The following is a 57671-nucleotide window of genomic DNA, read 5'->3' as shown; positions in this document are numbered from 1 at the left end:
GTGTAGAGCTGGGCGTTGATCGAGGAGCCGCCGCCGATCACCTTGGCCTGGGTGTAGCGCAGCACCCGGCCGTTGAGGTGGCGCTGCGGCACCGTCGACCAGCCCCAGCTGGCGATGCCCTTGGTCATCTTGGCGAAGCCCGCCGGCATGTGGAACAGGGGATGGCGGTCGGTGCCGCCGGCCTCGAGCAACAGCACGGAGATCGCCGGATCCTCGCTGAGGCGCGCCGCCAGGGCGCACCCCGCCGGTCCACCGCCGACGATGATGTAGTCGACCATGCCCATCTCCCTAAAGTCTCGGTATCGACAGCCCGCCGTCGCAGGCGATGACGGAGCCGGTGGCGAAGGCGAAGGCGCCCGAGGCCAGTCCCGCCACGGCCCGTCCGATATCCTCCCCCTCGCCCCAGCGCCCCGCGGGCACCAGGCCGGCGGCGATCCGTTCGTCGTACCGGGCGGCGACGCCGGCGGTCATGTCGGTGCGGATCACGCCCGGCTGCACCTCGAACACGCCGATTCCGTCCGCGGCGAGGCGCACGGCCAGGACCTTCGCCCACATCGACAGCGCCGCCTTCGAGACGCAATAGTCAGCCCGCTCCGGCGAGACCATGCCGGCGCTGACGGAGGTGACGAAGACGATCGTGCGGGTTCCCGTCCCGCCGAGCATGGCCCGGGCCGCGGCCTGGCTGAAGAAGGCGGCGCCGCGAGCATTGACCCCGAGCACGAGGTCGAAGCTCGCCGGCGGCAGATCCAGCATGTCGCCGCGCACCGGCGTGCCGATGCCGGCGTTGGAGACGAAGCAGTCGAGCCGGCCGAAGCGCGCCGTAACGCTGTCGATCAGGGCCGCATGGGTCTCGACAGCCGACGCGTCGTGGCGGTGGAAGGCGGCCGCCGCGCCCTCGGCCTCGAAGGCCCGGCGCGCCTCGGCCGCCGCCTCGTCGTCGACGATGTCGGTGAAGGCGATGTCGTGGCCGGCCCGCGCCAGCGCGACGCCGATGGCCCGGCCGATGCCGCGCCGCGCACCGGTCACCAGGGCCACGGGCCGGGTCCTTCCTGCGGTCGTCATCGTCCCAGCTCCGTTTCGCGGATATGCGCGGCCGTCCGCAATGCCAGCGCCGCGACGGTCAGCGATGGGTTCACCGCCGCCGAGGTCACCAGCACCGAGGCATCGGCGACGAACAGGTTGCGATGCTCGAAGGAGCGGCCGAACCCGTCCAGCGGCGCCGTCGTCGGATCGTTGCCCAGGCGGATGGTGCCGCACTGGTGCGAGGGCGTGCGGCGGTCGAACAGATGGGTCAGGACCAGCGGGAACCCCGCTTGCCTGAGGCTGGCCCGCATCCGCGCCTTGAGGCCGCGATGCGCCGTCATGTTGGTGCGCCGCCAGTCGAGCACGATCCGGCGTCCGTCCACCCGCACCCGGCTCGACGGGTCGGGCAGGTCCTCCGACATGATCAGGAAGTCGACCGTCTTGCGGCTCAGCGCCTGCAGCAGCCGCTCCGGCGCCCAGGTCAGGTCCGATTTCAGGATGGTGCCCGACACCCGCCCGAGCAACTGGACATTGCCGAGCGGCGGCCCGCCCCGCCCGTCGCCGAGGTAGAAATCGTTGAGGCCGAAGGTCTTCTGGTAGACGCTGTCATTGGTGAAGCGCGGGTCGACCGCCAGCATCGCCGTCAGATTGTGGTTCATGAAGTGGCGGCCGACGAGGTCGGAGCGGTTGCCGACGCCCGACACCAGCATCAGTGCGGCCGAGCGCACCGCCCCGGCGGCCAGCACCACGGTGCCCGCTGCGACACGGCGGGTCTCGCCGCCCTGCTCGTACTCCACCGCCTCGATGCGCCGGCCGTCGCCCGAGGCGAGCAGCCGCGTCGCCTCGGCGCCGCTCTCGATGCGGACATTGTCATAGGCCAGAGCCGGCAGCAGGGCGCAGGTCTCCGCGTCCATCTTGCCGCTGCGCGCGTCGGGAAAGGCGTCCCATGGCGTGCGGCCATGGCTCAGCCATTGCGCGATGTCGACGCCGAGCGGCAGCGAGAACGGCCTGAGGCCGACGGCCCGCAGCCGCGCCCGCACCCGGGCGATCGCCGGCTCGTCGGGCACCGGCGGATGGGCGTAGGGCTGGCCATGCGCCGGCTCGGTCGGATCCTCGCCCAGGATGCCGCGCACCTGGTAGAGCTGCTCGGCCGCATCGTACCAGGGGGCGAGCTCGCCGTAGCGGAACGGCCAGGCCGGGGCGTCGCCGTCGGCATGGGCGATGCCGTCGAAGTCCTCGGCGCGGTAGCGCGTCAGCACCGCCCCGTAGAACTTGCTGTTGCCGCCGTGATAATAGTAGTTGCCCGGGTTGAACGGGCGCCCGGCCGTGTCGAACCAGTTTTCGTGCGGCCGGAAGACGCCACGCTGGAAGATCGCCCGCGCGTCCCGGTTCTCAGGGCGTGCCGGCAGCTGGCGCCCCTTCTCCAGGATCAGGATCGAGGCCCCGGTGGGCGCCAGCGCATGGGCCAGCGTCGCCCCGCCCATGCCCGAGCCGATGACGAGGATGTCGGGGGAGGTCATGGGGATCGGAGCCTCCGGCACCGGCGCGGCGCGCCGTCCCCGATCGCTCCGTGCCTCACAGCCGCTTGCCCGTCGCCGGGTCGAACACCACGGCCTTGTCGAGGTTGAAGGCGAAGGGCATGGTCTGGCCGGCCTTGACGTCGGCGTCGGAGCGCATGCGCGCCGTCACCTCCTTGCCGCCGATATGGGTCACCACGAAGGTGTCCGAGCCCGCCGGCTCGACGATCTCGACCCGTGCATCGACCACCTCGACAGCCCTGGAGTTGCGGTCGGCGCCGTCGCGGTCGGTGATCGCCTCGGGCCGGATGCCGAGGATCAGCTCGCGCCCGGCGCCGAGCGGGCCCGCGGCGATCGAGCCCGGCACGGGCAGCGTGATGTCGCCGCCCGAGCCGTTGACCAGCTTGAGCACGGCGCGTCCGTTCTCCTCCGCCGTCTTGGCCTTGATCAGGTTCATGGCTGGCGAGCCCATGAAGTCGGCGACGAACAGGTTGGCCGGCCTGTTGTAGATCTCCGACGGCGTGCCGACCTGCTGCAGCTCGCCGTCCTTGAGCACGGCGATCTTGGTGGCCAGGGTCATCGCCTCGATCTGGTCATGGGTGACGTAGACGACGGTGGTGCCGGTGGTGGCGTGCAGGCGCTTGATCTCGACGCGCATGTCGACGCGCAGCTTGGCGTCGAGGTTCGACAGCGGCTCGTCGAACAGGAACAGCTTGGGGTTGCGCACCAGCGCCCGGCCCATGGCGACGCGCTGGCGCTGGCCGCCCGAGAGCTGCGAGGGCTTGCGGCCGAGGAGATGGCCGATCTGCAGCGTCTTGGCCACGGTCTCGACCGCCTTGTCGCGCTCGGCCTTCGGCACCCCGCGCATCTCCATGCCGAAGGCGATGTTCCCCGCCACCGTCATGTTGGGGTAGAGCGCGTAGCTCTGGAACACCATGGCGATGTCGCGCTTGGAGGGATGCAGGCCGTTGATCGGGTTGCCGTCCACCCGGATCTCGCCCTCGGAGATGGTCTCCAGGCCGGCGATGGTGTTGAGCAGCGTGGACTTGCCGCAGCCCGACGGCCCGACCAGCACCAGGAACCCGCCCTTGTCGAGGTCGATGTCGATGCCCTTCAGGATCTCGATGGTGCCGAAGCGCTTCTTGAGATTGCTGATTTCCAGGAAGGCCATGGGTCTATCCTTTGACCGCGCCTGCCATCAGCCCGCGCACGAAGTAACGGCCGGCGACGACATAGACGAACAGGGTGGGAAGGGCGGCGATGATCGCGGCCGCCATGTTGACGTTGTACTCGACGACGCCCGTGGAGGTGTTGACCACGTTGTTGAGCGCCACCGTCATCGGCATCACGTCGCCCGAGCCGGCATAGGCGGAGGCGAACAGGAAGTCGTTCCAGATGTTGGTGAACTGGTAGATCACCGTCACCACGAAGATCGGCAGCGAGTTCGGCAGGATGATGCGCCGGAAGATCTGGAAGAAGCCGGCGCCGTCGACCTGCGCCGCCTTGACCAGTTCGGTCGGGAACGCCTCGTAGTAGTTGCGGAAGAACAGCGTGGTGAAGCCGAGGCCGTAGACCACGTGGACGAAGACCAGGTTCACCGTCGGGTTGCCGAAGCCGAGCGTGGTGCCGATGAGCCCCTGCAGCTGGTTGCCGAAGCGGCCGAACTCGCCCAGGATCGTCGCCATCGGCAGCAGCACCGACTGGAACGGGATGAAGCAGGCGAACAGCATCAGGCCGAACACCAGCTTGTGGCCGCGGAAGCGCCACTTGGTCAGCACATAGCCGTTGAGCGCGCCGAGCACGGTGGAGATCAGCACCGCCGGCACGACCATCTTGATCGAGTTCCAGAAGTAACCCTTGATGCCGGCGCAGGTCAGGCCGACGCAGGTCTCGCCCCAGGCCCGGCCCCAGGCGGTGAAGCTCGGGCTCTGCGGCAGGCTGAGCATGTTGCCGCCCTGGATCTCGTCCATGGTCTTGAACGAGGTGACCAGCATGACGAAGAGCGGCACCAGGTAGACCAGGGCGAACAGGCCGAGCAACCCGTAGATGAAAATGCGGGTGACGAGGGAGCCGCCGGCCGGCCCCGAAATGTCGCGGGTCGCGGCGCTCATCGGCCCTTCTCCCTCAGCTCGGAATAGAGGTACGGCACGATGATGGCGCTGATCGTCATCAGCATGATCACGGCGCTGGCCGAGCCGATCGCCATCTCGTTGCGCTTGAAGGTGTATTCGTACATGAAGTTCGACGGCAGCCAGGCCGAGCCGCCGGGCCCGCCGCTGGTCAGCGCCACGACCAGGTCGTAGGACTTGATCGCCATGTGGGCGAGCACGATGAAGGCGGACAGGAACACCGGCCGCAGCATCGGGATGATGATCCGCCGGTAGAGCTGGGCGGTGGTGGCCCCGTCGATCTGCGCCGCCTTGACGATCTCGCCGTCGATGCCGCGCAGGCCCGCCAGGAACATCGCCATGATGAAGCCCGAGGCCTGCCAGACGCCGGCGATCACCACGGTGTAGATGACGTAGTCCTTGTTCTTGATCCAGTCGAAGTGGAAGCTGGTCCAGCCCCAGTCGTGCAGGGTCTTCTCCAGGCCGAGGCCGGGATCGAGGAACCACTTCCAGGCGACGCCCGTGACGATGAACGACAGGGCGAGCGGGTAGAGATAGATCGGCCGCAGGAAGCCCTCGCCGCGGATCTTCTGGTCGAGCAGGATGGCGAGCAGCAGCCCGAAGGCCAGGCACAGGCCGATATAGAGGACGGCGAAGATCCCCATATTGGTGACCGAGGTGTACCAGCTCGACGGCGGGTTGCTCTCGAACGTCCAGCGCCACAGGCGCTGATAGGCGCGCGCGCCGGTCAGCTCGTAGTTCGGGAACGTCTTGGAATTGGTGAAGGACAGATAGATCGTCCACAGGATGAAGCCGTAGACGAAGACGATGGTCGCCGCGAAGCTCGGCGCCAGCACGATCTTGGGCAAGGCATCCTGAAGACGCCCGCGCAGAGAGGTGCGCGGCAGCGTCCGTTCGCGGGTCACCGTCCCGGTGGTCGCCAAGGTCATGGCGTGCTCTCCTCCCCTGGAAAGCGGCGGGTGTCTCGCATCGCACCCGCGGCAATTACTCTACGGCATAGAAGCAGGTGTCACGGAGCGTCTCTCTGACGACGCCCTCGCGCAAGCGCGACGATCCCCCGCACGCAACGTCACGGGCGGACCTGATCCGCCCGTCCACGCGGACGCATCATCGACGGCGGGGACGGCCGGGACGGGCCCGGCCATCGCGAGTGTCGCGGCGACGAGAGAGGCCGAGGCCTCGTCCCGCCCGCTTCCTCACTTGGCGTCGTCGATCGCCTTCACCAGTTCGGCCACCGCCTCGTCCGAGGTCTTGATCTGGTCATGGACGAACTTTGTCACCACGTCCTTGTAGGCGTTGGCCACCGCCGGGGGGGCACCATAGCCCTGGGCCAGCGAGCCGAACAGCGTGCCGCCCTCGTTGGCCTTCTTCAGGTCGGCGATGCCTTTCTTGCCGCAGGCGTCGAAGTCGGTGTCCGGCACGTCGGTGCGGGCGGGAACCGAGCCCTTGACCACGTTGAAGGCCGACTGGAAGCTCTTGGACAGCGTCGCCTTGGCGAGCGCGACCTGCGCCTCCTTGCGGTCGGCCGGCACGTCGAACATGCCGAACATGTCGGAGTTGTAGATCACGCTGCCGTCGGTGCCGGGGAAGCGGTAGCACAGGAAGTCGGTGCCCGGCGTCTTGTTCGCCGCCTTGAACTCGCCCTTGGCCCAGTCGCCCATCACCTGCACCAGCGCGTCACCCTTGATCACCATGGCGGTGGCCAGGTTCCAGTCGCGGCCGGAGAAGTTCGGGTCGACATAGGCCTTGAGCTTGCCGAGGTTGTCGAAGGACTTCTTCATGGTGTCGGACTTCAGCGCCTCCTCGTCGAGGTCGTTGAAGGCCTTCTTGTAGAACTCCGGACCGCCGGTCGACAGCACGACGCTGTCGAACATGGTGGCCTCCTGCCAGTTCTGGCCGCCGAGGGCGAGCGGCACGACGCCGGCCGCCTTGGCCTTGTCGAGCAGGGCGATCAGGTCGTCGAAGGTCTTGGGCTCGGTGCCGCCGATCTTGTCGAACACCGCCTTGTTGATCCACAGCCAGTTGACGGAGTGGACGTTCACCGGCGCGGCGACCCACTTGCCGTCATAGACCGAGAATTTCTGCAGGGCGGCCGGCACGGCCTTGTCCCAGCCCTCGGCCTTCGCCGTCTCGGTGAGGTCGCCCATCTTGCCGGCCGCCGCATAGTCGAGCACGGTGTAGCCGAGCATCTGCGAGGCGGTCGGATAGTTGCCGGCCGCGACCATCGCCTTCAGCGCCGTCATGGCCGCGTCGCCGCCGCCGCCGGCGACCGGCACGTCCTTCCAGGTGAAGCCCTGCTTGGCCAGATCCTGCTTGAGGACGTTCAGCGCGGCCGCTTCGCCGCCCGAGGTCCACCAGTGCAGCATCTGCACTTCCTTGGTCTGCGCCTGCGCCGGGCTGACGAAGGCAGCCGTGGCGGCGAGCAGTGCACCGACCATCCATGTCTTGCGTACGGTCATCGTTCTCCTCCCGTGACCTGATGCCGGAACCGTTCCGGCGGACGTCTCATGTGCGAGGCCGCGGCAGCCACCAGGCCGTCCGCGGGCCGCAATGAAGGTGAAGCGTCTTTTCTTCGGTGTAGTCGGCGACGGCATGGCGTCCGAGCTCACGCCCGACCCCGGATTGCCGCATGCCGCCGAACGGCAGCTCGGCCGCCCCGTCCATGAAGGTGTTGGTCCAGACAGTGCCGGCGCGGATGCGGCGCGAGACGCCGATGCAGGTGTCGAAGTCCCGGCTCCAGACGCTGGCGGACAGACCATAGTCGATGCCGTTGGCGATGGCGACGGCCTCGTCGGCCGTGCCGAAGCGCAGCAGCGTGGCCACGGGCCCGAACACTTCCTCGCGGGCGATCGCCATCGCCGGCTCGACGGCGGCCACCACCGTCGTCGCCATGAACTGGCCGGCCTCGGCCGGCAGGCGCGCCCCGCCCAGGGCGATCTCGGCCCCCGAGCGCCGCGCCGCCGCGACATGGCCCTCGACCAGGGCGAGGTGCTGCGGCGAGATCAGGGCGCCGACCATGGTCGCCGGATCGAGCGGATCGCCGACCACCACCTCCCGGGCGCGCTGGACGAAGGCGGCGAGGAAGTCGTCGGCGATGTCGCTGTGCACCAGCAGGCGGCTGCCGGCGTTGCAGCATTCGCCGGCGTTGAAATAGGAGCCGAACACCGCCGCATCGAGCGCCGCCTCCAGGTCGGCGTCGGGGAAGATCAGCTGCGGGTTCTTGCCGCCGAGCTCCATCGACACCTTCTTCAGGCTCGCCGACGCCGCCGCCATCGCCGCCTTGCCGACCCGGGTCGAGCCGGTGAACGACACCATGTCGATGCGCCGGTCGGCGGTCATCGGCGTGCCGATTTCCGGCCCGTAGCCGGCGAGGATGTTGACCGCGCCGTCCGGCAGCCCGGCCTCGGCCAGGATCGCGCCGAGCAGCAGGGTCGAGGCCGAGGTCATCTCGCTCGGCTTGACCACCGCCGTGCAGCCGGCCGCCAGGGCGAAGGGCAGCTTCTGCGAGACGATGAGGAACGGGAAGTTCCACGGCGTGATGATCGAGACCACGCCGATCGGCTCGCGCACCACCACGCCGAGGCGCGCCTCGCCCAGGGTCGAATAGCTTTCGCCGTGCAGGTCGCGGGCCAGCGCCGCGGCATAGCGCCAGATGTCGGCCGCGCCGGCGAGCTCGCCGCGCGCCTGGCTGATCGGCTTGCCGGATTCCAGAACGTCGAGCGTCGCCAGGAGATCGGCCTTCGCCTCGATCAGGTCCGCCGCCCTGAGCAGCACCCGCGAGCGCTCGGCGCCGGTCATGCGCGGCCAGGGACCCTGGTCGAAGGCGTGGCGCGCCGCGGCGATGGCGAGCTCGAGATCGGCCGCCTTGGCATGGGCGTAACGCGACACCACCACGCCGTGGGCCGGGCTGGCCCGCTCGATCACGGCGCCGTCGAGGGCCGGCCGATAGCGGCCGCCGACGAACAGGTCGTGGGTCCGCGGCACGCCGTCGAGCGTGCGGGCAAGGCGGGCCGTGTCGAGGCGGACGGCAATCGTCATGGCGGTCATCGTCCCTGGAAGCCGGGAGAACGCTTCTCGCGGAAGGCGGCGACGCCCTCCTTGAGGTCGTCGGTATAGGACACCAGCGAGCCCGCCAGGATCTCGAAGGCGCTCGCCGCCTCCTCGCCCTCGGCGGCGTTGATCAGCTGCTTGGCGACGATGTTGGCCACCGGCCCGCGCGAGGCGGCCTGGGCGGCAAGCGCGCGAGCCCGCTCCAGGGCGCCGCCCTTCTCCACCACCTCGTCGACCAGGCCCATGGCCTGAGCCCGCTCGGCGGTGACGATCTCGCCGGTGAGCGCGAGCCGCCGCACCGCTCCGGCGCCGAAGCGGCGCACCAGGCGCTGCGTGCCGGACCAGCCCGGCACCATGCCGATGCCGGTCTCGGGCAGGCCGAGCTTGGCCTGCGCCTCGCAGACGCGGATGTCGGCTGTCGCCGCCAGCTCCAGCCCGCCGCCCAGGGCGTGGCCGTTGATCGCGGCGATCAGCGGCGCCTTCAGCCGCGCCAGCTTGTCGAAGACCCGGTGGCCCTGGCGCACCCAGTCCTGGCCCATGGCGAGGGGGTCGAGCCGCCCCCAGGCGGCGATGTCGCCGCCGGCGCAGAACCCCTTGCCTTCGCCGGTGAGGATGGCGGCGCGGACCGAGGCGTCGGCGTCGATGCGGTCCGCGATCGCGCCGAGGGCGGCGATCATCGCCTCGTCGAGGGCGTTGAGCTTGTCGGGACGGGCCAGGGTGACGACGGCGACGCCGCCGGCAATGTCGAGGCGGACGGGGTCGCTCATGCCGCGCCTCCGCCGATGTCGAGGCCGATCCGGCCGGGCCGGAACAGCGCCGCGTCCATGACCCGCAGCGACGGCGAGACCAGGAGCGGGAACTCGGCCTGGGCCAGCACGTCGCGCTCCAGGTCGACTCCCGGCGCGATCTCGGTGACGAGGATCCCGTCGCCGGTGAGCTTCAGCACGCAGCGCTCGGTGACATAGGTGATGTCCTGGCCCTGCGCCACCGCGCGGGCGCCGGAGAAGGAGACGTGCTCCACCGTCTGCACCAGCTTCCTCACCTTGCCCTCGGCGTCGATGCGCAGCGCGCCGTCCTCGATCGCCAGCTTGGCCGCGGCGGTGAAGTAGCCGGAGAAGATGATGCGCCGGGCCCGCGCCGTGATGTCGACGAAGCCGCCGGCGCCCGCCGTCACATGCGGCCGCGCGCCCAGCCTGGAGACGTTGACCGAGCCCTGCCGGTCGATCTGCAGGAAGGACAGCAGCGAGGCGTCGAAGCCGGCGCCCTGGAAATAGGTGAACTGGTAGGGCGAGGGCACGATCGCCTCGGCATTGGAGGCGCAGCCGAACTGGAAATCGGTGAGCGGCACGCCGCCGACCGCCCCCTGCTCGATCACCCAGGTGACGTCGCCGTGCCGGCCTTCCTCGATCAGGATGCGCGGCACGTTGGCCGAGATGCCGAAGCCGATATTGACGGCGTCGCCGTAGCGCAGCTCCTGCGCCACCCGGCGCGCGATCGCCTTGGCCACGCCGAACTCCGGCACCTCGAAGCTCGACAGCGGCCGGAACACTTCGCCGGAGATAGCCGGCTCGTAGGGCGTCTGCGTCGTCTGCATCTGGTCGGGCGCGATCACGATCGCATCGACCAGGATGCCCGGCACCAGCACGTGCTGGGGCTTCAGCGTGCCGCTCTGGGCCAGCCGCTTGACCTGGGCGATGACGATGCCGCCATTGTTGCGCACCGCCAGCGCCTGGTCGAGCGGGCCGAGATAGCCGCCCTCGTGCTCGTAGGAGAGGTTGCCGCGCTCATCCGCCGTGGTGGCGCGGATGATCGCCACCTCGGGCACGATCGCCTTGAAGTAGAGCCAGTCCTCGCCGTCGAAGGCGACGCGCCGGACGATCGGCTCGGCCGCCGCCCGCGCGTTCATGGCGCAGCCCTCGCGCGCCGGATCGACGAAGGTGTCCATGCCGATCTTCGTCAGCACGCCCGGGCGCTTGGCGGCCGCCTCGCGGTGCATGTCGAACAGGATGCCGGAGGGGATGTTGTAGGCCGGGATGTCGTTGCCGGTGATCATCCGCCAGATCGCCGGCGGCTCGGCCGAGGACGGGCCGGACGGGTAGGAGCCTGCCAGGATGCGGGCGAGCAGGCCCGGCCGGGCGATGTGGTCGACGCCCTTGATGCCCCACATGTCGCCGGCCGCGATCGGATGCAGCGTGGTCAGGCCGCGCGGATGGCCGGATGCCTCGAAGCGCCGGCCGACCGCGGCGAGCACGGCGTCCGGGCAGCCCAGGCCCGAGGAGGAGGAGACGGTGACCGTGGCGCCGTCGGGGATGAGGGCGGCCGCTTCGTCGGCGGTGAGGACGCGGGGAAAGGCCATCGGCTCAGATCCCCGGCTCGACCGGCGTCTCGCGGCCGGTCCTGGCGGATTTGAGCGCCGCCAGGGCGAGCGCCATGGAACGGATACCGTCTTCGCCGGTCGCGGCCGGCGTCCCCTTGCCGCGCACCGCGTCCTGGAAGGCGGCGACGCTGCGGACATAGAGGTTCTCGTGATCGATCTTCAGGGTTTCCTCCCCCTTCGCGGTGCGCAGCACCACCTCGCCGGCCGGGCGCTGGGTCATGCAGCCGGTGCCGATCAGCGAGCCCTCGGTGCCGTGCACCTCGAAGCCGGTGGTGGCGTGCCTGGTGGTGAAGGCGTCGTGGAACTGGGCCAGCACGCCGCCCTTGAAGCGCACCACGCCCATGACGCCGTCCTCGATGCCGGTGTCGCCCATGCCGCCCTGCTGGGTCATGGCCGTGACGGCGACCGGCTCGTCGCCGAGCACGAAGCGCAGCGTGTCGGCATCGTGCACTGTGATGTCCATGACCACGCCGGAGCCGGCGCGGGCGTCCCGGATGCGCCAGCCCTGCAGGTGCGGCGGCAGGTAGACCGCATGGAAGACGCGGGCGAACAGCGCCTTGCCGATCCGGCCGGCGGCCACCGCGTCGCGCAGGGCGCGGATGGTCGCGGCGTTGCGCAGGTGATGGTTGGTGCCCATCACCACGCCGGCCTCGCGGCAGGCCGCCACCATGCGGCGGGCGTCGGCGAGGGTGAGGGCGAGCGGCTTCTCGCACAGCACGTGCTTGCCGGCCCGCGCCGCGGCCAGGGTCTGCGCCTTGTGCTTCTCGTTGGTGGTGGCGATGTAGACCGCGTCGATGCCGCTGCCGAGAAGGCGGGCGAGGCTGGTGGTCGAGAGCGGGATGCCGGTCTGCGCCGCATAGGCGCGGCCGCGCTCCTCGTCCGAGGACATCACCGCCACCACCTCGCCGCCGGCCTCGCGGATGGCGCCGATCATCCATTCCCGGGCGATGGTCGTCGCCCCGACGATGCCCCACCGTATCGGCTGTCCCGCAATCATCGTGCCTCCTCGGCCTTGTGTCTCGAATGCCGGGCCCCGCAGGACTCGCGTACCACCAGCCGGCTGTCGCCGGTGAAGGACATGTCGGCCGGATCGGTGCCGCCGATCAGGCCGAGCAGGCCCTGCGCCGCCCGCGCGCCCATCTGGCGGGTGTCGGCGTTCACGGTGGTGAGCGGCGGGGCATTGTTCTCCGCCTCGACGATGTCGTCGAAGCCGACGACCGCGAAATCGCTGCCGACGCGGATGCCGCGCAGAGTCAGGGCGCGAGTCGCGCCCATGGCGACGATGTCGTTGTAGCAGAACACCGCGGTCGGGTTCCGCGGCGATGCGAGCGCCGCCGTGACCGCCTCGACGCCGCCGGCCCGGTTCGGCATGGATTCGAACACCAGCTCCTCGTCATAGGGGATGCCGGCCGCCTGCAGGGCGTCGCGATAGCCCGAGAGGCGCTCGCGCTGCGTGGTCATGCTGGCGTCGCCGCCGAGGAAGCCGATCGCCCGGTGGCCGAGCCCGATCAGGTGCTCGACCGCCCGGCAGGCGCCGGCCCGGTTGTCCGGCCCGATATAGGGCGCCGGGCTGCCGGCGATGCGGCGCATGGTGATGATCAGCGGCATGGAGCGCGGCAGCAGCTCGGCCAGGCCCCAGGCGTCGGTGCCGCGGGCCGGGCTCATGATGATGCCGGCGACGCCGTGCTCGCGCAGGGATTGCAGCACCCGCGCCTGGCGCTCCACGTCCTCGTTGGTGTTGGCCAGGATCGGGATGAAGCCGAGCCGGTAGAGCGCGTCCTCGATACCGACCGCCAGCTCGGTGAAGAAGGGATTCATCAGGTCGGAGATGACCATGCCGACGAAGCTGGAGCTGGCCGTGCGCAGGTTGGCGGCGGACCGGTTGTAGACGTAGCCCAGGCGCTCGATCGCGGTCTCGACCCGCTGGCGCGTATCGGCCTTGACCAGCGGCGAGCCCTTGAGGACCAGCGACACGGTCGACTTCGACACGCCGGCGGCGCGCGCAATGTCGACGATCGTCGCAGCCCGGCTCGCGCCGCGCCTCGCCTCACCCATCCGAGCTCTCCCCTGCCGCGCCGAGCCGGAGCGGCATCGACGGCGACCCACATTATTGGAACGTTCCGATGCCTTGCGACGCATGATCACGGCATCATCGTCAAGGGCCTGAAAAAGCTGCTTAAAACAGCTCGACTTCCAAGGTACTTGACTTTTGGAACGTTCTAATCGCTCTTGTGACGCAGGAACGCCGTGGTGTCAAGCGGCGAAAACAGCCGATCCGGAAACGCGGCCCGCCCCGCCGGGCCAGGAGGACGATCCATGGCCATGCTCATCCTGCCGACCGCCGCCGGCGGCCTCGAACCCCATGCCGCGGGTGCCGCATCCCCCTTCCCGCTCGTCCATGCCGGAGCCTATCCGCGCACGGTCTACGCCGCCGCCCACGTGGTCGCCGACGCGCGCCGCCTGGTCGATCCCTGGGAGCGGCCGGCGATCGACTGGGACGCCACCCTCGCCTTCCGCCGCCATCTCTGGGGCCTCGGCTTCAAGATCGCCGAGGCGATGGACACGTCCCAGCGCGGCCTCGGCCTCGACTGGGCCGGCGCGGCGGAGCTGATCGCCCGCTCGCTCGCCGAGGCCCGCGCCATCCCGGGTGCGGATCTGGCCTGCGGCGCCGGCACCGACCAGCTCGGCCCGGCCGAGGCCCGCTCGCTCGACGACGTCGCCGCCGCCTACGAGGCGCAGATGGCCCATGTCGAGGCCCATGGCGGGCGCATCATCCTGATGGCGAGCCGGGCGCTCTGCCGCCTCGCCCGCGGCCCCGAGGACTACCTCGCCGTCTACGGCCGGCTGATCCGCCAGGCGCAGGACAAGGTCATCCTGCACTGGCTCGGCGAAGCCTTCGACCCGGCCTTGGCCGGCTACTGGGGATCGCGCGACTTCGCTCCGGCCATGGACACGGTGCTCACCCTGATCCGCGAGCACGCGGACAAGATCGACGGCATCAAGATCTCCCTGCTCGACGCCGGCAAGGAGGTGACGATGCGCCGGCTGCTGCCGCCGGGCGTCGCCATGTATACCGGCGACGACTTCAACTATGCGGAGCTGATGGCCGGTGACGGCGAGGGCTTCTCGCACGGCCTGCTCGGCATCTTCGACCCCATCGCCCCGGCCGCCGCCGCCGCGCTCGACCGCCTCGCCGCCGGCGACCGCGCCGGCTACGACGCCATCCTCGCCCCGACCGTGACGCTGTCGCGCAAGCTGTTCGAGGCGCCGACGCAATACTACAAATGCGGCGTGGTGTTTTTGGCCTGGCTCAACGGCTTCCAGGAGCATTTCCGCATGGTCGGCGGCGCCGAATCCGCCCGCGGCATCCTGCACTATGCCGAGCTGTTCCGCCTCGCCGACACGGCGCGGCTGCTGATCGACCCGGAGCGGGCGACGGCAAGGATGCGGGCGCTGTGCGCGGTGAACGGGGTGGGGTGAGGAGACAACGGAAGCGCACCCCGAGACTCGGCAACAGGTTGGGCGACGCGACATGCACGGCAGGACTTGAGGCTTCCCCACCGCTTGCCCAAGCCGGCGGGGGCCGGGCCGAAGTCCACGCGAGTTGGGTCGAATTCCATGCCGCAAATGACGGTTGCGGCGGTCACGTCGACTTAGCCGATTTCAAAGAGCCATCGACGATCCCTGCTTGCCACACCATGAGCGATTCGATTACACTCGTTGTAGTATGCTCTGACTGTACGGATTCAGAGGAGTTTCATGCTGGAGAGCATTGGCTTTGTTGCGTTCTCGCGAACGATGAGTCTTGAGATTGAGGCAAGGAGTTCCGCGGCACAGGTCTCAGCGATTCCATCGCCACAACCGCAACTTACGAACCACGAGAACCAAATGTGGTGCGGCTAGGGCTGATATCCGCCCCCTCCTTTATGAGGGCTCTCGGCGCCAGCATAGACAACCGCTCTCGCAGTTCACGGGCCACCGACAATTCGAACAACCCTTCATAAATCTAACAGGGCCGTCGTTACATGAGGCATTTTTCTGCAAAAAACTAAAGATGAACTTTGAAAATGGCATAATGTTAGAGTCATTGTATGAGTATTAGCTTTTTTTATTACAAATTACTTTCTGCATATGATAAATTGAGAGGAAATACACGACTCATAGATAGAATATTAAGGCTAGAAGAACGAGGTTGGAATTCTGACGAAGCAAAGGCCCTCACGCTGAACACATTCCAATTTGGAATGAGCCTTGATGCATTATTGGATAGACTACAGAAAGAATTGAATGATAGCGAGCCAAGATTCAGTGCGTTTAAAATCATTGATGCTCATCCTGGACAGAGATTCTCAGAGAACAAAGGTCCATACTTCGATTACGTCGACAATATTGGATGCGACACATATGTGCTCAATTGGGTCCATCATCGCCCTGGGAAATTTGCTCCAGCATCAAAAGAAAAGATAGCATTTCATTTTCTCCTTAAAGAAAACTCTCTCGAAACAATTGTTATTATATATAGAACATCTCGAACCATCATCAGCAATAGAGACTAAGTGATGAGCGAAGAAATTGGAATCGAATTTGAACCAATAGGAATACTTCCAGGAACAGCTGTTCCATACTATCATTCATATTTATATTACACGGGGGTTGACGGAGCACGCACAGTTCTCAGCCTACCCAACACAACGGTGACAACCGCACCAAAATTGGAAGCTGGACCAGGTCATAGAATTACTTTATTTGGTCAAATTCTTTCGATTTTTGGAGCAAATGTTGGCCAAAGAAATCTAACGACAGGGCCTATCATTTACGGCAATCTTTCCGAAAACCATTTTACACTTTCTAGTGGAAACAATCTCAGCGACGAGTGGTTGAATCTAAAGAATTCGATGAATGAATTCGCTAACCCGCATTTCTCATACGGGAGCGGCTGAGGCGGGCTGAGAGGGCCTTGTCGCGGCCGGCGCCGGGCTGGACAAACAGGGGTGCTGACGGCGGATGGCCGTGCGGTCAGGGCAGCGATGTCGGATCTTCTGGTGGCTGGTCGGGGTGGGCTGGGCCGCGCTCAGGCGGCGGTCTGGCGTAATCGGGCGTGGGCGAGCGCATATTCGAGCCGGTAGGGGCAGGCCGAGGTCATGGCGACCTTGATCCGACGCACCGAGACGCGCACCGGCGCGCCGATCTTGAGCAGCTTCAGCCGGATCGTGCCGCAACTGGCCTGGGCGAACTGGGTGTGCTTGAGGCCGATGCGGCGCAGCGCGCAGATGAGCACATAGGCCATCGCGGCGAACCACAGGCGCAGCTGATTGGCGCGCATGGTGCCCGACGAGGTGCGGTCGGCGAACAGATCGCCCTGACATTCCTTGATCCGGTTTTCCATCTCGCCCCTGGCGCAATAGAGGGTCTCGTAGAGATGACGAGCGCCGGCCTCGGCGCGCTTGAGCGAGGTCACGACGAAGCGCGGATTGGCCTCGCCGCGCGTAGGTTCGGCCTTGCCGACGACCCGGCGCCGACGGCGCCAGCTGTCGAGCGTCGTCCACAGGAAGTCCTTGAAGCGCCGTGCCGGCTGGCCGGTCCTGCGGCTGTCTTCGGCGGCCTGCGCCAATTCGGCCGCGATCTCGCCGGCCAGCCGCTCGTTCCTGGCCAGGCCGAACAGGTAATCGACCCGGTTGGCCTCGCACCAGGTCATCAGGGCGTCCCGCGCGAAGCCGGAATCGGCGCGCAGCAGAATCCTCACCCGCGGCCATTGCGCGCGGATCTGGGCCACGATGCGCGCAATCTCCTCGACCGATCCGGCCGCGGCGTCGATGTTGGAACGCCGCAGCTTGGCGGCCGGCAGAACCGGATCGTCCCGTGGGGACGATGGGCAAGGCGATCTCGTTGAGAGTCCAGAGCCTGCAGGGGCAAACCTGCAAGGTCGTGAAACAGATTGAGACGCCTCGCCCTTCTGACCCCATCATGCGGCGGCCAAGCGTCGACCGCGAAGAGAAGCGTGTGACCCACGGGAGCGACACAAGCCGGAGAAATCAGAACGAGCAGCTTGACCTCAACGACCCCAATCAGAAAAGACCCTCAGAACTTCCGTCGCTCGGGTCAGTAGCGCTGACGAGCGCCGCGCAAACGACAGGCCGCAGCTAAAGGCTGACACGCCCCCGCCGCCGCGGAGGGCGACGCGATCCGCCCAGACGGGACTTGCCGCCTGGGCAAATTCTTACCGGCCACAAAGACCACGGCGGTGTGCTGCAACAGCCAGCTTCGTCGCGAGCGCGCAAATTCGATCTCAGCCGTCAGGTTGATATTGATACGTTATATCATTGCATCTATGGTGCGCCGCAAAGCGAATGGGGCGTATCCTTTGTGACCAACCGTGATCCCTTCCTGTCGTCGTTGATCGCGCAGACGGCTCTCCGTCGACTCGTTGGTGTTGCGTGGATCCTGGTGGTGTTGTGGATTGCCATTAGCTGGGCGGTCTCATTGCCATGAGCCTTCCCGGGATCCGCTTCGAGAACGTCACGATCGCCTATGATCGCCATGCCGCCCTGCGTCGGATATCTGGCACTTTCGAGCCCGGCAGCTTGACGGCGATCGCCGGGCCGAACGGAGCCGGAAAGTCGACGCTGTTGAAGGCCCTTATGGGCGAGCTATCCGAGCTTGAGGGCGCGATTGACCGCGGCGGGCTCGTTTCTAGCGATTTCGGCTATCTGCCGCAGGCCGCCGAGATCGACCGTCAGTTTCCACTTAGCGTCGCCGATACCGTCATGCTAGGCGCCTGGCGCCTGACCGGCGCGTTCGGCGGTGCGACCCAGGCCGTCGCGGACAAGGCGCGCCAAGCCTTGTCCGCTGTCGGGCTCGAAGGTTTCGAGCGCCGCCATATAGGCTCGCTTTCCGCTGGGCAGTTTCAGCGCGTCCTCTTCGCACGGCTCCTGCTCCAGGACGCGAAGATCATCGTCCTGGACGAGCCGTTCACGGCCATCGACGCGCGAACGACGCGCGACCTCCTGGAGATCGTGAGGCGTTGGCATGGCGACGGACGCACGGTGATCACGGTCCTGCATGATTTCGAGCAGGTGCGATCGCACTTCCCCACGACCCTGCTCCTGGCGCGTGAAGCCATCGCGTGGGGGCCGACGGAGACAGCCTTGTCGCCGGGCAATCTCCTGCGAGCTCGGGCAATGGCGGAGAACTGGGACGAATTGGCCGACGAAGGCTCCCCTACCCGGAAGGGGGCAGCATGACTCTCTACGGATTGCTCATCGCACCCTTCGTTGAGTACGGGTTCATGCGCCGCGCTCTGGTGGCCTCAATCGCGCTTGGGCTCGGTTCCGGCCCGGTCGGCGTGCTTCTGATGCTGCGCCGTATGAGCCTGGTCGGTGACGCCATGAGCCATGCCGTGTTGCCCGGCGCGGCGATCGGCTTCCTGATTGCGGGGGGGCTTTCGTTGCCGGCCATGGGATTGGGCGGCCTTGTCGCCGGCCTCAGCGTCGCACTGCTGTCGGGGCTCGTCAGCCGTACGACGGCGTTGAAGGAGGATGCGAGTTTCGCCAGCTTCTATCTGGCGTCGCTCGCACTCGGTGTCCTCATCGTGTCCCTGCGCGGCTCGAATATCGATCTCCTTCATGTTCTGTTCGGCACCATCCTCGCGATCGATGCCGAAGCGCTTTATCTCGTGGGCTCGATCGCCTCGCTGACAGTCGTCATCCTGGCCGTTGTCTATCGCCCACTGGTCGCCGAATGCTTCGACCCCGGCTTTCTGCGCGCGGTCGGCGGCCGTGGTCCGCTCTATCATCTTCTGTTCCTGTTCCTGGTCGTCCTCAACCTGGTTGCAGGCTTCCAGGCCCTCGGGACGCTGATGGCGGTCGGCATGATGATGCTGCCGGCGGCGATCGCGCAGCTCTGGGCCCGCACGCTGCCGGTCATGGTCGTGATCGCAGCCTCTACCGCAGCCCTGTCGGGCTTTGTCGGACTGCTGGCCTCCTATCACCTGCGGTGCGCATCCGGTCCCACCATCATCCTGACCGCCAGCCTCATCTATGGCGTCTCGCTGCTCGTCGCGCCGTCAGGAGCGCTGCGCCGATTTATTCAACGCCCGCATCTGGCAGGCTAATCCCGAGGAGACTCTCCCATGAATGCAAGACGGCTCCTTCTCGCGCTGGTCGGCTCGACCGCGCTTACATTCGGATCGGCCGCTGCCGCGTCCGCCAAGACCATTGATGTCGTCGCCAGCTTCACCGTGCTGGCCGACGTCGTGACGAATGTCGGCGGCGACCATGTGAATGTGAAAAGCCTCGTTCCGGCGGACGGCGATCCCCATGATTTCGAGCCCTCGCCCGATGATGCAAAGGCCGTCGGAGCCGCGGCGGTGACCTTCGTCAGCGGAGAGGGCCTGGAGAGCTGGTTCCAGCGCCTCGCCAAGGCCTCGGGGGCGAAGGCGAAGCCCGTCGTGGTGTCGAACGGCATCAAGACGCACACCTTCGAAGAGGACGGTAAGAAGGTCACCGATCCGCACGTCTGGAACAGCATCCCGAATGTCCTGATCTGGGTCGACAATATCGAGAAGGCTCTGGCCAAGGCCGATCCCGAAGACGCCGCCGCCTTCAAGGCGAATGCCGAACGCTATACGAAGGAATTGAAGGACCTGAACGCTGCGGTACACACCAAGATCGACGCTATACCCAAGGACAAGCGCAAGGTTCTCACCAGCCATGACGCCTTTGGCTATTACGGCAAGGAATACGGCGTGACCTTCCTCTCGCCGCTTGGCGTATCTACGGAGACCGAGGCGTCCGCTGCCGACGTCGCTGAGCTCATCGACCAGATCAAGAAGGAAGGCATCAAGGTCTACTTCATCGAGAACTCGAACGATCCGCGGCTGATCAAGCAGATCGCCGAAGCGACCGGTGCCCAGCCCGGCGGCGAGCTTTATCCTGAGGCCCTATCTCCTGCGGACGGTCCCGCACCGACCTATGCGAAGCTGATCCAGTACAACACCGACCAGATCGTCACCGCGATCTCGAAGTGATCTCTGTGCCAGGGGCGGGCCGTCTAGCCGCCCCTGGCAAATGCCAGTGCCGTCGTTCGGCGGCAGCGACCGCGACCGAGACCGAGACCGAGAAAATAGATCCGGGTAACTGACATGAAGCGGACGCTCTCCAAGCTTTCTTCTTTGTTGTGTATTTTGTCGTTCGCGTGTCCGGTTGCCGCTCTCGCCGAACCCCTGAGCGTCGTGGCGAGCTTCTCTATTATCGGCGATTTCGCCAAGCGGGTTGGTGGCAATCACATTAACCTGACCACGCTCGTCGGCCCGAACAGCGACGCTCATGTCTACTCGCCACGTCCCGCCGACGCGATAGCGCTCGCTCGCGCCGATGTGGTGCTGGTCAATGGTCTTTCCTTTGAGGGCTTCCTGCCGCGTCTAATAAAGGCCAGCGGCACCGAGGCGCCCATCGTCGTGCTTACCAGGAACGCCGACATACTGAACGACCCACAAGGCGGGCACTACCACTTCATCAATGGCGAGGCGGTCTTCCATGCGAGCCCGACCGACCCTCATGCATGGCAGTCGGTCGCTAACGCGAAGGTGTATGTTCGGAACATCACCGACGCCTTCTGTGCCGCCGACCGCGCGCATTGCGCGGAGTATGAGGCGAATGCCGCGGCCTATGTGGAAGAACTCTCGGCGCTCGACATAGAGATCCGGCAGGTGATCGCCGAAATCCCCGACAACAGACGCGTTGGCGTCGTCGCACATAACGCCTTCCGCTATTTTGAGCGCGACTACGGTATTGCATTTCTCTCGCCGCAGGGTGTCTCGACGGAGTCAGAGGCATCCGCAGCAGACGTCGCGTCGCTGATCCGCGAGATCCGCAACAAGCGTGCGGTGGCTGTCTTTACCGAGAACATTTCAGATACTCGATTGGTGAAGCAGATCGCATCCGAGGCCGGCCTCGAACTTGCGGGCCCGCTCTATTCCGACGCGCTATCGCCACCGCATGGTCCTGCACCGCACTACACGGACATGATGCGACACAACGCTCAGACAATCTCAAGCGCCTTCGCGGGCGGTTGAGATCGTCTGGGCTCTGTCCCTCCGTCTTATCTTGGAGAAAAAAATGCTGCGATCATTTGCCTGCGCAACGGGCATCGCCCTTGTCCTCTCAGCCGGTGCTCTGGCCGAGGACACCGGACATGACCACGAAAGCGTGACGCTCTACCGCGTGTTCGTCGGCGACCACGCCGATCCGAAGATCACCGCTTTCGATCTTTCCGAGCCGAAGAACCGCTGGACCTTCGAGACGAAGGGGCAGAGCAAGCTCTACGGTGTGGGCGAGGGTGCGGGCATCGTTGCGGTGCAGTCCGACAAAGACACCGTGAACTTCATCAAGAGCGGCATCTCGCTTCACGCCCATGGCGATCACTCGGACATCGAGATCGCCGACCCGGCCGCCATCGACCAAACCCTGACCGGCCCGCGGCCCTTCCACCTCATCGATCATGACGGCAAGGTGGTGATCAACTTCGACAAGGGCGGCTATGTGGAAGTCATCGACGCCCACGAACTCTCCCATGGGGAAGTCGAGGCGAGCCGCGTTCCCCAAGCCCGCGCGCATCACGGCTATGCCGCGCCCATCGGCAAGTTCTGGGTGACGAGCGTCGCCTCCGACGCGCCAGTGGAAGGCGACGCCGCGCCCAAGCGCGTCGGCCTTCAACCGATCACCGCCGACGGCAAGCCAACAGGTCCGGTCCAGACATGCACCGCCATTCATGGCGAGGCCTTCTCCGGGGCCTATCTCGCGACCGGCTGCCAGGAGGGTATCCTCACCGTCACTGCCGGCGTCGACGCGCCCGTCTTCAAGATGCTGGAATATCCGGCGGACCTGCCGTTGGGTCAGACCACCGGCACCCTCATCGGCTCAAAGAGCATGCAGGTGTTCCTCGGCAACTACGGCGCCAAGGGCCTTGTCGTGGTGGATCCGGTCGATGCACCGCACTTCCGCTACATCGAGCTGCCGTTCCGCCGCATCGACTTCGCACTCGATCCCGCCAATGCCCGTTTCGGCTATGTGCTGACCGAGGACGGTACGTTGCATCAGCTCGATGTGATCGACGGCAAGATCGCTCAGAGCGCCAGAGTCACCGAGCCTTACTCCATGGACGGTCACTGGAACGAGCCGCGCCCGCGTCTCGCCATGGCCGGCGACGAGGTCGTCATGAGCGATCCCAGGGCCGGGCTGGTGCGCCGCATCGCTAAGGAAACGCTGAAGGAGGCGGACACCATTGAGGTTAGTGGCATGCCGTACAACATCGCGGTCGTCGGCGGCAGCGGCGTCGTTCATGAGGAAGGCAGCGATGCGCACAACGATGACCACGCGGGCCACGATCACGCCCACAGCCACGGCGACCCGCAGATCTACAAAGGCTACTTTCAGGACAGCCAGGTGCATGATCGCTCGCTGTCGGACTATGCGGGCGACTGGCAGTCCGTCTACCCTTACCTGCAGGACGGCACACTTGACCCCGTGTGGGAGCACAAGGCTGAGAGCGGCGGCATGAGTGCGAAGGAGTACCGGGCCGAGTATGAGACAGGCTACCGTACCGATGTCGAGCGCATCACCATCAAGGGCGACGAGGTCACCTTCTACCGGAAGGGCAAGCCGCTCGAGGGCCACTACGCCTATGACGGCTATGAAATTCTGACCTACAAGAAGGGCAATCGCGGCGTCCGCTTCATCTTCAAGAAGACCTCCGGCGAGGCGGATGCCCCGCAGTTCATCCAGTTCAGCGACCACAGGATCGCTCCCGAGAAGACCGATCATTTCCACCTCTATTGGGGGAACGACCGGGCGGCGCTGCTGAACGAAGTGACGAACTGGCCGACCTATTACCCGTCCTCGCTGAGCAAGCAGGAGATCGTGCGCGAGATGATGGCACACTGACTGCGAACAACGTCTGCTCGTTAGCGCCCGGCCGATCAGGTTGGGCGCTCCCAAGAGTTGCTTACACTGTTCTTCGTGACGCTGACGAAGGTCGGGTGCCACGCGGTTCAGGTCTTCTCCGCGCTCGATTACTATTCTCCCGCCCGCGATGCCTTTGGTATCGCGGGCGGGAGAACAGAACCCGTAGCGTATTATCGCGCCGGCGCTGATCGTGCTCTCATGCCATTTAGAGCGGTTTCCGACCCATCCGACTCAGGCATGGATTCCCAAATCAGCGAATAGCTGCTTGAGGTGAGGTGCTGTCGCGGGAGTGGTTGGAATTTGAGGGTGGCGTAATCTCCGGCTTGTTCAACCAAGCAGATTCGGCGTTGGAGCGCCGATGGAGATCACGCCATGGAAAGTCATAGCGCGAAGCCGGCGCCGGTTGCGGCAGATGCGACACTTTTCGCTGAGGACGAGTGGTTCGATCCGGCGGGCGCCCTGGCGCCCGTGTTCGGCGGCGCCGTCGGCAAGGACACGGTGAGCCGGGCCTGGCGCAAGGCGAAGACCGACCGGGACGCCTGGAACCGGCGCGACCTCTCCAACGAGCCGATCGCGCGGCTGGTCCTCGGCGGCACGGTGGTGCGCGTGCGGCTCGACCGCAAGGCGACGTCGATCTCGCTGCTGGTCGTGCTCGGGGTACGCGAGGATGGGCAGAAGGTGCTGCTGGCCGCCAAGAGCATGGGCGGGGAGAGCGAGGCGGCCTGGCGCAGCGGGCTCGACGATCTCGCGCGGCGCGGCCTGCGGACGCCCAAGCTCGTCATCGTCGACGGCGGGTCCGGCCTCGACAAGGCGCTGGCCGCGCTGTGGACCGACGTGCCGGTGCAGCGCTGCACGGTGCACAAGCACCTTCTCGCCCATGCGCCCGATCGGCTGCACGAGGAACTCACGGCCGACTATACCGACATGATTTACGCCGTGACGAAGCCGGAGGTCGAGGCCAGGCGCAAGGCCTTCCTTCGCAAGTGGCGGCTGAAATGCCGGGCCGTGGCCGACAGCCTGGAGGAGGCCGGCGAGCGGCTGTTCACCTTCACGCTGTTCCCGCGAAGCCAATGGCGCTCGATCCGCACCACCAACGCGATCGAGCGGCTGCATGAAGAGTTCAAGCGCCGGATCAAGACGCAGACCGTGCTGCCCTGCGCCGAGACCGCCGCGATGCTGTTCTGGGCGCTGCTGGCCTCGGGCCAGATCAGCATGCGCAAAGTCGACGGCTGGCAGAGCCTCGCCGAAAAGCCTTCCAATCAGCCGATTGACCTTGCCGCATGAAACGATAGCCCAACCCAGTCGGAGTTCGCAGAATCAATTCCAGCACAAATTGCGACCGCACCCCGATGCCGAGCCTGCCAGCCGGACGCAGCATCCGGGCTCCTTCGTTCGGAGGATTTCCGGTGTGTGCGGTCCTGCGTACTGTAAGGGCGCCGCACCATCCGGGGGGATGCCGATGCTCAAGACCGCCTTCGCCTTCCTGCTGCTCACGACCGCGCCCGCCATGGCGTTCGACCGGGCTTTCCTCGGCACATGGGCGCCAGACGCGGCCTCATGCGCCGATGCCGACAGCACCGTGCGTTTCACGATCACAACGAAAAAGTTCGAAGGCCGGGAAACGGCCTGCACCCTGAAACGTGCGTCGCCGACCAAGCCGGGCTGGCGGATGCACTATACCTGCATCGGCGAGGGCGAGGACTACAGCCTCGACCTGAAATGGCAACTTGACGAGAACGGCCGTCTGCTGGAGCAGGCGGAAGGCAAGACCAGGGAATACATGCGCTGCGGGAGCGCGAAACCCGTTGCCGCGCCATCCACGCCCGCCATGGCGGGCGACGACTTCACCGGCAAATATACGGGCCGGCAGGAAAGCTACAAATGGACCGCGTCCATCACACCGGCCGGGGGCCAGAGCTATAAGGTTATCGTCAAGGTCACCTCGACGATGCCGGCGTGCATCGGCGAAACGAATGCGGTCGGGCGATTGCAGGCGGGCCGGATCGTCACGCAGCCGGACCAGGATGATAGCTGCGTGCTGACGATTTCCCGGAGCGGCGGCGGAATCGCGGTCGAGGAAAAAGACTGCTCGCAGGATCATGGCATGGCCTGCGAGTTCACCAGCCGCATGAAGAGAGTTGGTCAATAATGCCCCTCAACCCGGCGCGGCCGGGGGCGATGTGGCCGCGATTGCGCCGCACCTGCCGTCCACGCTTGCGTCCGCCGTCATGGCAGCCTCGGGTTTGAGCAATCCGGGCTGGCCGCAATGGAAGAAGCCGCGGAGGGCTTCGACATGCGTCTCTTGCAATGGGTGCTGTTGGCCGGCTTGCCGGCCGTATCGCTCCCCGCACTCGCAGATGACGTGATTATCGGCAGCCCTTTGCCGGCAAGCGGATCGCCGAAGCCACGCGCATGGCCGTCGAGATCGTGCGCAAACTGCCCGATCAAGTCGGCTTCACCGTGCTACCCCGTCGCTGGGTGGTCGAGCGCTTCCTCGCTTGGATCAACCGCAACAGACGTCTCGCTAAGGATTGCGAAGCAACCCTCGCATCCGCTACCGCCTTTCTCTATGCCGCCGCTGTCATGCTCCTCCTTCGCAGGATCGCACGACGCATTTGAGTTTCGAGTCAGCCTCTCAATTTTTCTGGTGAAAACGGCAGCATCGTGAAGTATTCATTGGGGGGACATGAGCGGCTTCGCTGAGGACGGTTTTGGGATGGCAAGTGTGAGAGCCTCTGATGAAGCGAAGCGTCGCGCGTTCGGCCATGTGAGTGGTTCGATCAATAGCGCGGGGGGGGGTTCCTGGACAGGTGTTTCTAGGGGACTGGAAAGCAGTTTTGTTCTTCGAATCTGAGCGTTTGTTTGCGTCTGGCTTTGCCGTGATCGCGGCTGGGTTGCTGAATGCAGAGCCAGCGGAGGTTTGTTGCCTACTTAATTTCAGCGAAACGAGCCAGATGGTTTATGAGTCAGCGGCGATGTTGTTCATGGATGTCGGGACGGAGCCGCATGCGTATGATACCATGCTGCGGAAGGGCGGGCCGGCTAATGGCTGGTTGTTTGGGATGGATCGGTATGGATGCGCGTCGGATCGGGGAGGGTGGTGCATTTACTGCGAGAAGGCGAATGATGTTGCAGCTATTTCCTTGCACCATCCTGACGATATAGCAAAGTATGCTGAGCGTTTGAAGCAACTGCACGCGGAACCGATTATCGCTCTTATGAAGACTGCCTCCGTGGCGCCCGTTCCATTCGACCGATTGACGGAATCTTGGCGCCGCGGCCTTATCCACAACTACGCCGGCCACGGGTGATAACTGACGCGACAATCATAACGTTACCGTGGATAAATGTTAGAGTTGTCGAATTCCGGTGACTTTGGGAATCCCAAATCCCGGTGGCTTTACTTTATTCGCGATTGGGATGGCCCGCCTCGTCGTTCCCGGTCTTGCGTACCACGTGACGCGGCGCGGCAACCGCCGCGAGCCGGTGCTCTTCAGCGACGACGACTATTTCGACCTGCGGCGGATCCACGCGCCCAAATCCGGCACGCGGCTGATCGCCTGGTGCCTGATGCCCAACCATGTGCGTCTGCTGGCCGTTCCGGACCTGGACGACGGCCTGCGCGGGCCCTGCTCGGCGAGGTCCATCGCCGCTACACCGCCCGGATCAACGCCCGCAACGCTGGACCGGGCATCTGTGGCAGGGCCGCCTCGGCTCGGTGGTGGCATCGGCGACTGGAGCAGCGGCGGTGGTGACAGGGGCGCGCGACGGCGGCCGGAGTGGTGGCAGTTCGTCGGGTGACAGGACTCCAAGTCGATATGAACTGGCTGGTTACACGGGGGAGCACGAATCCGCCCAGGGCTTCAACCGTGCCGAGGCTGCTTGGGATGAGTTTAAGAATGGCCGGGGCAGGATGCTGGGGGCTGTTGGTGTCGGCGGTGACCCTTTGGATCTTTCTGAAAAGCCTGTAAGTGGCGAGCGGTCATATCTCTGACCGTTACGATGCAGAATTCATTTGAGGACGATTTTAATACGGAAAATTTTTCAAATTCGGACATAAGAGGGGAGATGCAAAGAAGACAGAGCTGGGGGAGGCATTATTGGAGACGATTCTTGATGACGCCTTCCGGAACAAGAAAATTCTACAGTGCTGAGTTTCATAGTATCACAACATTAGTTCAATAAGTGCGACATTTTTGAGGGGTTTGGAAAATTGAGTATGCATGATCTTGACGGAGCGAGCGATGCTTAGAATGCTAGTAGCAATTAAAGTCTAGGCTATATTCCCTCCTTCTTTGAAATGACAGTGCGGCGAAGCGATTGCGCGATATTGAAGTCCAATTTCAGCGGGTAGCCTTAGATTCCGGTGGCGTCGAGGAAGAGCGCGGTGGCTTGGGCCAGTTGGCAACGCCCCGTTTCCCTTCCCCGCTCATCAAACCGGACGTGCGGATTTCCCGCATCCGGCTTTCCGAGCGGCTTCATTGTCAGGCCCACGGCGTGGGGGGGTGCACGCGTCGGAGCTGCCGCACGCCGAGTTCCGCGAAGATGGTACTGCACGAGACCATCAGCGTGCCGTTGTCCTGCACCTTGTGCCGTTTGGCGGGGAAGTGCCTGACCCGATCGACGACGTGATGATCGACCTCCTGATAGTCCCGCCGACGACAGCGATGCGGATCGCTACTCCTTCATCGTAGTGGCCTTGCACCACCCACTCCTTCCCGGTCTCCCGACGCACTCCCCGTAATCCAAGGGTCCCTGTGGAGCAACGGGCGGGACTCCCCCAGCATCACCACGCTCGGTGCAAAGCGGCGATCATCTGTCGGGTCGGTACAGCTTTGAGGATCTGGACGGCACACCGGCCGCCGGCACGCTCGGGTCCTGCATGGTCCAGGCCCTGACCGCCACCTGCCGCTGGCGGGATTCCTACGGCGCCGGCGTGCTCGGGATGACCTTCAGCGCCGACCGCTGCTCGTTCCATGGCGAATGGTCCGCCAGCCCGGCAGCCGGGAACTGAGCGTACTGGAACGGTAGCAAGGGGTGCACGCCGACGGCATAGCCGAGACGCCGAGGGAACGCTGGGGATGGGGAGCCAGGACGCCGGGCGCTTCCCGGCTGCAGTCATTTGCGCAGCCCGTCGACGAAGATGTCGACCAGGCGCAGGGCGGTCGGCTGCCAGTCGGCGGAGCCCTGGGCGTAGAAGATACCGACGAGGGCGCGCAGCAGGTCTTGCGGCGCGATGTCGGACCGCAGCGCGCCCGCCGCCGCCCCGCGATCGAGCAGCAGCCCGATCGCGCCGGCCAGCCGTTCGAAGGAATAGGCCTTCAACTCGGCGGAGCCGTGCGCGACCAGATGCAACGCCTCGACCATGCCCTTCTTGGTGGCCATGAGGCGGACATTGGCATGCAGCCACTGGCGCAGCGCCTCGGCGGGCGCGACATCCTGGGCCAGCCGCCTGGCAAGCTCTCCCAGCTGATCGACCTCATGCCGGTAGACGGCCTCGAAGAGAGCCTCGCGCGTCGGGAAATGGCGATAGAGCGTGCCGATGCCGACGCCGGCCCGGCGTGCGACCGCCTCCAGGCTGGCCTGGGGACCGCCGTCGCCGAAAACCTGCGCCGCCGCCTCGAGCAGGAGTTCGCGGTTGCGGATCGAATCCGCACGCGGTTTGCGGCCTGTCCTTGCGGTCTCGCTTGCCATGATTCCGACGGGGCCTCCATTCCCTCTTGATAAACGGAGGATGCCTCCGTATAAATAGGACACGAATCGGGATGGGCACGAAGGCGGCGCTCCCGGCCAGGCGGACGGGTCGTTCGCGTCAGACATGTCCTCCGCGCCAGCATCCTGAGCCGCCATCCGGCGGCTCCGATCCATACATCACAATCCCTGAATGGAGTAACGCATGTCACTCTCCATCAGCCTCACGATCAATGGCCTGCCGCGCGCGGTTGCGCTCGACGACCCGCGCGTGACGCTGCTCGACCTCCTGCGCGAACGGCTCGGCCTGACCGGCACCAAGAAGGGCTGCGACCGCGGGCAGTGCGGCGCCTGCACCGTGCTCGTCGACGGGCGGCGCATCAATGCCTGCCTGGCGCTGGCCGCCAGCCTCGACGGGGCCGCGGTCGACACGATCGAAGGCCTCGCGGACGGCGAGACGCTGCACCCGGTCCAGGCCGCCTTCATCTCGCATGACGGCTTCCAGTGCGGCTACTGCACGCCCGGCCAGATCATGAGCGCCGTCGGCCTCATCGCGGAAGGCCACGCCGGAGACGATCCGGAGCGCATCCGCGAGCTGATGAGCGGCAATATCTGCCGCTGCGGCGCCTATCAGGGCATCACCGAAGCGGTGCTGGACGCGCAGAAGGCCCTTGGCGACCGCAACCGGAGGGACGCGGCATGAACCGTTTCGACTATGTCCGGCCGGCCAGCGTGCCCGAGGCGATTGCCGCCGCGGCCATGCCGGGATCGGCCTATCTGGCGGCCGGCACCAACCTCGTCGACCTGATGAAAGGCGGCGTCGCCCACCCCGAGCGGATCGTCGACATCACCAGGCTGCCCGGCCTCGACCGCATCGACTGGCTGCCGGACGGCGGCGTGCGCATCGGCGCCCTCGTCCGCAACGCCGACCTCGCCTACGACCAGCGCTTCGCCCGGGCCTTCCCGGCCGTGGCCGAAGCCCTGCTGGCTGGCGCGTCGGCCCAGCTCCGCAACGCTGCGACCGTCGGCGGCAACCTGATGCAGCGCACGCGCTGCGCCTATTTCCACGACCTGGACAGCGCCTGCAACCGGCGCGAGCCCGGGTCGGGATGCGATGCCCGGGCGGGCGAGAACCGCCTCCATGCGGTGCTCGGCTGGAGCGAGCACTGCATCGCCACGCACCCCTCCGATTTCTGCGTGCCGCTGGCGGCGCTGGACGCCGTGGTCGAGGTGGAGGGCCCGGATGGCCGCCGCACGATTCCCATCGGCTCGCTGCATCTCCTGCCCGGGACGACGCCGGAGCGGGAGACGGCGCTGGCGCCGGGCGAACTCGTCCTCGCCGTCAGGCTGCCGGGGGCGGCCGCCGCCTTCGCGCGCCATCAGCGCTATCTCAAGCTGCGCGAGCGGACCTCCTATGCCTTTGCCGTCGTCTCGGCCGCGGCGGCCCTGGAAGTCGAGGATGGCGCGGTCCGCAGGGCGGCCATCGCCCTCGGCGGCGTCGCCGCCAGGCCCTGGCGGGCGGGCGGGGCGGAAGCCGCGCTGGCGGGCATGCCCGCCACGGCGGACGCCTTCGCCGGTGCGGCCGAACTGGCGCTCGCCGCGGCGCGGCCGTCCGGCGACAATGCCTTCAAGATCGAGCTGGCGCGCCGCATCCTCGTGCGTGCCCTCACCCTCGCGCTGGCCGGGACGCCGGACGTCATGCCCGCCCTGCCGGCCTCGCCCTTCTCCGCAGCCTCCGGAGCGAACCATGCCGCTTGAGACCGCAGCCCCGACCTCCCGATATCGCCGGCACGGGTCGAATGCCGGCCAGCCGCTGACGCGCCGCGACGGCGTGCTCAAGGTCACCGGCCGAGCCACCTATGCCGCCGACAACCAGCCGGCGGGCATGCTCCATGCCGTCGCCGCGGTCAGCACCATCGCGCGCGGCCGCGTCACCGCGCTCGATGTCGAGGCGGCCCGGGCGCATCCCGGCGTCGTCGAGGTGCTGACGCCGGCCAACCGGCCGCCGCTGGCGCATGATCCGGACGAGAAGATGCCGCCCTTCGGGCTGCGCGTCGAGGTCCTGCAGGACGACACCGTGCGCTATGTCAACCAGCCGATCGCGCTGGTGATCGCCGAGACGCTGGAAGCGGCGACGCAGGGGGCCGCGCTGCTCGCCCCGCAATACCAGGTCGAGAGGGCCCGCACCGGGCCGGAGGACGGCGAGCGCTTCGATGCGGCCACGGTCGGCATCGGCTTTCCCGCACGCACCGCGCATGGCGACCTCGAGGCCGGCCTCAGGGCCGCCGCCCGGGTCACCGAGGCCGCCTTCGTCACGCCGCCGCAATACCACAACGCGATGGAGCCGCACGCCGTGGTCGCGCAGTGGGACGGCGACCGCGTGACGCTCGACATGCCCAACCAGGCGATGGCGCTGAGCTGCGCCGCCTACGCCGCCTATTTCGGCATCCCGGCCGAGAACGTGCTGATCCGCTCGCCCTTCCTCGGCGGCGGCTTCGGCTCCAAGGCGATCCTCAACGGGCCGCAGATCCTGGCCATCCTCGCCGCGCGCATGCTCGGCCGCCCGGTCAAGCTGGTGCTCACCCGGGCGCAGATGTATGGCCCGGTCGGACATCGCGGCCGCACCTGGCAGAGGCTCGCCATCGGCACGGATCGCGAGGGGCGCCTGACGGCACTGCATCACCAGGCGCTTTGCGCCACCTCCAGCTTCGACGAGTTCCTGGAACCGGCGGCCAATGCCTCGCTGCCGCTCTACGCCAGCCCCGCCATCCTGGCCGAGCACCAGGGCCTGCGGCTCGACATCGGCACGCCGGGGCCGATGCGGGCCCCGGGCGAAGCCTCCGGATCGGCGGCGCTCGAAGTCGCGATGGACGAGGCGGCCGCGGCCTGCGGCATGGACCCGCTCGAGTTCAGGCTGGTCAACTATGCCGAGACCGAGCCGGGCACCGGCCGGCCCTTCTCGTCCAAGGCGTTGCGCGAATGCTATGCCGAGGGCGCCAGGCGCTTCGGCTGGGCCGGCCGGCCGCTCGAGCCGTGCCGGATGCGCGACGAGGACGGCTGCCTCGTCGGCTGGGGCATGGGCACGGCCCTCTTCCACTGCCCGCATTTCCCGGCCGAAGCGCGCGCGGTCCTGCGGGCCGACGGCACGGCGCTGGTGGAGACCTCCGGCGCCGACATGGGGCAAGGCGCCTGGACCGCCCTGGCCCAGATCGCGGCGGAGGCGCTCGGCCTCGATCCGGACCAGGTCGAGCTCCGGTCCGGCCTGTCGAGCCTGCCCGACGGCGGCATCGCCGGCGGCTCCGCCCATACCGCCAGCGCCGGCCTGGCGCTTCACAAGGCCGGGGAGGATGCGATCGACCGGCTGGCGCGGCTCGCCGCCGCCGATCCGGCTTCGCCGCTCTTCGGCGTCGGCAATATCGGCGTCGTCGCCCGCTCGGGCCGGCTGCATCGCCGCGACGACGAGGGGCGCAGCGAAAGCTATGCGGCGATCCTCGCGCGCGCCGGCCATGCCGAGGTGATCGGCACGGCCAAGACGGCCCGCGACCCGCAGACCGCCGCGGCCCACGCGATGTTCTCGCACGGCGCCGTCTTCGCCGAGGTGAAGGTCGACCCCGACCTCGGCCAGGTGCGGGCCACGCGCCTGGTCGGCGCCTTCGCGGCCGGCCGCATCGTCAACCCCCGCCTGGTGCGCAGCCAGTATTTCGGCGGCATGATCTGGGGCCTGTCCTTCGCGCTGCACGAGGCGGCGGTCACGGATCGCCGGACCGGCAGGATCATGAATGCCGACCTGGCGGAGTATCACGTCCCGGTCAATGCCGACGTGCCCTCGCTCGATGCGATCCTGGTCGAGGAGGACGACCCCCACGTCAATCCGCTCGGGGTGAAGGGCGTCGGCGAGATCGGCATCACCGGCACCGTGGGGGCGATCGCCAACGCGGTCTGGCACGCCACCGGCGTGCGCATCCGACGCTTTCCGATCCGCCTCGACGATCTCGTCACGGCGCGCGAAGCGGCCTGAGGAGCCGGCGCGATCACCCGTTTCGTCCTGCGGTCCCGGGGCGCGCGGCCGGCCGGGGCGCATGGCCGGATATTGTTTTCAACTTATGGTCCGTTTCGTCGGACGGGCGCTTGCGCTCGGCGGGACGATGGTGGACTCTGCGTGCGGCCCGTCCCGTACGCCTCGCTCCGGCGTCCGGGACGAGGCCGCTGCAGTTCGTGACCAGGGCGATTTCCACAGTCCGCTTCCGCAATGACCAGCGATCCGCGTCACCGTGACTTTCCAAGGACCTGCGCGGCGGACGGCATGAGCCGGCGGCGCGATCGTACCCGGACCGGTATCCGGTGGCTTGCCGCGATCCTGGTGCTCGGCGCCCTGGCGATGCCGTCCCCGCCGATATCGGCGGCCTCCGAGAGCGAGGACGCCGCCGTCGCGGCGAGCCTGGCCGAGATGCTGCGGGCCGCCCGCCGCGTGATCTCCAACAGCCAGGACCGCATCAACGATCCCAATCTCGGCGACAAGGGCCTCTCCGGCAAGGTCGTGCTGGCGCAGGCGATCGACCTCTACAGGAAGACGACGGGGACGGACCCGATGGCGGTCGACCCCGCCTCGCGGCACGGGCGGCTGCTGCGCGCGCAGATGGATGCCATCGTCGAGGTGACCGACGACAGCCAGGACACGATCAACGCCAAGGGCGTCGGCTTCAAGGCCTTCATTCCCGCCGTGTTCGCGCGGATGGTCAACGAGGCCTTCGAGAGGCGCGAGAGCGCTGCGGCGCGCATCAAGGTGACCGCCCCCGAGGATCTCGTGCGCAACCGCAAGGCCCGGCCGGACGAGTGGGAGCAGGAGATCATCCGCACCCGCCTGCTGACGACGCAATGGCCGCACGGCAAGGCCTACGAAACCATGACCGATGTCGGGGGACGCCCGGCCTTCCGCACCCTGATCCCGGAATACTACACGGCCTCGTGCCTGAGCTGCCACGGTTCTCCCAAGGGCGAGATGGACATCACCGGCTATCCCAAGGAGGGCGGCCGGGAGGGCGACCTCGGCGCCGCCATCAGCATCACCCTGTTCCGATAGGTCTATCCCGCGGAGGCCGGCGCGGGGCAAGCTGCCGCTGACGGCCGGATGAAGGCGAGGGACGGAACGGATCGAGAGCGCGATGGCGAACCCAGGATGATCCAGACCCTGACGATCCGTTCCCGGCTCATCCTGCTGTCCGGCGCCCTCCTGTGCATGCTGGTGGCGACGAACGTCTATCTCACGCGCAAGCTCGCCGACAGTTCCGCCGCGATCGCGGTCGAGACCGATCTCGGCGACGTCATCGAAGCGGCGAACGGCGCGCGCATCGCCTTCGGTGACATGCGCTACTGGCTGACCGACCTCGCCGTGAGCCTCCTCACCATCTCCGAGCGGAACGCGGCCGCCGCCCGGGCGCGGATGGACGGCTATCTCGACCGGCTGGCGACGCGCAAGCCCGACCTCGTCGCCGCGGTCCGCGGCGAGCGCAGCCAGTTCGAGAAAGCCGCCAACGACGCCGTCGACCAGTACACCAACGACCGGCGCGTCATCGGCAACTCCCTGCTGGCGCAGGCGCGAGACCACAGCGTCAAGGCCGACGCATTGCTCGCCGCGCTGATCGACGAACTGAAGGCGGAGATCGCCGCCGAGCGTCAGCGCGTCGTCGCGGAGGCGGCGGCGGCGACGCGTTGGACGCTGATCGCCGATCTCGTCATCCTGGCGGCCGGCATCCTGCTCACCCTGGCGATCCTGCGCTCGATCGCCTCGCCGCTGCGCCGCCTCGTCGGCTCGATCGACGCGCTCAGCGCCGGCAACCTGTCGGCGCCGATCCCGCCGGCGGGCCACGACGAGATCGGCGCCATGGCCCGGACCCTCGGCCTGTTCCGCGACAGCCTGGAGGAACGCAACCGCCTCGCCGTGGAGGCGGAGGAGCAGCGCAAGACGATCGACGCCGCCATCGCCACCATCTCCGAGGGCTTCGTGCTCTACGATGCGCAGGACCGGATCGTCCTGTTCAACGAGCAGTTCCGCAGGATCTATCCGGCCCTCGCCGACATCATCCATCCCGGCACCACGTTCCGGCAATTGCTCGACGCCGTCATCGAGCGCTCGCTGGTCGATCTCGGGGCCCAGTCGCCGCAGGAGTGGATCGCCGAGCGGGAGGAGTTGCGCACGCGCTCGCACGGCTTCGTCGAATATCGCTACGGCGGCCGCTTCATCCGCATCAGCGAGCGCAGCATCCAGGGCGGCGGCACGGTCGCGGTCTATTCGGACATCACCGAGCTTCGCCAGCGCAACCTCGAGCTCGAGCACGCCCGCGAGCAGTCGGAGGTCGCCAACCGCACCAAGAGCCAGTTCCTCGCCAATATGAGCCACGAGCTGCGCACGCCGCTCAACGCCATCATCGGCTACAGCGAGATCCTGCAGGAGGATGCGGGCGATGCCGGCCAGGACAGGATGATCCCGGACCTCAAGCGGATCGAGGGCGCCGGCCGCCACCTGCTCGGCCTGATCAACGACATCCTCGACCTGTCGAAGATCGAGGCCGGCCGGATGGACGTGTTCCTCGAGGATTTCGAGATCCCTCCTCTCCTCACCGAGGTGAAGGCCATCATCGCGCCGCTGGCGGCCCAGCACGCGAACAGCCTGGAGATGCGGCTGGCGGACGACCTCGGCAGCCTGCGCACCGATCGGACCAAGCTCAAGCAGAGCCTGCTGAACCTGCTGAGCAATGCCAGCAAGTTCACGACGAATGGCCGCCTGACGCTCGACGTCGAGCGGATCGAGGCCGGCAGCGTCGTCCGCTTCCGCATCGCCGACACCGGCATCGGCATGAGCGAGGAACAGCTCGGCCGGCTGTTCACGGCCTTCAGCCAGGCCGACGCGTCGACCACCAAGAAGTTCGGCGGCACCGGCCTGGGCCTCGCCATCACCCGCCACTTCTGCCAGATCCTCGGCGGCGACATCACGGTGAGCAGCCGGCCCGGGGAAGGCTCGACCTTCACCATCCTCCTGCCCGACCAGACCGCGGCGACCGGGCCGGCGGGCGGACCGGAAGCGTCCGCAGCCGCGCAGGATGAAGTGCCGCGGGGAGGCCCGGCCGACGCCGGCGCCGCCCTCACCGTGCTCGTGGTCGACGATGATCCGGCCGCGCTCGACCTGCTCGGCGCCGGCCTGCAGCGCGAAGGCTATCGCGTCGTCAAGGCGCATGGCGGCGAGGAGGCGCTGGCCCTGGCCCGGAAGGTCGGGCCGGACGCCATCACCCTCGACATCCTGATGCCGAGGACCGACGGCTGGGCGGTGCTGACCGCCCTAAAGGCCGATGACGAGCTCGGCGACATCCCGGTGGTGATGGTCTCGATCGCACCGGACCGCGGCATCGGCCTCACCCTCGGCGCGGCGGAGGTGCTGACCAAGCCGGTCGACCGGGTCCGGCTGATGGCGGTGCTGCGCCGGCTGATCTCCCGTGAGGGCCGGACCCTGGTGGTGGAGGACGATGCGGCGACCCGCGAGGTGATCCGGCACACCGTCGAGAAGCTGGGACATGCGGTGGCCGAGGTCGAGAACGGCGCCCGGGCGCTCGCCTGGCTGGCCGGTCATCCGCCGCCCTCCGTCATCCTGCTCGACCTCATGATGCCGGAGATGGACGGCTTCGAGTTCCTCGACCGGGTCAAGGGCCACCCGCAATGGCGCGACATCCCGGTGATCGTGGTGACGGCCAAGCAGCTGACGCCCGAGGAGCGCAACAGGCTCGCCGGCCAGGTCCGGACGGTGATCGCCAAGAGCGTCTCCATCGACACCGACATCGCCCGGGCGATCCGCCGGGCGGTGTCGCAACGCACGGCGCGGCCGGCCCCGGCCGATACGGACGGATGACACGGCGACATCGGCGGTGACGACATGGCGACGATTCTGGTGGTCGAGGACAATGAGGCGAACCGGGACATGCTGTCCCGCCGCCTCGAGCGCCGGGGATACGGCGTCCTGCTGGCGGTGGACGGCGTCGAGGCGCTGGCGGTCGCCGGCGAGCGGCTGCCGGACCTGATCCTGATGGACATGAGCCTGCCGGTCATCGACGGCTGGGAAGCGACGCGGCGGCTGAAGGCGGCGCCGGCCACCCGGCATATCCCGGTGATCGCGCTGACGGCGCATGCCATGGCCGGAGACCGGCAGAGGGCGCTGGAGGCGGGCTGCGACGACTACGATACCAAGCCGATCGAGCTGCCCCGCCTGATCGGCAAGCTCGAGACGCTCCTGTCCCGCAATCAGAAGACGTAGGAAGGAGGCAATGACCCGACGCACCGTTCCGGAAGGGGGGCGACAAGCCGCCGCTGCCATGGCCCGCTCCCCATGACCCAGCCGCCGCAACGCCTGGAGCGGGCGCTCGCCGCCTTCGTGCGCCAGGAATTCGGCGCCCCGATCGCCATCATCGTCGGCCTGGCGGAGATCCTGGGCGAGGACGAACGCCAGGAGGGCCATGACGACGTCGCGGCGGATCTCGACCGCATCCGGGCAGCGGGATTGCAGCTGCAGGACCTGATGAACCGGCTGGTCGACCCGGCCCTGCCCGCCGCGCCGGAGGCCGGCGACAGCACTGGCTTCAGGGCCAGGCTCCTCCACGACCTGCGCACGCCCCTGAACGCGGTCAAGGGCTACAGCGAGCTGATCATCGAGGAGGCTCGCGACGCCGGCCGCCATGCCCTGGCCGCCGACGTGGCCAAGCTGGCGGGTGCCGCCGATCAACTCCTCGGGCAGATCGACGGCCTGGTGGCACAGCCCGACGCCGCGGCGCCTCCGGCGGACGCCGCCCCGGCCGCGGCGGCGCCGCGCGATCTCGTCGGCAGGGTCATCGCCTCGATCCGGCCGGTCGAGGCCGCGCCCGCTCATGTCGCATCCGGCGCCCGGGCGAGCCGCATCCTCGTCGTCGACGACACCGAGGCCAATCGCGAATTGCTGTCGCGCCGGCTCACGCGCGAGGGCCATGCCGTCGCGATGGCCGAGAGCGGCCGGGCCGCGCTCGAACGGGTCGCGAACGGCGGCTTCGACCTCATCCTGCTCGACCTGATGATGCCGGGCATGAACGGCTTCGAGGTCCTTTGCCGCCTCAAGGCCGATCCGGGCCGGCGCCATATTCCGGTGATCATGATCTCGGCCCTGGACGAACTCGACAGCATCGTGCGCTGCATCGAGGCGGGCGCCGAGGACTATCTGCCCAAGCCCTTCAACCCGATCCTGCTCAGGGCGCGCATCGAGGCATGCCTCGACAAGAAGCGGCTGCGCGACCGCGAGCAGGCGGTGGCGGCGCGGCTGGCCGAGGAAAAGTCGAAGTCGGACGCCCTCTTGCGCAACATCCTGCCGGAGACGGTCATCGCCCGCATCCGGCGGGGCGAGAGCGTGATCGCAGACCGCTTCCCGGACGCCACGATCCTGTTCTCGGACCTGGTCGGCTTCACCGGCCTCGCCGGCCGCTTGCCGCCGGCGCGGGTCATCGAGATCCTGAACCGGCTGTTCTCGGCCTTCGACGGCCTGGCGACCGGGCTCAAGCTGGAGAAGATCAAGACGATCGGCGACGCCTACATGGTCGCCGGCGGCCTGCCCGAACCGCATCCCGACCATGCCGCGGCGGTGGCCGACATGGCCCTCGGCATGATTGACGCGGTCGCCCGGCTCGGGGCTGCGCTCGGAGAGCCCCTGGGGCTGCGCATCGGCGTTCATTCCGGCGACGTCGTCGCCGGCATCATCGGCCAGCACCGGTTCACCTACGATGTCTGGGGCGACACGGTGAACACCGCCAGCCGGCTGCAATCCTCAGGGGTCGCCAACCGGATCCAGCTGTCGGAGACCACCCACGCCCGCATCCGGCACGCCTTCCGCTGCGAGGCGCGCGGCCCGGTCCGCATCAAGGGCAAGGGCGTCATGCAGACCTGGTTCCTCGGCCCGCGATATTCCGTCTAGAGCAAAGCGCGTTTTGATGGAAACGCGCTTTGCTCCAACTCCTTGTTTCGACGCGTCTTTGCGACTTGACGCGATTCCGTCAAATCGCAAAACGCTTTAGGTTGATGGCGGGCCGAGGGGGCCGGCGTCGGTGGCAATGAGGTCGAGGCTCAGGGTGCAGCCGTCGGCGGGGTATCGAACAGCGACGGCCTCGCCATAATTGAGGACGACATCCTTGGTGAGATCGATCGTGGTCTTGTAGAAGCTGGCCGCGCCGGTCTCGCCGTCGCTGTAGACATTGTAGATCGTGAGCGAGCCGGAGATCGCGACCGTCACCGCGGTTTCGCCGGGCTTCGCGGCGATGAAGCAGCGCGGGCGGGTCGCGTCGATCAGCAGGGATCCGTCGGCGGGCACGTCGTGGTCGGAAAAGACGAGGCTCTCCTGCTGGTCCGTGAGCAGGATGAAGGCGCCCTCGCCATAAAGGCTGGCGGCCGGAGCCGCGGCGGCTTCGAGCTTGATGGTTCCCGACTGGATGTTCAGGGTTTCGGGGCCATCCCCGTCCAGGGTGAGGGTGATCCTGGGGGCCGTGACGGCGATGCGGCGCGGCGTGTAGTCGACCGACCATTCCGGGCCGAGCGGCTGGTTCAGGCCCAGTCCTTCGAGATAGACGTTGAGCCGGTCGCGCAGGTCGTACCAGACAAAGGGCGCGAACTGGCCCCAGTCGTCGTAGGGATTGTAGGGGAAGTAGATCGGGCTGAGCAGTTCCGTCAGCGGGCGCAGATCGAGGAAGATGGCCATCGCGACCTTGTCGCCGGCGGTGAAGCTGGTGATGTCGTTGCTCGACACTTCGGTGACTTTCTTCGACGCCCAATGCTGCTTCACGGCGGCGGTCAGGTCGCCGGTCCCGCCTTCGCCGATGCCGGCGGACGCCTCGGCCGAGAGGTCGAGGTGATTGTCGAACGCCTGGGATTCGGAGGCGAGCGAGAAGCGCGTTTCGACGAAGGTGGTCGAGCCCTGGGTCATGGCGTGGCAATAATGTGTGCCGAACTGATCGACGAAACTGGCCCAGGGCAAGGGATCGACGGCGCCGGCCCCGGGTTTGAAACGCGGTTTTTCCGCGAGCATCCGGGCAGTCAGGCTTTTGATCGACCTCACGAGCTGCACGTGGAGCACCAGCGAGGGCGGGTAGATCGACGCGACCCAGGAGATGCCGAGCTTGCGGGTAACGGTGTATCGGCTTTCCGATTTCTTCTGGATGTCGACCCGGGAGCCGTAGGTCGCATCCGCCCCCAGCGACAGCATTTTCTTCACGCCCCCGGAGAGGCCGAGGGTGACGGACCAGGAATTCATGGTTTCGTCGAGCGAGCTGACCATGGCGCTGTGGGTGTCCTCCATCGCGAAGTGGATGGGAACGAGCGCCAGGCCGAGAGGCACCGTCGGCGCTCCCGCGTCCTGGCCGCGGGTGTAGTCGCCGGAATCATATCTGGGGAATTCGAAGATGAGCTGGCCGTTGAATGTCTGCTGCGGATTGCCGGAGTAGGAAATGCCCGATGTCCCCGGGGAGCCGAGGTACCCACGGTCGCCGCTGGGATAGACCAGCACCTGGCGCGGGTTGAAGCCGTAGAAGGGCAGCGCGACCTGGTCGATGCCGATATCCCGAAAGATATAGCCGAACTGGTCGGTGTCCGGGACGCTCGGCGCGCGCGGTTGGGTCGGGGCGGGCTTGAACTTCAGGCCGTCGGTATCGCCGACGTGCCGCCAGGTGAACGAGCCCTCGACCGCATCGATGTCGATGATCTGATCCTGGCCGGGCACGGACTGGGCCGCGATGAAGAAGGCCCCGATGTCGGCGCCGCTCGGGACGCTGGCGGCGTCGTATGTTGCGAGGCTGAGGCTGGGCGCACGTGCGACCGAGGCGGCCTCGATCGTCTTCATGACTTGTTCGAACGGGTAGGCGCCGGCCTCGACCGAGAATTCGACGGCGCTGTGCTCGGAGAGCCAAAGCTGCTTCGACTCGTCCCATGCAAAGCGGGCGAAGTTGCCGGCGTCGTCGAAGATGACCAGAATTTGCGTGGCCGCTCCGCCGATCTTGCCGTCGTGGACGCGCAGCCGATAGGTCTTGACCACCGTATAGGTGCCATGGGGCCGCGACTTTCCATCGACGCCCAAGTGACCCGAGGCCGCGGCGGCCCGGTCGTCGAGCACCTGGCGCTGGCCGCCTGGGGTCCACAGCACCGTCGTATCGGGAAGCATGGCGGCCATGGCTTGGCTCCGGTCTCGCGAAGTATCGTTGTCAGGGTGCGTCAGAACACGTGGCTATCGTGGGGCTTCCCGAGGTGTTCCTCGTTGATTTCGGTGACAACGTTGCCGGCGCGCTGTTCCCTCTCGGAGATGGCAAGGGTTGGGGAGCCCTGATGCGCACCGTCGCCGCCGCGCGCGGGCATGCCGAGGACGCCGCGCGCCGCTTCGGCGACGACCATGGCGAGTTCGACCGCGTCCCCCGCAGCTTGCAGGTCGGCGGCCTGGTCCGAGGTGGCGAGACGGGTGATGCCCGCGCTGATACCATCGAGCAGTTTGGCCATCTGCTCGATGGCCCCGAGGCGCCCTTCCGGGGTGCTGGCTCGGTCGAAGCTCTGCAGCGTGATCGCGAAGCTGTCCTCGTAGGTCTGGCCGGTTGCCGTCGTCGGCAGATGGCTGGCGTCGATGCCCGTGGCCGCATATTCGAGATAGGCGTCGAGCGCGTCGCCTTTCCGGAGCAGCATGTCGGCCGGCGGATCGCCGACCTTCGCGTAAGCCTCGCTCGCTTTTTCCAGCAGGTAGAGCTTCTGGAAGGTCTCTTCGAGCGGCTCTCCCGCCCGCGGCCAGGCGTCGCGCTCGACCACTGCGGCGGCGGCCATGATGATTTCGAAGGTCACGCTTTCATAGGCGAGCGCCGCCTGGCCCGCGAGTTGATTGGCGCCGATCATGGTGTCGCGATCGGGCAGCGCGGCCTTCAGGGTGGTCAAGGCGGTCACGAGCGCACCTGCGACCTGCTCGACCGCCGGCCCTGTCACCTGGAACAGGTCGCCCAGCTTCTCGATGACCGAAGCATGTTCGTATTGGCCGAGGGCTGGATCGATGCCATGGCCGACGGGGATCCTCTTCAGCACCTCGCCATAGGCCTGGTCCCAGGCGGCCTGCACCGCGGCGGCAGCCGAAGGCTGGACCGAGCCCTGCCAGGCCGCGTCGGGGTAAAGCTGCCGCGCCACCTCGTACAAGGCCTGCGCCCTTTCCGACGCGAAAAAGGCATCGACGTAGCTGTTTCCCATCAACACGCTCCTCACGGAGAGAGATGTTCGAATATCCGATACAATCTACGGGACAACACGCCTACACTATTTGCATGCGGCCAACATGGCAAGAAATTATCGGATGATTCTAGTCTAATGCCGTAGGGCAGGCGACGGTCCGGGAGAATGCAGAGAAGCCGGACCAGGGGGATAGGTGGTGCTGCCTGCACGTCAGCCGCATGACCAAGAGCGGGCGGTAACGCCCCTCAGCGCGCCGCGCTGAACGGTCGAGGCGAACCCGCCGATAAAGGCGCGCCATGGCGATCGTCTCGCGCCCTTCCTCCGGGGCGGGCCGCGCCTCTCAGGCGGCCTTGCCTGCCGGAGCACCGGCGGCCTCCGGTTCCAGGGCGCCAACGCATCGAGCTTCGCGTCGGCATGGTCGCGACGCTGATCCCGGCATCACTCCGCCTGCTTCCCCGGAGCGTCGGGCCAGTCGCAAATCGCGGGCGCACCGCGGCAGCGCTCGGCCGGCGATCCGACGCCTCGGCGACGAGATGGACGCCGTCCGGAGCCCCCCCTACCCCTTCGCGCCGAGCCCGCGACAGCAGAAGGCGACCATCGGGTCGATCATCGCCTCCAGATCCTCGTTGGCGCGCAGGCAATGCTCGATGATCTGCGGGTGGCAGGTGGCGATGCTGGCCATCTGGACGCAGCGGGCGGCGAGCGCCGGGTCGCCCTCGACGGCGAACTCACCGGCGGCGACGCCCTCGCGGACGAGGTCGGTGAGGATGGCGAGGACCGCCGCCTTGTGGTCGTGCACGACGTTCCAGTTCTCGCTGATCGCGACATGCACCATGGCATGCATGCGCTTGTCCTGGATGTAGCGCTGCACGGTGGCGCGGAAGATCTGGTGGATGACGCGCGACAGGCGCTCGCGGGCGCTGAGGCCGGGCTCGGTGGCCGCGGCCCGGGCGACGGCCTCGACCTCGCCGGTCAGCAGCATGGCGACCGCCTCGTTGATGGCGCTCTTGGAGGCGAAGAAACGATAGACGTTGGCCGGCGACATCGACAGCTCCGCCGCGATGTCGGCAACCGTGGTCTTCTGGTAGCCGAACTGACGGAACAGGCGCTCTGCGGTCTCGACGATACGCCGGCGCGTCTCGAGTGCCGCAGGCGTGTCGGCGCCGGCGCGCGAGCCGGCCGGCCCGGCATCAACCCTGTCCTGCGCCATCGTCTCCACGGCTCGCGACTCTCCTTCTCGCATCGACATTAGCAGATTTGCGCTCGGCCGGCCGCTGCCATGCCCGGCACGCCTCCGATTTGTTGACTATCATATATGCACTGACGAATATTGACAATCATCATAAGACATATGAATCTAAAAGTCCAACCCGAGGGAGAGCCGTCATGGCCACCGCCAGCATCCCGTCCGTCGCAACTGCCATCGGCCGGGCCCTCGTCCTGGCCTTGCCGCTCACCGGCCTCGCCGGCTGCCTGCCGGTGGACGAGGCCGCCGGGCAGGCGCCGAAGCCGCGGGCCGTGCAGGCCGAAACCGTCCATTTCGAGGCCCGCCCGACGGCGCGCAGCTTCGCCGGAACGGTCAGGGCCCGCACCGAGGCCGACCTCGCTTTCCGCGTCGGCGGCAAGGTGGTGTCGCGCCCCGTCACCGTCGGCGACCGGGTCAAGGCCGGCGAGGCGATCGCCCGGCTCGACGACACCGACTTCAAGCTGCAGGTCGAATCGGCCGAGGCCGAGCTTGCCGCCGCCCGCTCGGCCCAGACCCAGGCCAGGGCCGACCTCGCGCGCGTCTCCACCCTGGAGAAGAAGGGCTGGGCCTCCGGTGCCGCCTCCGACCGCCAGCAGGCGGCGGCCGACGAGGCCGACGGTCGCGTCACCCGGGCCGAGCGCAATCTCGATCTCGCGCGCAACCAGCTCATCTATGTGACGCTGGTTGCGGAGGCCGACGGCGTGGTGACGGCGACCTCGATCGAGCCCGGCCAGGTCGTCACCGCCGGCCAGCCGGCGGTCAGGATCGCCCGGCTCGGCGAGATGGAGGCGGTGGTCGACCTGCCGGAGACCCAGCTCGGCCTGGCGCGCGATGCCGACGCCCGCATCGAGCTCTGGTCCGCCCCGGGCCGCATCTATCGGGCCAAGCTGCGCGAGCTCAGCCCCGCCGCCGATCCGGCGACGCGCACCTTCGCCGCCCGCCTCACCATCGAGGCTCCCGACGAGGCCGTGGCGCTCGGCATGACCGCGACCGTGACGCTCAGCCGCCCCGCCGGCCCGGCAGTGGCGCGCCTGCCGCTCAGCGCCGTCTATGACGACGGCCAGGGCCCGACGGTCTGGGTGGTCGGCGGCGACGGCGCGCTTCAGGCCCACCCGGTCGACGTCGTCGCCTATGGCGCGGAGGCCGTGACGATCCGCTCCGGCGTCGCCGCCGGCGACAGGGTGGTGACGCTCGGCGTCCACAAGCTCGATCGCAACCAGCGCGTGCGTATCGTCTCCGCCGCCCGCTGAAGGAGGCCGCCATGCGAGGCTTCAATCTGTCGCGCTGGGCCGTCGGCCATCCGGCGCTGGTGCTGTTCTTCATCCTGGCGGTCGCCGTCGGCGGCACGCTCGCCTATCTCCGGCTCGGCCGCGCCGAGGACCCGAACTTCACCATCAAGGTGGCGATCGTCACCGCCGCCTGGCCCGGCGCCACCGCCCAGGAGATGCAGGACCAGGTCGCCGACCGGGTCGAGAAGGCGCTGCAGGCCCTGCCCTTCTTCGACCGCGTCGACACCTATGCCCGCGCCGGCTTCATGGCGGCGACGGTCAGCTTCAAGGACACCACGCCGCCGCGCGAGGTGCCGGACCTGTTCTACCAGGTGCGCAAGAAGCTTGGCGACATCCGCGGCCAGTTGCCGGCCGGCGTGGTCGGCCCGTCGATCAACGACGAGTTCGGCGACGTCTATTCCATCCTCTACATGATCAGCGCCGACGGGCTCGACCTCGGCCGGATCAAGGACATCGCCGAGGGCATGCGCCAGACCCTGCTCGGCGTGCCCAACGTCAACAAGGTCGACCTGTTCGGCGTGCAGGACAAGGCGATCCACGTCGAGTTCAGCCATGTGAAGCTGGCGACGCTGGGGGTGACGCCGCAGGCGATCTTCGACAGCCTGTCGCGCCAGAACGCGGTGGCGCCGGCCGGCGCGATCGAGACCGGCTCGACCTCGATCCCGCTGCGCGTCTCCGGCGCGCTCGACGGCGTGGCGGCGATCGAGGCGATCCCGGTCGAATCCGGCGGGCGCGTCTTCCGCCTCGGCGACATCGCCACGGTCACGCGCGGCTTCAAGGATCCGCCCGACAGCCTGATCCGCCAGGACGGGCGCCCGGCCATCGGCCTCGGCATCTCCATGACCAGGGGCGGCAACATCCTCGACCTCGGCCGTGACGTGAACGCGGCGATGGCGACGATCCGGGCCGACCTGCCGGAAGGCATCGTCGTCGAGCAGATCGCCGACCAGCCGGCCGTGGTCGAGCATTCCGTCGGCGAATTCCTGAGGAGCTTCGCCGAGGCGCTGGCGATCGTGCTCGTCGTCTCCTTCCTGTCTCTGGGCCTTCGGACCGGCATCGTCGTCGCCCTCTCGGTGCCGCTGGTGCTGGGCATCGTCTTCATGGTGATGCTGGCGCTCGGCATCGACCTCAACCGCATCACCCTCGGTGCGCTGATCATCGCCCTCGGCCTCCTGGTCGACGACGCCATCATCGCCATCGAGATGATGGTGGTGCGCATGGAGCAGGGCTGGGACCGGACCCGCGCCGCCGCGGCCGCCTGGGATTCGACCGCTTTCCCCATGCTGACCGGCACGCTGGTCACGGCCGCCGGCTTCGTGCCGGTCGGCTTCGCCGCCTCGGCCGTGGCCGAATATGCTGGCGGCATCTTCTGGGTGGTGGCGATCGCGCTGGTCGCCTCCTGGTTCGTCGCCGTGGTGTTCACGCCCTATCTCGGCGCCAAGCTCATGCCGGACTTCGCCGCGGCCGCACACGGCCCCCACACCGACCCCGACGCCATCTACCAGACCCGGACCTACCGGGCCCTGCGCGCCGCGATCGACTGGTGCGTGCGCCGGCGCCTCGTCGTCGTGCTCGCCACGGTGCTCGTCTTTGCCCTGGCCATCGCCGGCTTCGGCCGGGTCAGCCAGCAGTTCTTCCCGCTGTCGGAGCGCCCGGAGCTGTTCTTCCAGCTGCGCCTGCCGGAGGGCTCGTCGATCACCGCCACCACGCGGGCCGTCGAGGAGGCCGAGGGGCTGCTGAAGGGCGACCCGGACATCGTCGGCTCGACCGCCTATGTCGGCAATGGCAGCCCGCGCTTCTGGCTTGGCCTGAACCCGCAACTGCCCAACCCGGCCTTCGCCGAGATCGTCGTCCTGTCGAAGGACACGGCGGCGCGCGAGCGTGTCAAGGCGCGGCTGGAGAAGGCCGTCGCCGACGGCGCCCTGCCCGCCGCCCGCGTCCGGGTCGACCGCTTCAACTTCGGCCCGCCGGTCGGCTTCCCCGTGCAGTTCCGCGTCGTCGGCAAGGATCCGGCCGAGCTCAGGCGCATTGCCGGCGAGGTGCGCGAGGTCATGCGCGCCAACCCCGACATCCGCGACCCGCACCTGCAGTGGAACGAGATGGCGCCGACCATCCGCCTCGTCGTCGACCAGGACAAGGCCCGCGCCCTCGGCCTGACGCCGCTCGATGTCTCCCAGGCCCTGTCGACGTTGCTGTCGGGCTACACCGTCACCCAGATGCGCGAAGGCAACGATCTCGTCGCCATCGTCGCCCGCGCCGTGCCGGAGGAGCGGCTCGACCCGGCCGGGATCGGCGACCTCACCGTCACCAGCCGCAACGGCGTGCCGGTGCCGCTGTCCCAGGTGGCGCGGGTGGAAACCGGCCATGAGGAGCCGATCCTCTGGCGGCGCAACCGCGACCTGATGATCCCGGTGCGCGCCGACATCCGCGACGGCGTGCAGGCCCCGGACGTCACGAAGGCGATCCTGCCGGCGCTCGAGCCGATCCGCCAGGCCCTGCCGCCCGGCTATCGCATCGAGACCGGCGGGGCGATCGAGGAAAGCGAGAAGGGCAACGGCTCGCTCTTCGCCATGTTCCCGATCATGATCGCCATCACCCTGACGCTCCTGATGCTGCAGCTGCAGAGCTTCTCGCGCCTCGCCCTGGTGCTGACCACGGCGCCGCTCGGCATCGTCGGCGCGTCGCTGGCGCTGAACCTGTTCGGCGCGCCCTTCGGCTTCGTGGCGCTGCTCGGCCTGATCGCCCTTGCCGGCATGATCATGCGCAACACGGTGATCCTGGTCGACCAGATCGAGGCCGACGTCGCCTCCGGCCACGACCGGCGCACCGCCATCGTCGACGCCACGGTGCGCCGCGCCCGCCCGGTGGTGCTGACGGCGCTCGCCGCCATCCTCGCCATGATCCCGCTGACCCGCTCGGTGTTCTGGGGCCCGATGGCGATGGTGATCATGGGGGGCCTGGCCTGCGCCACCGTGCTGACGCTGTTCTTCCTGCCGGCGCTCTACGCCCTCTGGTTCCGCGTGCCGCGTCGGCGCGCGGAGGCGGAGACGGCGGACACCGCATCCGTGAGGCCGCTGGCGCTCGCGGCGGAGTGAGAGGCCGGCTCCGGTCGGGAGCTGCATTACCCGCGTCCAGCTGGAGGGGCGGTGCACCTTCGACTTCGAAGGATATGCCGGCCTCCGACGCCGCGCGGCCGGACGATGCCGCAGCCCTCGACACGGTTGGAAGGCCGCCGAAAGCGCCAAAAGCGGCCTGCCGGGAGCAATCCATCTCTCCCTCCGCTGGGCGTCACGCGTCACGCACCCTTGCGCTCCAACAGCCTATTTCGCCACTGCCGAGGAGGCATTTGGCGCCCGATAGCTCCGGATATCGGAGGTAAGCGTCTCAAGGAAGGCGAGAGCCGGCTCGGTTTGTTTGGACAGCTGAAGCTGCCGGATAAGTGGGTTTCGGCCGGTATTATGCCGCCGCCGGGATTGGCGTTGGCTTGTTGAAGTAGGCCTGATCAGGTGTCTTCCGGTCAAGGCTCGAATGGGGTCAGCGGGTATTGTCGAAGGTCAGGTATCGGCCGATCGAGGCGCGGGCGTCGGGCACGGTGTCGTAGGCGTGCAGATAGACTTCCTCGTATTTGACCGACTTCCAGATCCGTTCGACAAAGACGTTATCGCGCCAGGCGCCCTTGCCATCCATGCTGATCCTGACGCCATTTTCGATCAGCAGGCTGGTGAAGGCCTCGCTGGTGAACTGGCTGCCCTGATCGGTCTTGAAGATGTCCGGCTTGCCATGGCGCGCCAGAGCTTCCTCGACCGCCTCGATACAGAAGTCCGCCTCCATCGTCATCGAGAGCCGCCAGGACAGGACGCGGCGGCTGAACCAGTCCACCACGGCCGCCAGGTAGACAAAGCCCCGGCGCATCGGGATATAGGTGATGTCCATCGCCCAGACCTGGTTCGGCCGGGTCACAGGTAGCTTGCGCAAGAGATAGGGATAGATCTTGTGTCCTTCTGCCGGCTTCGAGGTGTTTGGCCGCCGGTCGATCGCTTCAATCCCCATCCGCTTCATCAACGTCGAGACGTGAAGGCGCCCCGCTCTCAATCCATCGGCAGCCAAAAGGCCTTGCAGCATGCGAGAGCCGGCGAAGGGATACTCAAGATGCAACGCGTCGAGCCGCCGCATCAGAGCAAGATCGCCCGGTGGAACCGGCCGGGGCAGATGGTAGACACTGCTCCGGCTGAGCCCCAAAGCCGTGGCTTGGCGGCTGATCGGCAGAGCGTGCTTGCGGTCGATCATTTCCTTGCGCTCAGCAGGCCGGCCTTGGTGAGCGCTCCTTCTAAAAAATCATTGTCCAGCGTCAGCTCCCCCCTCTTGGCATGGAGCGTTTTCACATCAACGGCGGGCGAAGCAGGCGCGACCGTGCCGCTCCCGCCGAATACCCCGGTAGCCCCTTCAAGAAGCTGGGCCTTCCATTGCGCGATCTGGTCGGCGTGAACGTCGAACTGCTGGCCCAGCTCGTTCAGCGTCTTGTCACCCTTGATCGCCGCCAAGGCGACTTTCGCCTTGAACGCCGGCGTATGGTTGCGGCGTGCTCGTCTCGTCATCATCGCTCCTGCCCTTGGCATCTTATGCCACGTCCAGGGCCGAACTCCACTTATCTGGCCTGTCCAAATTTCCCGAGCCGGCTCTTGCGGCTTGTCTGCAAGTAAGAGGTATGTTCGCGGGGGCCAGGATCTGCGGCCAGGCTCGCTCGATCTGCCGCGGTGGAATACCAACCATCTTTGGACCAGGTATCGCAGGAATACCAAAATGAACGAAGAAATTGAAAAACTCGGCGAAATAATTACGAAATTAATTGGAGAACAATTTCAAAATAAAAACCACAAATCGATGTTATATACGTCTATTTGTAGCCTTCTTTTATTTAAATTTATTGAAGATATGGAAAAGTACGACGATGCTGAATTGGCCTTATTGCACTACATGCACATTTCCATTGAAAGGATTCTAGATATTTCAAATAAAAATTCAAAACAACGAACTCCCAGCAGGAATTCATGTTCCTTCTGCGATCAACGCCCTCCCAAGGTTCGCTTGGGCGCAGGCCCCGGAGTATTCATATGCAATGAGTGTGTAAATACTTTTTCAAAGATATTGTAAAGTGGGCCGCCCCCCCTGGAATGAGACTGGACTATGCCCCTCTGTGGAACCTAGCGTCGGCACACATCTCAGTGTGTCAGCTTTGTCGGTCCGCGAGGGGAGTTGTCGAGCGAGGGTGAAGCCCTCACCGATGGCGGTGAAGCGCTGGAGTCCCCGTATGGAGGTCTCGGGTCCGGGCGGGCGTTCGGTGGCGTAGCCCTTCCAGCCGCCGAGGCGGGCGATGAGCCAAGCCGCCCAAGCCAGGCTGGCGTGGGGATGCGCGTTCTTCTGCTTCTCAGTCCGACCCTCGAACCTGGGCACCACCGCCGCGATGACGTCGATCTCCTCGGCATCGAACACCTGTGTGGCACTGACGGTTTGGCCGGCTTCGCCCCTCCCCTACACCAGTTGCATGACGCGCACCGAGGCCGTCACGACCGCCGCCGCGGAGTTTTCCAGGGCGTGGGCATCGGCAAGCAGGCTCTGCTCAATGTCCACTCCCCGCGACTTCATGGTTCCGTGCAGTTACTTGATGGTCCATCCTTGACCGTAGCAGGCAATGACGCTTTGCGCCTCCTGCGGCGTGTTCGACGCGCCCTTCGGCTTCGTGGCGTTGCTCGGCCTGATCGCCATCGACGGCATGATTACGCGCAACACCGCGATCCTGGTCGACCAGATCGGATCCGACGTCGCAGCCGGCCATAACCGGCGCCCTCTGGTTCCGCGTGCCGCGCCGGCGCGCGGAGGCGCCTGCGGCGGACACCGCATCCGTGAGGCCGCTGGCGCTCGCGGCGGAGTGACCGGCCGACGCCGGCCCGGACCACCGGAGCCGCGGTCGCCGCCGGGCGAGTCCGCGTGATATGCCTGCGGCTCCATCCCGGGAGGCCGTCATGCGAGCACCCATCTATCAGGTCGACGCCTTCACGGCGGCCGTGTTCGCCGGCAATCCTGCCGCGGTCCTGCTCCTCGACCGCTACCCCGACGACGCGCGGCTCCAGGACATCGCGGCCGAGAACAATCTCGCCGAGACGGCCTTCCTGGTGCCGGACGGCGAGGACTTCCGCATCCGCTGGTTCACGCCCAGGCTGGAGGTGCCGCTCTGCGGTCACGCCACTCTCGCCAGCGCCGCCGTCGTCATGGAACGGCTCGACCCGGCGCGGGACCGTGTCGTCTTCCACTCCGCCAGCGGTCCCTTGCCGGTCCGGCGGGCGGGCGGTAGCTATGTCATGGATTTTCCCGCGCGTTTCTGCGAGGCGACCGGGACGCCGGCCGGCCTCGCCGAGGCGCTCGGCGTGCAACCGCTCGAGGTGATGGCCGACGCATTCGCCTATCTCGCCGTGCTGGAAAGCGCGGATGTCGTCCGCCGGCTGTCGCCCGACCTGGCCGGGATCGCGGAGCTGGACCGCAGCGGCGTCATCGTCACCACCGCCGGTGACGGCGGCTATGATTTCGTCAGCCGCTATTTCGCGCCGTCCAAGGGCATTCCCGAGGATCCCGTCACGGGCGCAGCCCATTGCGCGCTCGCCCCCTTCTGGGCCGGGCGCCTGAACCGCTCCTCCTTCCGGGCCTATCAGGCCTCGCGGCGCGGCGGGGAAGTACTCTGCCGCCTCGCCGGGACACGGGTCGAGCTGGAAGGGCGGTGCGCCTTCTATCTCGAAGGCCATGTCAGCATCTGACGCCGCACGGCGGGGATCAGTGCCGCCTGGCGACGTCGGAGCCACCGGCAAGGCCGCGAGGACGCACGAACACGCTCACCGCGGCGGCGCCGTCGAGCCGCGGACGGCGAGCGTGACGGCCAGCGTCTCGCGCCGAAGCGTGCCGTCATGGTCGAGGATCATCTCGACGGCCCGCCGGCCGATCGCGTCGATCGGCTGGGCCACGGTGGTCAGCGGCGGGCTGGAGGTCTCGCCGGCCGGCACCCCGTCGAAGCCGACCACCGACACCGCGCCCGGCACGGCGATGCCGCGCCGGGCCAGCCAGTCCAGCGCCAGCAGCGCGATCCGGTCCGACATCGCCAGCAGCGCCGTCGGCGGCTCGGGCCCGTTGAACAGGAACGCCAGGCCGGCATGCACGCTCTCCGGCTCATTCCGCGTCTCGTAGACCGGCACCCGGGCCGCCGCGATGCCGAACTCGGCCAGGGCGTCGAGATAGCCGACCGCCCGGTCGCGCGAGGTGGTGTAGACGGCGCGGCGCAGCTCGGCCGGCAGCACGATGCCGTAACGCCGGGCGGAGAAGGGCAGCGACAGCACGGCAAAGCGGCGGTGCCCGAGGCCGGCCAGGTGCTGCGCAGCCAGCCGCGCGCCTGCCGCGTTGTCGATGCCGATGGCCGACATCGCCTCGTCCTCCTGGCCGAGATGCAGGGCGACGAACGGCAGCTGGCGCTCGCGCGTCAGGGCGACCAGGCGCTCGCCCTGGTCGATGCACAGCAGGATGAAACCATCGACCAGGGCGGTCTGGATGTTCCAGGCCAGCCGCTCGTCGTTCATCGCCGAGACCAGGGCGAGGCCGGCGCCCTGGTCGTCGCAGGCCTCGGCAATGCCGGCCATCAGGGTGCGGGCGAAGGGGTCCTCGAAGAAGTACGGCAGCGGCTGGGCGGTGGCGACGCCGATGGCGTTGACCTTGCCGGCCCGCAGCATCTTGCCCCTGGGATCGGGGCCGCGATAGCCCAGCGACCTCGCCGTCTCCTCGACCCGCTGGCGCACTTCCTCGCGCACCAGATGCGGGCGGTTGAAGACGTTGGACGCGGTGCCCTGCGACACGCCGGCCGCGCGGGCGATGTCGGCCAGTCGAACGGTTTTCTCCAGCGGCCCTGCCCTTTCGCCGTTTCGGCAGGGATAGCACGCCGTTTGAATCGCTTCAAATCCACTTGACATCCCATTGGAACAATCTATTTTTGAATCGATTCAAAAACCAAAATCCTCCGAAATTGAATCGATTCATATCGCATGATCCGGAGATTCCCATGATCCCCGCCAGCTACTTCTTCCGAGACCTCCTGCGCAGCCGCTGGGCCGATGCGCCGGCCGAGCCCGCCCCGGCCGAGACGACGCCAGCCCTCGTCCCGGCATTCCCGCATCGGCCTGTGCTGTCGCGCTTCGCCGCCGGCCTCGTCCGGCTGCCGGTTGCGGCCTCCGGCCTGCTGCGCGGGGCTCCGCGTCCCTCGGTCCGGCGCTCCTGACCGCGCCTTCCCTGTCCCCGCGCGGCCGCATGGCGTCACGCCGGCGCACCGATCCGGTGCAGCCCTTCGGCGAGATGGTCGGCGACCAGGGCGGCCGGCCGGGCGAGGCCGGCGGCACGGTGCAGCCGGATCTCGGCGCCGGGCAGCGGCGGCAGGCCGCGCTCGACGGCCCGCAGATCCGGCCCGAGCATGCCGCGCTTGGCCACGGTCAACGCCAGGCCCTGCGCCACGATCGCCTCCACCGCGGCCATGCTGCGGCTGACGAAGGCGAGGCGCCAGGGACGCCCCGCCGCCTCCAGGGCGCGGATCGCCCAGTCCCGGAAGAGGCAGCCGGGCTCGGACAGGGCCAGCGGCAGCGGCGCGGCCTCTTCCACCGCATGGCCGGGAGCGGATGCCCAGGACGCCGCCTCCCGCCGCAGGAATTCGCCTTCCGTCGCCCCTTCGGCATGCATGGCCACGACGAGGTCGAAGGCGGTCCCGAGCTTGGGCAGCATGCGGGCCGTGAGGCCGACCTCCATCTCCACCTCGACCAGCGGGTAGCGCCGGCGCGCCGCGGCCAGCAGTTGCGGCAGCAGCCGCGTGCCGTAATCCTCCATCACGCCGATGCGCACGCGTCCCGCCGCCCGGTGGCCGGAGAGCCGCGCCAGGGCCTGGTCGCCGAGGTCGAGGATGCGCCTGGCGTCGGCCAAAAATCCCTGGCCGGCCGCGGTCAGCTCGACCCGCACGGTCGAGCGGCGGAACAGGGCGATGCCGAGCCGCTGCTCCAGCCGCTTCACCTGCAGGCTGACGGTCGCCTGGGTGCGGTTGAGCGCCGCGGCGGCCCGGGTGAAGGACAGGCGGTCGGCCACGGCGACGAAGGCGCGCAGCAGGTCGGGATCGAGGTTCGGTGCGCTCATCGCCGGAATTTATCAGACTTATTGCCCTTATTCGATTCCCGCACGAGCCGGAATGTCATAGGCCGGCGTGATCGCACCCGGCGGGAATCATCATGACCGAACTGCCCGGCGTCCTCGCCGCCGTCCTGTCCAGCGCCCTCGGCGGCACCGCCATCGGGGCGACACGCTATCTCGCCGGCAGCCTCGACCCGATCACCATCGGCGCGGTGCGCTTCGGCGGCGGCGTTCTGGCGCTGCTGCCGCTGGCGCTGTGGCGCCGTGATCCCTGGCCCGCCCGGCGGGACTGGCCCGGCGTCGCCGCCCTCGGCCTCCTGTTCTTCGGCCTCTTCCCCGTTCTGTTCAACGCGGCCCTGGCCCACACCACGGCGGCACGCGGCGCCCTCGCGCTCGCCACCCTGCCCCTCCTGACCATGGTGGCCGGCGCGATGCTCGGCGTCGAGCGGCTCACGCCGCGCAGGAGCCTCGGCGTGCTGGTCGCGGTCGGCGGCGTCGGCGTCGCGCTCGCCGGCAGCCTCGCCGCTGCCCCGCCCGGTGCCTGGCGCGGCGACCTCCTGATGGTGGCGGCGGCGCTGTGCATGGCGCTCTACACCGTCTGGTCCCGCCCCTTCATCGCCCGCAGCGGCCCGATCCCGTTCGCGGCGGCGGGCATGGGCGTCGGCGCCGCCGGCCTCGCCGCCCTCTCGGCCTGGCAGGGCGGCCTGGCGCAGCTCGCCGACCTCGCGGCGGCGCAATGGCTCGCCTGCGCCTACCTCGCGGTGGTCTGCGGCGCCGTCATCTTCTTTCTCTGGGCCTATGCCATGGGCCGGGCCGCGCCGACGCTGGTGGCGGTGTCGGTCGCGGTCAACCCGGTGACCGCCTCCCTCTTCGGCGTGCTGCTGCTCGGCGAGCCGGTCAGCCCCAACCTGGCGGCCGGCCTCCTGCTCGTCCTCGCCGGCATCGCCATCGCCTCCGGCCGTCGCAGGGGCGGCGCGGCATAGTCCGCCTCCGCCGGCATGGGGGGCGGCACGCCATGCCGGGCTCGCCGGGACGCGCCGATGGCACCGGCTTCGGCGATCACGGTTCGACGGCCGTGATCGAAGCGGCCGGGCGAAGGCGCGGGACATCTTCGCGCCTTGCCGCCGGCCCGCGCCTCACGGCTGTCGATGGATCGGATCGACCCAGTAGACTTCCTCCGGCCTTTCCACCGGGTCGACATCGGTGATGTTAACCACCACCGCCTCGTTGTCGGAGCGCATCAGCACGCACTCAAGCACCTCGTCCGGATTGGCGTTGATCTCCTGGTGCGGCACATAGGGCGGCACGAAGATGAAGTCGCCCGGACCGGCCTCGGCCACGAACTCCAGGCGCTCGCCCCAGCGCATCCGCGCCTTGCCGCGCACGACGTAGATGACGCTCTCCAGGGCGCCGTGGTGGTGGACGCCGGTCTTGGCGTTGGGCTGGATCGCCACGGTGCCCGCCCAGATCTTCTGGGCGCCGACACGGGCATGGTTGATCGCCGCCTGCCGGTACATGCCCGGCGTCTGCGCCGTGTTGGGGTCGAGCTGGTCGCCCTTGATCACCCGCACGCCGTCATGCTTCCAGCGCTCGCCGGGATGCGGGTCGTGCGCGTGGTCATGCGCATGGTCGCGGTGGTGATGGTCGCCGCACATCGCGATGCCTCCCCGCGCTCAGGACCGGAAGCCGTCTTCCAGGCGGTCGATGGCCTGGACGTTGGCGGCGGAGGGTCCGTTCGGGTCGAAGCTGGAGGCCAGGTAGGTGTCGACGATGGCCTTGGCCAGCTCGGGGCCGATCACCCGCGCGCCCATGGTGATGATCTGGGCGTTGTTGGACTTGGCCGCCCGCTCGGCCGAATAGGTGTCGTGGGTCAGCGCCGCGCGGATGCCAGGCACCTTGTTGGCGGCGATGCACACGCCGATGCCGGTGCCGCAGAACAGGATGCCGCGGGTGTCACCGGCCTCCCCCACCGCCTGCGCCGCGCGGCCCGCCATGTCGGCGTAGAAGCCGGACTGGCTCAGATCCGTCACCTCCAGCCCCGGCTTGCCGGCCAGATGCGCCGCGATCACGTCCAGAAGCGGCTTGCCCGCGCTGTCGGCACCCAGAACGATCTTCATGCCTCTTCCTCCTGCTCCCGCATTCCCATGGTCGTTGCCTTCAGATAGTCCGGTCCGGCGCCGAACGCCATGGCCGGCGCACGATCCTCAGACCTTTTCCGCCGCCGCCCGCCAGCCTGTTCCGCTCGCGCCACCGAGGGCCTATGACTGGCAGGGCCGGATCCCGCCCGGCGCCCCGCCAGCTTCGAGCCCGCCATGTCCACTGTCCGCCACGCCGTCCCCGGCCTCGACCGGCCCGCCACCATCGTCGTCGACCGCTGGGGCGTGCCGCATATCCGGGCGCTGAGCCGGCGTGACGCCTTTTTCGCCCAGGGCTTCAACGCCGCCCGCGACCGGCTGTGGCAGATCGACCTGTGGCGCAAGCGCGGCCTTGGCCTGCTGGCGGCGGATTTCGGTCCCGGCTATCTCGCCCAGGACCGCGCCAGCCGCCACTTCCTCTACCGCGGCGACATGGCGGCGGAATGGGCCGCCTACGGCGTGCCGGACGCGGCCGCGATCACCGAGGCCTTCGCCGCCGGCATCAACGCCTATGTCGGCCTGACCGAACGGGATCCGGCGCTGCTGCCGCCGGAATTCGCCACCCTCGGCACCCGCCCGGCCCGCTGGCGGGCCGAGGACGTGGTGCGCATCCGCAGCCACGCCCTCAGCGACAACGCCTTCTCCGAGCTCGCCCGAGCCCGGATCATGGCTCTGGCCGATGCGGAGACCGACCTGCTGCGCCAGGCGATCGAGCCGAAGGCGGAGCCGATCCTCGCCCCCGGCCTCGACGCGTCGGCCCTGCCACCCCAGGCGCTCGACCTGCTGGCCCTCGCCAAGGCGCCGGCCAGCTTCGAGCCTGCCCGCCTCGCCGCCGGCCTGGCGGAAGCCGAGCTGTGGCGGGCGCTGGTCGACGGCCGGGTCAGCCGGGCGGAGGGCTCGAACAACTGGGCGCTGGCGCCGGCGTTGACCGCCAGCGGCCGCCCGATCCTCGCCAGCGACCCGCACCGCGCCTATTCCCTGCCCTCGCTGCGCTACGTCGCCCATCTGGAGGCGCCCGGCCTCAACGTCATCGGCGCCGGCGAGCCGGCCCTGCCCGGCATCTCGATCGGCCACAACGGCACGGCCGCCTTCGGCCTGACCATCTTCCCGACCGACCAGGAAGACCTCTACGTCTACGACACCCACCCCGACGACCCCAGGCTCTACCGCTATGGCGAGGGGTTCGAGCCGATGCGCGTCGTCACCGAGGCGGTGCCGGTCAAGGGCGCGCCCGACCAGGAGGCCGAGCTCCTGTTCACCCGCCACGGCCCGGTGGTGTTCGAGGACCGCGCCCGCCGCAAGGCCTACGCTGTCCGCACCGTCTGGCTGGAGCCGGGCAGCGCCGCCTATTTCGGCAGCATCGCCTACCAGGGCGCGGCCAGCCTCGCCGAATTCGAGGCGGCGCTGGCGCACTGGTCGGTGCCGCCGGTCAACCAGGTCTATGCCGACGCCTCCGGCGCCATCGGCTGGATCGCCGCCGCCAAGGCCCCCGACCGGCCGAACTGGAACGGCCTCACGCCGGTGCCCGGCGACGGGCGCTACGAATGGGCCGGCTTCCTGCCCGCCGCCGCCCTGCCGCGCATCCTCGAGCCCGCCGCCGGCTTCGTCGCCAGCGCCAACGAGATGAACCTGCCGCCGGATTTCCCGCAGGAGGTGACCCGGCTCGGCCATGAATGGCTCGAACCCTCGCGGGCCGAGCGCATCAGGGCCGTGCTGGCCGCCACCTCCGCCCACACGCCGGCCGGCTCCATGGCGCTGCAGACCGACACGCTGTCGCGGCCGGCCGAACGCGTCTGCGCCCTGCTCCCGCC

At 67.7% G+C, this 57671-nt stretch carries 47 protein-coding genes and 4 pseudogenes (2 of these 51 running past the window's edge); 29 read left to right on the top strand and 22 right to left on the bottom strand.

Annotated features, from left to right (window positions below):
* The 12 genes from AC27L4_RS30880 to AC27L4_RS30825 form a co-directional block, all read right to left on the bottom strand.
* Window positions 1–278: the 5' end (the start) of a GMC family oxidoreductase gene (locus AC27L4_RS30880; protein ID WP_487146500.1), read on the bottom strand. The gene continues 1345 nt to the left of window position 1, outside the view; 278 of the gene's 1623 nt are visible here — the first part of the coding sequence; its start codon is at window positions 276–278; its stop codon lies off the left edge, out of view.
* Between the two features lie 10 nt (window positions 279–288).
* Window positions 289–1062: a 3-ketoacyl-ACP reductase gene (locus AC27L4_RS30875; protein WP_487146499.1), complete on the bottom strand. Its 774-nt coding sequence runs from the start codon at window positions 1060–1062 to the stop codon at window positions 289–291.
* A complete protein-coding gene (locus AC27L4_RS30870) occupies window positions 1059–2543 on the bottom strand; it encodes a GMC oxidoreductase (protein WP_487146498.1) in 1485 nt (494 codons plus the stop codon). Before AC27L4_RS30870 ends, AC27L4_RS30875 begins: the two co-directional genes overlap by 4 nt.
* Window positions 2544–2598: 55 nt before the next feature.
* Entirely contained in the window at window positions 2599–3711 is a 1113-nt protein-coding gene (locus AC27L4_RS30865; protein WP_487146497.1) for an ABC transporter ATP-binding protein, read from the bottom strand.
* 4 nt (window positions 3712–3715) lie between these two features.
* Window positions 3716–4651 carry a carbohydrate ABC transporter permease gene (locus AC27L4_RS30860; RefSeq protein WP_487146496.1) on the bottom strand — a complete coding sequence of 312 codons (936 nt, stop codon included), beginning with the start codon at window positions 4649–4651 and terminating at the stop codon, window positions 3716–3718.
* Window positions 4648–5598: a carbohydrate ABC transporter permease gene (locus AC27L4_RS30855; protein ID WP_487146495.1), complete on the bottom strand. Its 951-nt coding sequence runs from the start codon at window positions 5596–5598 to the stop codon at window positions 4648–4650. The genes AC27L4_RS30860 and AC27L4_RS30855 overlap by 4 nt, the downstream gene beginning before the upstream one ends.
* Window positions 5599–5865: 267 nt before the next feature.
* On the bottom strand, window positions 5866–7107 hold the full coding sequence (locus AC27L4_RS30850; RefSeq protein ID WP_487146663.1) for an ABC transporter substrate-binding protein: 1242 nt from the start codon (window positions 7105–7107) through the stop codon (window positions 5866–5868).
* A gap of 67 nt (window positions 7108–7174) precedes the next feature.
* Complete coding sequence (locus AC27L4_RS30845) at window positions 7175–8707, bottom strand: aldehyde dehydrogenase family protein (protein ID WP_487146494.1); 1533 nt, start codon at window positions 8705–8707, stop codon at window positions 7175–7177.
* Between the two features lie 5 nt (window positions 8708–8712).
* Window positions 8713–9486 (bottom strand): enoyl-CoA hydratase/isomerase family protein, encoded by a 774-nt coding sequence (locus AC27L4_RS30840; RefSeq protein WP_487146493.1) that lies wholly within the window; start codon window positions 9484–9486, stop codon window positions 8713–8715.
* Window positions 9483–11075 (bottom strand): acyl CoA:acetate/3-ketoacid CoA transferase, encoded by a 1593-nt coding sequence (locus tag AC27L4_RS30835; protein ID WP_487146492.1) that lies wholly within the window; start codon window positions 11073–11075, stop codon window positions 9483–9485. Before AC27L4_RS30835 ends, AC27L4_RS30840 begins: the two co-directional genes overlap by 4 nt.
* A 4-nt stretch (window positions 11076–11079) precedes the next feature.
* The gene (locus tag AC27L4_RS30830; protein ID WP_487146490.1) at window positions 11080–12093 is read right to left on the bottom strand and encodes a Gfo/Idh/MocA family protein; all 1014 of its coding nucleotides are present in this window, start codon (window positions 12091–12093) and stop codon (window positions 11080–11082) included.
* Entirely contained in the window at window positions 12090–13151 is a 1062-nt protein-coding gene (locus AC27L4_RS30825; RefSeq protein WP_487146489.1) for a LacI family DNA-binding transcriptional regulator, read from the bottom strand. Before AC27L4_RS30825 ends, AC27L4_RS30830 begins: the two co-directional genes overlap by 4 nt.
* Before the next feature lie 261 nt (window positions 13152–13412).
* Between AC27L4_RS30825 and AC27L4_RS30820 the strand changes: the two genes are divergently transcribed.
* Entirely contained in the window at window positions 13413–14576 is a 1164-nt protein-coding gene (locus AC27L4_RS30820; RefSeq protein WP_487146488.1) for a dihydrodipicolinate synthase family protein, read from the top strand.
* Window positions 14577–15655: 1079 nt separating this feature from the next.
* A complete protein-coding gene (locus AC27L4_RS30815; RefSeq protein ID WP_487146487.1) occupies window positions 15656–16036 on the top strand; it encodes a hypothetical protein in 381 nt (126 codons plus the stop codon).
* A gap of 131 nt (window positions 16037–16167) precedes the next feature.
* Here AC27L4_RS30815 and AC27L4_RS30810 read toward each other — a convergent pair.
* A pseudogene (locus AC27L4_RS30810) lies at window positions 16168–16941 on the bottom strand (IS1380 family transposase); the annotation flags it as partial.
* A 398-nt stretch (window positions 16942–17339) separates the two neighbouring features.
* On the opposite strand from AC27L4_RS30810, the gene AC27L4_RS30805 reads away from it, so the two are divergent.
* From AC27L4_RS30805 to AC27L4_RS30750, 12 genes and pseudogenes are all read left to right on the top strand, one after another.
* Window positions 17340–17585, top strand: coding sequence for a hypothetical protein (locus AC27L4_RS30805; RefSeq protein ID WP_487146486.1), 246 nt, complete (start codon window positions 17340–17342; stop codon window positions 17583–17585).
* Window positions 17582–18337, top strand: a complete 756-nt coding sequence (locus AC27L4_RS30800) for a metal ABC transporter ATP-binding protein (protein WP_487146485.1) — start codon at window positions 17582–17584, stop codon at window positions 18335–18337. The genes AC27L4_RS30805 and AC27L4_RS30800 overlap by 4 nt, the downstream gene beginning before the upstream one ends.
* On the top strand, window positions 18334–19206 hold the full coding sequence (locus AC27L4_RS30795) for a metal ABC transporter permease (protein ID WP_487146484.1): 873 nt from the start codon (window positions 18334–18336) through the stop codon (window positions 19204–19206). Before AC27L4_RS30800 ends, AC27L4_RS30795 begins: the two co-directional genes overlap by 4 nt.
* Before the next feature lie 18 nt (window positions 19207–19224).
* The gene (locus tag AC27L4_RS30790; protein WP_487146483.1) at window positions 19225–20121 is read left to right on the top strand and encodes a metal ABC transporter solute-binding protein, Zn/Mn family; all 897 of its coding nucleotides are present in this window, start codon (window positions 19225–19227) and stop codon (window positions 20119–20121) included.
* Window positions 20122–20235: 114 nt separating this feature from the next.
* Complete coding sequence (gene aztC, locus AC27L4_RS30785; protein WP_487146482.1) at window positions 20236–21168, top strand: zinc ABC transporter substrate-binding protein AztC; 933 nt, start codon at window positions 20236–20238, stop codon at window positions 21166–21168.
* 1222 nt (window positions 21169–22390) lie between these two features.
* The gene (locus tag AC27L4_RS30780) at window positions 22391–23035 is read left to right on the top strand and encodes a ZinT family metal-binding protein (RefSeq protein WP_487146662.1); all 645 of its coding nucleotides are present in this window, start codon (window positions 22391–22393) and stop codon (window positions 23033–23035) included.
* Between the two features lie 477 nt (window positions 23036–23512).
* A pseudogene (locus AC27L4_RS30775) lies at window positions 23513–24340 on the top strand (IS256 family transposase); the annotation flags it as partial.
* 175 nt (window positions 24341–24515) lie between these two features.
* Window positions 24516–25205, top strand: a complete 690-nt coding sequence (locus tag AC27L4_RS30770; RefSeq protein ID WP_487146480.1) for a hypothetical protein — start codon at window positions 24516–24518, stop codon at window positions 25203–25205.
* Between the two features lie 230 nt (window positions 25206–25435).
* Window positions 25436–25675: pseudogene (locus AC27L4_RS30765) on the top strand (transposase); the annotation flags it as partial.
* A gap of 218 nt (window positions 25676–25893) precedes the next feature.
* Window positions 25894–26367 carry a hypothetical protein gene (locus tag AC27L4_RS30760; protein ID WP_487146479.1) on the top strand — a complete coding sequence of 158 codons (474 nt, stop codon included), beginning with the start codon at window positions 25894–25896 and terminating at the stop codon, window positions 26365–26367.
* 109 nt (window positions 26368–26476) lie between these two features.
* Window positions 26477–26857, top strand: coding sequence for a transposase (locus AC27L4_RS30755; RefSeq protein WP_487146478.1), 381 nt, complete (start codon window positions 26477–26479; stop codon window positions 26855–26857).
* Window positions 26858–27938: 1081 nt separating this feature from the next.
* Window positions 27939–28070, top strand: a complete 132-nt coding sequence (locus tag AC27L4_RS30750) for a hypothetical protein (RefSeq protein ID WP_487146477.1) — start codon at window positions 27939–27941, stop codon at window positions 28068–28070.
* Window positions 28071–28174: 104 nt separating this feature from the next.
* On the opposite strand, the gene AC27L4_RS30745 is transcribed toward AC27L4_RS30750, so the two are convergent.
* Window positions 28175–28750, bottom strand: coding sequence for a TetR/AcrR family transcriptional regulator (locus tag AC27L4_RS30745; protein WP_487146476.1), 576 nt, complete (start codon window positions 28748–28750; stop codon window positions 28175–28177).
* Between the two features lie 202 nt (window positions 28751–28952).
* On the opposite strand from AC27L4_RS30745, the gene AC27L4_RS30740 reads away from it, so the two are divergent.
* The 7 genes from AC27L4_RS30740 (at window position 28953) to AC27L4_RS30710 (ending at window position 38723) form a co-directional block, all read left to right on the top strand.
* Entirely contained in the window at window positions 28953–29450 is a 498-nt protein-coding gene (locus AC27L4_RS30740; protein ID WP_487146475.1) for a (2Fe-2S)-binding protein, read from the top strand.
* Window positions 29447–30505 (top strand): FAD binding domain-containing protein, encoded by a 1059-nt coding sequence (locus AC27L4_RS30735; RefSeq protein WP_487146474.1) that lies wholly within the window; start codon window positions 29447–29449, stop codon window positions 30503–30505. Before AC27L4_RS30740 ends, AC27L4_RS30735 begins: the two co-directional genes overlap by 4 nt.
* Window positions 30495–32765, top strand: coding sequence for a xanthine dehydrogenase family protein molybdopterin-binding subunit (locus AC27L4_RS30730; RefSeq protein ID WP_487146473.1), 2271 nt, complete (start codon window positions 30495–30497; stop codon window positions 32763–32765). The genes AC27L4_RS30735 and AC27L4_RS30730 overlap by 11 nt, the downstream gene beginning before the upstream one ends.
* Window positions 32766–33050: 285 nt before the next feature.
* Window positions 33051–33827: a Tll0287-like domain-containing protein gene (locus AC27L4_RS30725; RefSeq protein ID WP_487146472.1), complete on the top strand. Its 777-nt coding sequence runs from the start codon at window positions 33051–33053 to the stop codon at window positions 33825–33827.
* Window positions 33828–33923: 96 nt separating this feature from the next.
* Window positions 33924–36644, top strand: coding sequence for a response regulator (locus AC27L4_RS30720; RefSeq protein ID WP_487146471.1), 2721 nt, complete (start codon window positions 33924–33926; stop codon window positions 36642–36644).
* A gap of 24 nt (window positions 36645–36668) precedes the next feature.
* The gene (locus AC27L4_RS30715) at window positions 36669–37046 is read left to right on the top strand and encodes a response regulator (protein ID WP_487146469.1); all 378 of its coding nucleotides are present in this window, start codon (window positions 36669–36671) and stop codon (window positions 37044–37046) included.
* Between the two features lie 72 nt (window positions 37047–37118).
* A complete protein-coding gene (locus tag AC27L4_RS30710) occupies window positions 37119–38723 on the top strand; it encodes an adenylate/guanylate cyclase domain-containing protein (protein ID WP_487146467.1) in 1605 nt (534 codons plus the stop codon).
* Window positions 38724–38819: 96 nt separating this feature from the next.
* Here the strand turns inward: AC27L4_RS30710 and AC27L4_RS30705 are convergent, their stop codons facing one another.
* The 3 genes from AC27L4_RS30705 to AC27L4_RS30695 all read right to left on the bottom strand — a co-directional run bounded on the left by AC27L4_RS30705 (window position 38820) and on the right by AC27L4_RS30695 (window position 43202).
* The gene (locus AC27L4_RS30705) at window positions 38820–40964 is read right to left on the bottom strand and encodes an MAC/perforin domain-containing protein (RefSeq protein ID WP_487146466.1); all 2145 of its coding nucleotides are present in this window, start codon (window positions 40962–40964) and stop codon (window positions 38820–38822) included.
* A 41-nt stretch (window positions 40965–41005) separates the two neighbouring features.
* A complete protein-coding gene (locus tag AC27L4_RS30700; protein ID WP_487146464.1) occupies window positions 41006–42010 on the bottom strand; it encodes a hypothetical protein in 1005 nt (334 codons plus the stop codon).
* Between the two features lie 538 nt (window positions 42011–42548).
* Window positions 42549–43202, bottom strand: coding sequence for a TetR/AcrR family transcriptional regulator (locus AC27L4_RS30695; RefSeq protein WP_487146661.1), 654 nt, complete (start codon window positions 43200–43202; stop codon window positions 42549–42551).
* Window positions 43203–43378: 176 nt separating this feature from the next.
* Between AC27L4_RS30695 and AC27L4_RS30690 the strand changes: the two genes are divergently transcribed.
* Together AC27L4_RS30690 and AC27L4_RS30685 are read left to right on the top strand one after the other, a co-directional pair.
* Entirely contained in the window at window positions 43379–44488 is a 1110-nt protein-coding gene (locus AC27L4_RS30690) for an efflux RND transporter periplasmic adaptor subunit (RefSeq protein ID WP_487146463.1), read from the top strand.
* A gap of 11 nt (window positions 44489–44499) precedes the next feature.
* Window positions 44500–47622 carry an efflux RND transporter permease subunit gene (locus AC27L4_RS30685; protein WP_487146462.1) on the top strand — a complete coding sequence of 1041 codons (3123 nt, stop codon included), beginning with the start codon at window positions 44500–44502 and terminating at the stop codon, window positions 47620–47622.
* Between the two features lie 361 nt (window positions 47623–47983).
* On the opposite strand, the pseudogene AC27L4_RS30680 reads toward AC27L4_RS30685, so the two are convergent.
* A pseudogene (locus AC27L4_RS30680) lies at window positions 47984–49122 on the bottom strand (IS3 family transposase).
* A 205-nt stretch (window positions 49123–49327) separates the two neighbouring features.
* On the opposite strand from AC27L4_RS30680, the gene AC27L4_RS30675 reads away from it, so the two are divergent.
* The 3 genes from AC27L4_RS30675 (at window position 49328) to AC27L4_RS30665 (ending at window position 51333) form a co-directional block, all read left to right on the top strand.
* Window positions 49328–49678 carry a ClpX C4-type zinc finger protein gene (locus tag AC27L4_RS30675; RefSeq protein ID WP_487146461.1) on the top strand — a complete coding sequence of 117 codons (351 nt, stop codon included), beginning with the start codon at window positions 49328–49330 and terminating at the stop codon, window positions 49676–49678.
* A gap of 538 nt (window positions 49679–50216) precedes the next feature.
* Entirely contained in the window at window positions 50217–50516 is a 300-nt protein-coding gene (locus AC27L4_RS30670; RefSeq protein ID WP_487146667.1) for a hypothetical protein, read from the top strand.
* 31 nt (window positions 50517–50547) lie between these two features.
* Window positions 50548–51333 (top strand): PhzF family phenazine biosynthesis protein, encoded by a 786-nt coding sequence (locus AC27L4_RS30665; protein ID WP_487146458.1) that lies wholly within the window; start codon window positions 50548–50550, stop codon window positions 51331–51333.
* 75 nt (window positions 51334–51408) lie between these two features.
* On the opposite strand, the gene AC27L4_RS30660 is transcribed toward AC27L4_RS30665, so the two are convergent.
* Complete coding sequence (locus AC27L4_RS30660; RefSeq protein ID WP_487146660.1) at window positions 51409–52461, bottom strand: LacI family DNA-binding transcriptional regulator; 1053 nt, start codon at window positions 52459–52461, stop codon at window positions 51409–51411.
* 158 nt (window positions 52462–52619) lie between these two features.
* On the opposite strand from AC27L4_RS30660, the gene AC27L4_RS30655 reads away from it, so the two are divergent.
* Window positions 52620–52835 (top strand): hypothetical protein, encoded by a 216-nt coding sequence (locus tag AC27L4_RS30655; RefSeq protein ID WP_487146457.1) that lies wholly within the window; start codon window positions 52620–52622, stop codon window positions 52833–52835.
* A gap of 35 nt (window positions 52836–52870) precedes the next feature.
* On the opposite strand, the gene AC27L4_RS30650 is transcribed toward AC27L4_RS30655, so the two are convergent.
* A complete protein-coding gene (locus AC27L4_RS30650; RefSeq protein WP_487146456.1) occupies window positions 52871–53731 on the bottom strand; it encodes a LysR substrate-binding domain-containing protein in 861 nt (286 codons plus the stop codon).
* A 92-nt stretch (window positions 53732–53823) separates the two neighbouring features.
* Between AC27L4_RS30650 and AC27L4_RS30645 the strand changes: the two genes are divergently transcribed.
* A complete protein-coding gene (locus AC27L4_RS30645; protein WP_487146455.1) occupies window positions 53824–54708 on the top strand; it encodes a DMT family transporter in 885 nt (294 codons plus the stop codon).
* Between the two features lie 153 nt (window positions 54709–54861).
* Here AC27L4_RS30645 and AC27L4_RS30640 read toward each other — a convergent pair whose 3' ends face one another.
* Both AC27L4_RS30640 and AC27L4_RS30635 read right to left on the bottom strand, forming a co-directional pair.
* A complete protein-coding gene (locus tag AC27L4_RS30640) occupies window positions 54862–55380 on the bottom strand; it encodes a cupin domain-containing protein (protein WP_487146454.1) in 519 nt (172 codons plus the stop codon).
* A gap of 18 nt (window positions 55381–55398) precedes the next feature.
* Window positions 55399–55842: an RpiB/LacA/LacB family sugar-phosphate isomerase gene (locus AC27L4_RS30635; protein WP_487146453.1), complete on the bottom strand. Its 444-nt coding sequence runs from the start codon at window positions 55840–55842 to the stop codon at window positions 55399–55401.
* A 195-nt stretch (window positions 55843–56037) separates the two neighbouring features.
* Here AC27L4_RS30635 and AC27L4_RS30630 point away from each other — a divergent pair, with 195 nt between their 5' ends.
* Window positions 56038–57671, top strand: the 5' portion of a protein-coding gene (locus AC27L4_RS30630; protein WP_487146452.1) for a penicillin acylase family protein. Its footprint extends 649 nt past the window's final position; the window shows 1634 of its 2283 coding nt (coding positions 1–1634); it begins with the start codon at window positions 56038–56040; its stop codon lies beyond the right edge, outside the window.

The organism is Labrys sp. Lb11 (genome assembly GCF_057554225.1).
Note: the sequence above shows the minus strand (reverse complement) of the source record. Positions and strands in the feature narration are given on the sequence as shown.

Bases quoted from the DNA above. Each gene is read 5' to 3' on its own strand.
- AC27L4_RS30795 (WP_487146484.1), top strand. From the start codon at position 18,334: ATGACTCTCTACGGATTGCTCATCGCACCCTTCGTTGAGTACGGGTTC.
- AC27L4_RS30855 (WP_487146495.1), bottom strand. From the start codon at position 5,598: ATGACCTTGGCGACCACCGGGACGGTGACCCGCGAACGGACGCTGCCG.
- AC27L4_RS30725 (WP_487146472.1), top strand. From the start codon at position 33,051: ATGAGCCGGCGGCGCGATCGTACCCGGACCGGTATCCGGTGGCTTGCC.
- AC27L4_RS30710 (WP_487146467.1), top strand. From the start codon at position 37,119: ATGACCCAGCCGCCGCAACGCCTGGAGCGGGCGCTCGCCGCCTTCGTG.
- AC27L4_RS30705 (WP_487146466.1), bottom strand. From the start codon at position 40,964: ATGGCCGCCATGCTTCCCGATACGACGGTGCTGTGGACCCCAGGCGGC.
- AC27L4_RS30850 (WP_487146663.1), bottom strand. From the start codon at position 7,107: ATGGTCGGTGCACTGCTCGCCGCCACGGCTGCCTTCGTCAGCCCGGCG.
- AC27L4_RS30840 (WP_487146493.1), bottom strand. From the start codon at position 9,486: ATGAGCGACCCCGTCCGCCTCGACATTGCCGGCGGCGTCGCCGTCGTC.
- aztC (WP_487146482.1), top strand. From the start codon at position 20,236: ATGAAGCGGACGCTCTCCAAGCTTTCTTCTTTGTTGTGTATTTTGTCG.
- AC27L4_RS30815 (WP_487146487.1), top strand. From the start codon at position 15,656: ATGAGCGAAGAAATTGGAATCGAATTTGAACCAATAGGAATACTTCCA.
- AC27L4_RS30685 (WP_487146462.1), top strand. From the start codon at position 44,500: ATGCGAGGCTTCAATCTGTCGCGCTGGGCCGTCGGCCATCCGGCGCTG.
- AC27L4_RS30740 (WP_487146475.1), top strand. From the start codon at position 28,953: ATGTCACTCTCCATCAGCCTCACGATCAATGGCCTGCCGCGCGCGGTT.
- AC27L4_RS30800 (WP_487146485.1), top strand. From the start codon at position 17,582: ATGAGCCTTCCCGGGATCCGCTTCGAGAACGTCACGATCGCCTATGAT.
- AC27L4_RS30870 (WP_487146498.1), bottom strand. From the start codon at position 2,543: ATGACCTCCCCCGACATCCTCGTCATCGGCTCGGGCATGGGCGGGGCG.
- AC27L4_RS30755 (WP_487146478.1), top strand. From the start codon at position 26,477: ATGGCCCGCCTCGTCGTTCCCGGTCTTGCGTACCACGTGACGCGGCGC.
- AC27L4_RS30735 (WP_487146474.1), top strand. From the start codon at position 29,447: ATGAACCGTTTCGACTATGTCCGGCCGGCCAGCGTGCCCGAGGCGATT.
- AC27L4_RS30695 (WP_487146661.1), bottom strand. From the start codon at position 43,202: ATGGCGCAGGACAGGGTTGATGCCGGGCCGGCCGGCTCGCGCGCCGGC.
- AC27L4_RS30635 (WP_487146453.1), bottom strand. From the start codon at position 55,842: ATGAAGATCGTTCTGGGTGCCGACAGCGCGGGCAAGCCGCTTCTGGAC.
- AC27L4_RS30745 (WP_487146476.1), bottom strand. From the start codon at position 28,750: ATGGCAAGCGAGACCGCAAGGACAGGCCGCAAACCGCGTGCGGATTCG.
- AC27L4_RS30820 (WP_487146488.1), top strand. From the start codon at position 13,413: ATGGCCATGCTCATCCTGCCGACCGCCGCCGGCGGCCTCGAACCCCAT.
- AC27L4_RS30730 (WP_487146473.1), top strand. From the start codon at position 30,495: ATGCCGCTTGAGACCGCAGCCCCGACCTCCCGATATCGCCGGCACGGG.
- AC27L4_RS30645 (WP_487146455.1), top strand. From the start codon at position 53,824: ATGACCGAACTGCCCGGCGTCCTCGCCGCCGTCCTGTCCAGCGCCCTC.
- AC27L4_RS30770 (WP_487146480.1), top strand. From the start codon at position 24,516: ATGCTCAAGACCGCCTTCGCCTTCCTGCTGCTCACGACCGCGCCCGCC.
- AC27L4_RS30715 (WP_487146469.1), top strand. From the start codon at position 36,669: ATGGCGACGATTCTGGTGGTCGAGGACAATGAGGCGAACCGGGACATG.
- AC27L4_RS30875 (WP_487146499.1), bottom strand. From the start codon at position 1,062: ATGACGACCGCAGGAAGGACCCGGCCCGTGGCCCTGGTGACCGGTGCG.
- AC27L4_RS30720 (WP_487146471.1), top strand. From the start codon at position 33,924: ATGATCCAGACCCTGACGATCCGTTCCCGGCTCATCCTGCTGTCCGGC.
- AC27L4_RS30700 (WP_487146464.1), bottom strand. From the start codon at position 42,010: ATGGGAAACAGCTACGTCGATGCCTTTTTCGCGTCGGAAAGGGCGCAG.
- AC27L4_RS30655 (WP_487146457.1), top strand. From the start codon at position 52,620: ATGATCCCCGCCAGCTACTTCTTCCGAGACCTCCTGCGCAGCCGCTGG.
- AC27L4_RS30845 (WP_487146494.1), bottom strand. From the start codon at position 8,707: ATGACGATTGCCGTCCGCCTCGACACGGCCCGCCTTGCCCGCACGCTC.
- AC27L4_RS30835 (WP_487146492.1), bottom strand. From the start codon at position 11,075: ATGGCCTTTCCCCGCGTCCTCACCGCCGACGAAGCGGCCGCCCTCATC.
- AC27L4_RS30780 (WP_487146662.1), top strand. From the start codon at position 22,391: ATGCCGTACAACATCGCGGTCGTCGGCGGCAGCGGCGTCGTTCATGAG.
- AC27L4_RS30690 (WP_487146463.1), top strand. From the start codon at position 43,379: ATGGCCACCGCCAGCATCCCGTCCGTCGCAACTGCCATCGGCCGGGCC.
- AC27L4_RS30665 (WP_487146458.1), top strand. From the start codon at position 50,548: ATGCGAGCACCCATCTATCAGGTCGACGCCTTCACGGCGGCCGTGTTC.
- AC27L4_RS30860 (WP_487146496.1), bottom strand. From the start codon at position 4,651: ATGAGCGCCGCGACCCGCGACATTTCGGGGCCGGCCGGCGGCTCCCTC.
- AC27L4_RS30790 (WP_487146483.1), top strand. From the start codon at position 19,225: ATGAATGCAAGACGGCTCCTTCTCGCGCTGGTCGGCTCGACCGCGCTT.
- AC27L4_RS30865 (WP_487146497.1), bottom strand. From the start codon at position 3,711: ATGGCCTTCCTGGAAATCAGCAATCTCAAGAAGCGCTTCGGCACCATC.
- AC27L4_RS30830 (WP_487146490.1), bottom strand. From the start codon at position 12,093: ATGATTGCGGGACAGCCGATACGGTGGGGCATCGTCGGGGCGACGACC.
- AC27L4_RS30675 (WP_487146461.1), top strand. From the start codon at position 49,328: ATGAACGAAGAAATTGAAAAACTCGGCGAAATAATTACGAAATTAATT.
- AC27L4_RS30670 (WP_487146667.1), top strand. From the start codon at position 50,217: ATGACGCTTTGCGCCTCCTGCGGCGTGTTCGACGCGCCCTTCGGCTTC.
- AC27L4_RS30750 (WP_487146477.1), top strand. From the start codon at position 27,939: ATGGTCCAGGCCCTGACCGCCACCTGCCGCTGGCGGGATTCCTACGGC.
- AC27L4_RS30640 (WP_487146454.1), bottom strand. From the start codon at position 55,380: ATGTGCGGCGACCATCACCACCGCGACCATGCGCATGACCACGCGCAC.
- AC27L4_RS30825 (WP_487146489.1), bottom strand. From the start codon at position 13,151: ATGGGTGAGGCGAGGCGCGGCGCGAGCCGGGCTGCGACGATCGTCGAC.
- AC27L4_RS30650 (WP_487146456.1), bottom strand. From the start codon at position 53,731: ATGAGCGCACCGAACCTCGATCCCGACCTGCTGCGCGCCTTCGTCGCC.